We start from the raw sequence: 56,562 nt of genomic DNA on the forward strand, positions 1-56,562 counted from the left end.
CGCGGGCACGGCATCGGCGTCAGCGCGATCTGCCCGGGCATCGTGCACACCAACATCACCACCACGTTCACGTTCGCCGGCAAGAGCCCGGCCGAGCAGGAGGAACGACGCCGAGCCGCCACCAGGGCCTACCGGCTCAGGGGCTTCAGCCCGGAGAAGGTCGCCGCCGAAATCCTCGAAGCGGTGAAGGAGGACCGGCTCGTGGTGCCCGTCACGGCGGAGGTGAAAGCGGCGCACCTGGGCAACCGGGTCGCGCCGGCGCTGGTCCGCGCGGTCGGGCGGCTGTGGCGCCTCTGACGTACCGGTTGCACTCATGCGCATACGACTATATGTTCGCGGCATGGGTCACGGACACGGCCACGGCGGGTCGTCGAGTGGGAGCGCGCTGAACGGGGGCGCGCTGAGCGGAAGCGCCAAGCACCTCGGCCGACTGTGGATCGCCTTCGGCATCGGGGCGGCCTTCATGGCCGTCGAGTTCGTCGTCGGCATCGCCACCGGCTCGCTGGCCCTGATCTCCGACGCCGCCCACATGCTCACCGACGTCCTGGGCGTCGGCATGGCCCTCGCCGCCATCGTGCTCGCCCGCCGCGCGCACCAGAACCGGGGCGGCAGCCGCACGTTCGGCCTCTACCGCGCCGAAGTGCTGGCCGCCCTGGCCAACGCCGTGCTGCTGTTCGGCGTCGCCGCTTACGTCGTCTACGAGGCCGTCGGCCGCTTCGGCAACCCACCCGAAGTCCCCGGCCTGCCCGTCGTCCTGGCCGCCACCGCGGGCCTCGTCGCGAACGTCGTCGCGTTCTTCCTGCTCAAGGAAGGCGCGAAGGACAGCATCAACGTCCGGGGCGCGTACCTGGAAGTCCTGGCCGACCTCATCGGCTCCGTCGGCGTGCTCATCAGCGGCGTCGTGACGTTGGTCTTCGGCTGGCGCTACGCCGACCCCGTCATGGGTGTCGCGATCGGCCTCTGGGTCCTACCCCGCACCTACAAGCTCGCCGCGAGCGCGCTGCGCATCCTCTTCCAGCACGCACCGGCACGCCTCGACGTCGCCGAGGTGCAGGCCGAACTGAGCCGCCTCCCCGGCGTGGCCGAAGCGCACGACCTGCACGTCTGGACGCTCACCTCCGGCATGGAGGTCGCCTCCGCGCACCTCACCACCCGCGACCACGTCGACCCGGCCGAGGTGCTGCACGCCGCCCAGGCCCTGCTGGCCGAGCGCTACCACATCGAGCACGCGACGCTCCAGGTCGAACCAGGAGATTCCGCGCAGAGGTGCCGCGAAATCTCCTGGTGACCACAGCCCGGACCACAGCCCGGACCGCTGCCTGGACCAGTTCCTACAGCGACGTGCACTGACCCGTCTTGGGACCGCTCGCCTCGTTCGCCCACCCGCTGTTCACCGGAGCGGGGTCGTTGCCCGTGCACGACATCGGCCCGCCCACGGTGTTGCCGGCGAGCAGCGTGCCGCCCTTGTTGTCGGTCATCCGCACCGGCCCGGTGACGTTCACCCGTTCCAACGACACCTCACCGGACGCCCGGCTGACCTCGACGGGCCCACCGACCGACGTCTCCACCAGCACGACCGCCGCCGCGCCGTCCGCCGTGACGCGACCGCTCAGCGTCCCGCCGAACACGTACAGCGAAGCACCGGCCGCCACGGTCACCGGTCCGGTCACGGCAGCGCCGTCCACGCACGTCACGCCCGACTCGACGCGCAGCGGCCCGTCGTGCTGACCGGTGACGACCTTCCCGCACGTCACGAACGGCTTCGCCAGCAGCTCGAACTCGGCCAGCGTCGCCTCTCCGGGGAACTCCAGCCGGTAGTGCTGGTAGTGCCCCGGCTTGGCGATCTTGAACGCCCTGGTCTGCTGCCGCCACGGGAACGCCTCGCCGGTCCGCTCGTCGACCGTGGACCACGACTTGCCGTCGTACGAGCCCTTCAGCACCCACGACGCCGGGTCACCGCCGCCCTTGCCAGACGTGAGCGTGTAGAACGACGCGTTCTCCTTCTTCGACGGCAGGTCCACCTGCAACCACGACAACGCACCCGACGTCTGCGAGGTGTTGTCCACCAACGCGGCCGGCGCACCGGTCACCGTGCCCGCCGACGTCACGTCGCGCAGCGGCGCCGGGGCTTCCGAACCCTTGGTCAACGACGGCGGCGTGGCGTCCGGACCCGTGGCCCACGACGAGGGCTCGGACCCCATCTCGAAGTCCAGCACCCCACCCGACGCGATCTCGGCGTGCGGCAGGTACGACCTGTCCCAGGTCTTCCCGTTCACCTTCATCGACTGCACGTAGATGTTCCGCGCGGAGTTGGCGGGCGCGTTGATCACGAGCGACCGGCCGTTCTCCAGGTGCACGGTCATCTTCTTGAACAGCGGCGACCCGATCGCGTACGACGCGTTGCCCATCTGCAACGGGTAGAAGCCCATCGCGCTGAACAGCCACCACGCCGACTGCTCGCCGTTGTCCTCGTCACCGGGGTAGCCCTGCCCGATCTCGCTGCCCAGGTACAGCCGGGACATGATCTCCCGGACCTTCTCCTGGGTCTTCCACGGCTGACCGGCGTAGTCGTACATGTACGTGATGTGGTGCGACACCTGGTTGGAGTGCCCCAGCTGCCCCATCCGCACGTCCCGCGCCTCGGTCATCTCGTGGATCACGCCGCCGTACGAGCCGGTGAACTTCGCCGTCTCCGGGGTGGCGAAGAACTCGTCCAGCTTCGACCCCAGCCCGTCCCGCCCGCCGTACAGGTTGGCCAGGCCCTGACCGTCGTGCGGCACCGAGAACGCCATGTTCCAGCCGTCGGTCTCGGTGTAGTCGTGACCCCACTCGCGCGGGTCGTACTCGTCGGGCGCCGCGCGCCGCGTGCCGTCCGGCTTCCGGCCCTGGAAGAACCCGGTGGCCGGGTCGAACATGTGCACGTAGTTCTGGGCGCGGTTGGAGAAGTACTCGTACGACGCCAGGTACTGCGCGTCACCGGTCTCCTCGTGCAGTTGACGCGCCATGTTGGCGATGCCGTAGTCGTTGACGTAGCCCTCGATCGCCCACGACATGCCCTCACCGGTGGCGGTGGAGGTGTAGCCGGTGAAGATCGACGTGTCGAGGCCCTTCCGACCGACGCCCGCGTTCGGCGGCGCGACCGTGGCGTTCTTCACCGCCGCGTCGTAGGCCGCCTTGACGTCGAACGACCGCACGCCCTTCACGTACGCGTCGGCGAACGCCACGTCGGAGCTGGTGCCGGTCATCAGGTTCGCGTAGCCGGGCGACGACCAGCGCGAGACCCACCCGCCGTCCCGGTACTGCTGGACGAACCCGTCCGCCAGCTCACCGGCCTTCGTCGGCGTCAACAGGCTGTAGGCGGGCCACGTGGTCCGGTAGGTGTCCCAGAACCCGTTGTTGACGTAGATCTTGCCGTCCACGACCTTGGCACCGGTCCGCGTCGGCGTGGACGGCCCGGCGGCCTGCACCGGTGACGCGTACTGGTGCTTGGGCGCGTCGGCCGTGCCGGTGTTCTCGAAGCCCGAGTTCGGGTACAGGTAGAGCCGGTAGAGGTTGGAGTACAGCGTGGTGAGCTGGTCCTCGGACGCGCCCTCGACCTCCACCATGCGCAGCACGCGGTCCCACGCGTCCTGCGCCCGGTCCCGCACCGAGTCGAACGTGTCCGAAGTGGACACCTCCAGCTCGAGGTTGCGCCGCGCCTGGTCAACGCCCAGCAGCGAGGTGGCGATCTTCATCGTGACGGTCTTGTCGGCCGACGTGTCGAACTGGAAGAAGCCCGCCACGTTGTCCCGGCCCGCGCCGGTCAGCCGCCCGCTCGACTTCACCGGCTTGTCCACCACGCCGTAGACGAACATCCTGGTCGCGCCGGTCGACAACCCGCTCTTGACGTCGGAGAAGCCCGTCACCACGCCCGACGCCGGGTCCAGCGTCAAGCCGCCGCTGTTGTTCACGTTGTCGAACACCAGGTTCGACGAGTCGCCGGTGAACGTGAAGCGGAACAGCGCGGCGTGGTCGGTCGGCGCGATCTCGGTGCGCATCCCGTTCTCGAACGTCACGCCGTAGTAGTGCGCCCTCGCGACCTCGTTCTCGTGCCGGAACGGCAGCGCGCGCACCGCGCGGTCCGCGGTCGGCGTGCCGATGGTCGGCATCACCTGGAACGTCTGCCGGTCGCCCATCCACGGGCTCGGCTCGTGGCTCGCGGTGAACGCCTGGAGCGTCGGCAGGTTGTCCCGGTTGTTGTTCTTCGCGTACTCGTACAGCCAGCTGATCGAGCCCGCGTTCGTCATGGGCGACCAGAAGTTGAAGCCGTGCGGCACGGCGGTGGCCGGGAAGTTGTTGCCCCGGGAGAACGAGCCGCTGGAGTTCGTGCCGCGGTTGGTCAGCACCCAGTCCGACGGGCGTGGCCGCTCCACCACCACGGGAGCGGACTTCACCGCGATGTCGTCGATCCACCCGTTGAACCCGGCCGGGCCCTTGGGGTTGTCGTAGGCGACCAGGACGCGCTTGATCGTCTTGCCGGCCGCCACCGCGCCGACGACCGACGCGACCCGGTTCCACTGGTTGGTGTACAACGACTTCGCGGCGCCCTGGCCGCGCGGCGACAGCTCGAAGCCGTGCTGGTCGCGCGCGCCGAGGTCGCTGAGGTAGGTGCCGTCCGAGAACGCCAGGTCGAGCGACACGAACGTCGCCGGGTAGTTCAGGTCGTCGGTCGTGAACGACGGGAAGATCAGGTACGACAGCTCGGTGGTCGCGGTGACGGGGATGTCCACCTCGAAGGCCTTGTTGTACGAGTAGCCGCGCCCTTCGGCGACGTGCGTCCCCTGGTACCGCAACGCCTTCAGCCCGGTGAACCCCGCGCCCGACTTCGCGTTGTAGCCGCCGTTCGCGCCCTTGCCGACGGTCGTGCGCATGTTCTGCGCCGGAGGGGTGGTGGAGCCGTCGGAGAACTGGACCTCGGCGAGCTGGACGATGTTCACGCCGCCCGCGTTCGCGGAGATGTCCAGCTGGTAGAACTTGAACGCCTCGGTGTTCGCGGTGTCGTAGGCCTTGGTCTGGAACCGGTCGGCGAACACCTCGCCGGCCCGGGTGTCGATCGTGGTCCACGCGGTGCCGTCGTTGGAGGCGCGCAGGGTCCAGTTCTTCGGGTCGCGCTCGGGCGCGTCGTTGGCCGACGACAGCGCGTACCGCCGCACCGCGACCGGCTCGGCGAACGTGAACCGGACCCAGCCGGTCGAGGTGAAGGTCAACCACTTCGACGACACGTTGCCGTCGACCAGGTTCTCCTTGACCTCACCCGATTCCGCGTACTCGGAGTTCGCCGCCACGTCGACCACGCGGTCGGTGACGTTGCCGGGGATGCCGGTGGAGTCCGAGCCGTTGACGCCCGACGTGCGGGGCGTGCCGTCCGGCCCGGTCTCCACCGTGCTCGACCACTTCGGCTGCGGCTGCCCGTCCTCGAACGACGTGGCGAAGAGCGTCTCGCTCACGGTTGGCTCCCCCGGTGCGGCGGTCGCGGACGACCAGCCTCCCACGCTTCCCAACGCCAGTGCAGCAGTCGTTATGACCGCAAGCGATCTTCTACTCCGCATGAGCCCCATCGCGCACGCCTTCCGCCATTCGACAGCTGATCTTTAGCGAAGCAAAGGGCCTGGTGACATCGTTGTCAAGATCCGTCGGTGAACTTGTCCACCAGCCTGTCTTACCGCGCCTGGCGATCACGGGCCGTGCACGCGCGCGCCGGCCGCCGAGGGGAGTCACTCTCTGAGAGTAGTCAAGGGGCCTCTACCTGGTGATTCACTCAAACGTCGTAGGTGTGAACTCGCCGGTAAGGACGTAGCGTGACCGTACCTCCTCCTGGAGGGTGTGTGTCCTTCCGTTGTTGCAAGGGGAGTCGAAAGGGGAGTACGGGGGACGTGGTCCCCTTTCGACCGTCGCACACGGGGCAGGTGCCGCGCCCGCAAACACCTGCCCCGTGTGGACAACGGAAATCCCCGACTAAGGCGTCTTTCGGTGCACGTTGTGCATTGTTGAAGCCCGGTGGGTCGAGTCCGCGATCCACGGACCGGGGCTGGACGGGTCCAGCACCCCTTCTTCGAGCCAGCGGAACCGCCCCTTCACGACGTGCCGCGCCAACGCCGCGTCCGAGTCGTCCGAGTTGCGCCACAACCGGTCGAACAGCTCGTCCACCCGCACCCTGGCCTGCACGGCGAACGCGTCCGCCAGGGCCACCGCCCGGTCGCCGTCCGCCGCGGCCCGCACGCACGCCGCGCTGATCGCGAACAGCTCCGCGCCGATGTCCACGATCCGGGCGAGGAACCGCTGCTTGCCCTCCAGCCGACCCTGCCAGCGTGACATCCCGTAGAACGTCTGCCTGGCCAACCTGCGACTGGCCCGCTCGACGAACCTCAGGTGCCCGGCCAGGGGACCGAACTCCCCGTACGCGCGCGGCACCTGGCCCTTGCCGACCACGAGCGTCGGCAGCCACTTGGCGTAGAACCCGCCCGCCCTGGCGAACGCCCGCGCCTTGCGCTTGGTGTCCGCCTCCGGGTCGACGAGGTCCCCCGCGACGGACAGGTGCGCGTCCACCGCCTCCCGCGCGATCAGCAGGTGCATGATCTCGGTCGAGCCCTCGAAGATCCGGTTGATCCGCAGGTCGCGCAGCACCTGCTCGGCCGGCACGCCGCGCTCGCCGCGGGCCGCCAGGGACGCCGCCGTCTCGTACCCGCGCCCGCCGCGCACCTGCACCAGCTCGTCGGCTACCAGCCAGGCCATCTCGGAGCCGTACAGCTTCGCCAGCGCGGCCTCGATGCGGATGTCGTGCCCGCCCGCGTCGGCCAGCTCGCCCGCCAGGTCGAGCACGGCCTCCAGCGCGTAAGCGGTGGCCGCGATGAACGCGACCTTGCCCGCGATGGCCTCGTGCCGACCGATCGGCCGACCCCACTGGACGCGTTCGGCGGACCACTCGCGGGCGATCTTCAGGCACCACTTCGCCGCGCCCGCGCACAACGCGGGCAGCGACAGCCGGCCGGTGTTGAGCGTGGTGAGCGCGATCTTGAGGCCTGCGCCCTCCTTGCCGATCAGGTTGGCACTCGGCACGCGGACCCGGTGGAACCGGGTGACGCCGTTCTCCAACCCGCGCAGGCCCATGAACTCGTTCCGGTTCTCCACCGTGATGCCGGGCGAGTCGGCCTCCACCACGAACGCGCTGATGCCCTTGCCCGGCACCTGGGCCATCACCACGAGCAGTTCGGCCACCACGCCGTTCGTCGTCCACAGCTTGACGCCGTCGAGCACGTACCCGTCGTCGGTGGGGGTGGCGGTGGTGCCGAGGCGGGCCGGGTCGCTGCCCACGTCCGGCTCGGTGAGCAGGAACGCGCTGACCGCGCCGTTCGCGCAGCGGGGCAGGTACGCGCGCTTCTGCTCGTCCGTGCCGAACAGGGCGAGCGGCTGGGGGACGCCGATGGACTGGTGCGCGGAGAGCAGCGCGCCGAGGGCTGGGCTGACCGAGCCGATCAGCATCAGCGCCTTGTTGTAGTAGACCTGGGACAGGCCGAGGCCGCCGTACTCGGGTTTGATCTTCATGCCGAACGCGCCGAGCTGCTTCAGGCTGATCAGCACGTGGTCGGGGATGCAGGCCTCGCGCTCGATGAGCGCGCCGTCCACCGTCTTCTCGCAGAACTCGCGGAGGGCGGTCAGGAACGTCTCGCCCCGTTCCCGGCTCTCGGCCGAGCCGGTGGGGTGCGGGTGGATCAGGTCGAGCCGGAAGTGGCCGAGGAAGAGCTCCCGGCCGAAGCTCGGATGCCGCCACCGCGTCTCGCGCGCCTGCTCGGCGACCTTGCGGGCGGTGCGCTCGTCGACCTCGGGGGCGGGATCCACAGCGGTCTCCCTGTCGGATGCCGCTGCTCCGCAGACGGCGGGCTCGGTCGCCTGGAAGTCGAACGACCGACGCGACCTCGCGGGCGGGGGTGGCGTCCCCACGCTACTACCGGCGGGTAGCCCCGTCCGGGTGACGTTCAGCCCCCGAAAGGGTTGACGTGGGCGCGAGCTAGGCGGGCAGGGGAGCGGCGCCCCGGTCGGCCAGCAGCTTCTCCATGTACTCGCTCTCGCTGGTCTGCGACTTCAGCATGCTCTCCGCGAGGGTCCGCACCGCGTGCTGACCGGCGTGCTGCGCCCCGTACTCAGCCATCGGCGCGCCACCCCGGTGGTGCCGGAGCATGAGCTGGAGGAAGTACACGTCGAACTCGGCGCCCGACAGCGAGCGGAGCTTCGCCAACTCGTCCGAGGTGGCCATGCCGGGCATCGGGGCGCCGGCCGGGGTGTCCTCGCCGGCGGCGTGCCCGTGACCGGAACCCGTGCTCATCCACGCCATGTGCCGGCCCGCCTGCGGCTGCTCCGGTCGGCTCCAGAGCATCAGCCAGCCCTTCATCCGGCCGACCTGCTCCAGCTGCGTGCCGGAGATGTCGAACGCGAACAGGCGGATGTCCGCGTCGGTCGACCGCTCGCGGGCGATGTTCGCCATCTGCACGGCCTGGATGTGGTGCATGGCCATGTCCTGGCAGAAGCCGACGTCCACGGAGTCCGCCCCCGGTGCGGCGGCGTCGTCCGAGTGCGGCAGCTGGATCAGCAGGCCGACCGCGGCGCCGAGCAGCAGGGTGGCGACCACGGCCGCGCCGAGGACCACCGCCCGGACGAGGTTGCCCCGTCCGGGGGTGGCCACGGAAGAACCATCGGTCACTTCGTTCAGCTGCCGGAAGGCGCGGCGGCGCTGCTGGGCGCGGTGCTCGCGGCGCCGCGGGCGCTCTCCGCCTCGTCACCCATCGGCTCGGCGTCAGCGCCGGCCGGCTCGGGCGCGAACGGCGCCGGTGCGGACGCGAACGACGGGTTGTCGCACGTCGCGCCGACCTCGGGGTACGTGTACTGGTTGCGCCGGAGCGACTGGACGAACTGGTCGACGCGCTCGTCGTCGGCGTTCTCCAGCTTCAGCTGGTGGCCCCACGCCTGGAGGGAGATCGGCTTGTCCAGGCCGGGGTACGGCGACATGATCGTGAACGGCTGGCCGTCGACCTTGGCCTTCAGCTTGTCCAGGGCCTCACCGGTCACCTGGTCGGGGTTGTAGGCAACCCAGACCGAACCGTGCTCGAGCGCGTGGATGACGTTCTCGGTGCGGACGGCGGTCGGGTACACGACGCCGTTGCAGTCGGCCCACGCGTTGTCGTGCGGCCCACCGAACGGCGGCGAGAAGTCGTACGCCACCCGCTTCGGCGCGTCGATGTGCTTGCCCGGCTTGTACTCGCGCTTGACGACCCCGGGGATCTGGTCGGAGGGGTCCTTGTTCTCCTCCGACGGCACCCACTTCGCGAGCGCCGCTTCCTTGGCGTTCTGCTCGGAGATCTGCCCGAACGCGTAACCGAACACGGTGCCGGCCAGGGCCAGCACGGCTACCACCGCCAGGATGGTGCCCCACGGCTTCGGCTTCTTCGCCACCACCGAGGAGCGCGCCGCCGCAACGCTGCCGCGCGCGGCCTTAGTCTTCTTGCCGCTGGTCATGTCCGCCTCAGTCTCGTCATACGCCCATGCCGCAGGTCAGTGTAGGGATAGGGTGTCTGATCACCGTCAACTGCCCGTCACGGCGGGTGGCCGGCGTCACTGCCGATTCCCACTTCGCGGGACGCGCATCCCGGTCGAGACCAGCGGGAACGCTTCCCTAGACTTGCCGGGTGACTCCCGCTGCGCTCGCTGAACTGGTCCGTGCGACGGCCGTGGACGTGTTGTCCGCCCGCGGCCTCGATCCCACTGCCCTGCCCACAGCGGTCACGATCGAGCGCCCCCGCAACCCCGAGCACGGCGACTACGCGACCAACGTGGCCCTCCAGACCGCCAAGAAGGTCGGCGTGACGTCCCGCGACCTGGCCGGCTGGCTGGCCGACGCGCTGACCGGCACCGATGCCATCTCCTCGGTCGAGGTGGCCGGTCCGGGCTTCCTGAACCTGCGGCTCGCCGCGGACGCGCAGGGCGAGATCGTGCGCGACGTGCTGAAGGCGGGCGCGGCGTACGGCCGCGGCGACGTGCTCACCGGCACCCGGGTCAACCTGGAGTTCGTCTCGGCGAACCCGACCGGCCCCATCCACCTGGGCGGCACCCGCTGGGCCGCGGTCGGCGACGCGCTGGGCCGGATCCTGGAGGCCAACGGCGCCGAGGTCACCCGCGAGTACTACTTCAACGACGCGGGCGCGCAGATCGACCGGTTCGTCCGGTCCCTGATCGCCGCCGCGAAGGGCGAGCCCGCACCGGAGGACGGCTACGCGGGCGGCTACATCGGGGACATCGCGGCCGAGGTGCTGCGGCAGGAGCCCGGCGCGCTGACCTCGGACGACTCGCACGAGGTGTTCCGCCGGATCGGCGTCGGCCTCATGTTCGAGGAGATCAAGAAGGCCCTGCACGACTTCGGCACCGACTTCGACGTCTTCTTCCACGAGGACTCGCTGCACAAGTCGGGCGCGGTCGCCAAGGCCGTCGAGCAGCTCAAGGGCTCCGACTCGCTGTACTTCGAGAACGGCGCCTGGTGGCTGCGGTCCACCGAGTTCGGCGACGACAAGGACCGCGTGGTCATCAAGAGCGACGGCGAGCCGGCGTACATCGCGGGCGACATCGCCTACCTCGTGGACAAGCGGTCGCGCGGCTTCGACCTGTGCATCTACATGCTCGGCGCGGACCACCACGGCTACATCGGCAGGCTCAAGGCCGCCGCCGCCGCGCTGGGCGACGACCCGGACTCGGTCGAGGTGCTGATCGGCCAGATGGTGAACCTGGTCAGCGACGGCAAGCCGGTGCGGATGAGCAAGCGCGCGGGCACCGTGATCACGATGGAGGACCTGGTGGACGCGGTCGGCGTGGACGCCGCCCGGTACGCGATGTCCCGCTCCTCGGTCGACTCGTCCCTCGACCTCGACCTGGACCTGCTGCGCAAGCACAGCAACGACAACCCCGTCTTCTACGTCCAGTACGCGCACTCGAGGCTGGCCTCGCTGCTGCGCAACGCCGCCGACCTGGGCGTCACGCCGGGCGACGCGCTCGACCTGCTCACGCACGACCGCGAGGGCGACCTGATCCGCACCGTCGGTGAGTTCCCCCGCGTCGTCGGCACGGCCGGTGAGCTGCGCGAACCGCACCGCGTCGCCCGGTACCTGGAAGAGCTGGCGGGCACCTACCACCGGTTCTACGAGGCCTGCCGCGTCCTGCCGCGCGGCGACGAGGAGACCACCGAGCTGCACCGCGCCCGGCTCCAGCTGTGCGCGGCGACCCGCCAGGTCTTCGCCAACGGCCTCGCGCTGCTGGGCGTCACCGCGCCGGAGCGCATGTGATGCGCGCCCACCCGGCCGGTCCCCGGCACGCCGACGTCATGGTCCCGTCGAACACGGCGGGCAACCGGCCCTCGTCGGCCGACGAACTGGGCTCCCTGCACCCGCAGGTGTGGCCGCGCAACGCCGAACGCGGCGCCGACGGCGCGGTGCGCTTCGGCGGCGTCGACGTGCGGCAGCTCGCCCAGGAGCACGGCACGCCGCTGTTCGTGATGGACGAGGCCGACTTCCGCGCCCGCTGCCGGGAGCACGCCGAGGCGTTCGGCGACCCGACCCGCGTCCACTACGCGTCCAAGGCGTTCCTGTCCGTCGCGGTGGCCCGCTGGGTCGCCGAGGAGGGCCTGAGCATCGACGTGGCCAGCGGCGGCGAGCTGGCCGTCGCACTGCGCGCGGAGTTCCCGCCCGAGCGGATCGCGCTGCACGGCAACAACAAGTCCGTCGCCGAGCTGACCAGGGCGGTCGAGGTCGGTGTCGGCGCGGTCGTGCTGGACTCGCACTACGAGATCGCCCGGCTGGACCAGATCGCCCGCGACCGGGGCCGCGTGCAGCCGGTGATGATCCGGGTGACGGTCGGCGTCGAGGCGCACACGCACGAGTTCATCGCCACCGCGCACGAGGACCAGAAGTTCGGCTTCTCGCTGTCCTCGGGCGACGCGGCCGAGGCGGCCCGCCGGGTGCTGAAGTCCGAGGGGCTGCGGCTGATCGGCCTGCACAGCCACATCGGCTCGCAGATCTTCGACGCCAGCGGCTTCGAGGTCGCCGCGCGCCGGGTCATCGGCCTGCTCGCGGAACTCCGCGACGAGCACGGCGCCGGCATCCTCGACCACGTCACGACCGTCGACCTCGGCGGCGGCCTCGGCATCGCGTACACCCCGGACGACGACCCGCCGCCGCCGGCCGAGCTGGCCAGGCAGTTGCGCAACATCGTGGCCAAGGAGTGCGAGCACGCCGAGCTGCCGGCGCCCAAGATCGCGGTCGAGCCCGGCCGGGCCATCGTCGGCCCCGGCACGGTGACGCTGTACGAGGTGGGCACCATCAAGGACGTCCAGCTCGACGCGGGCGTCGTGCGCCGGTACGTGAGCGTGGACGGCGGCATGAGCGACAACATCCGCACCGCGCTCTACGACGCCGTGTACGACTGCAAGCTGGTGTCGCGTGCCGCGTCGGAGGACGCGGTCCCCGTGCTGTGCCGCGTCGTCGGCAAGCACTGCGAGTCCGGTGACGTGGTCGTGCGCGACTGCTGGCTGCCCGACGACCTCGCCCCCGGCGACCTGATCGCGGTCGCCGCGACCGGCGCCTACTGCTACTCCATGGCCAGCGGCTACAACCGACTTCCCCGGCCCGCGCTCGCCGCGGTCGTGGACGGCCAGGCCCGGTTGCTCCTGCGCCGGGAGACCGAGGAAGACCTGTTCCGCCTGGAGGTATGAGTGTCTAGCCACAAACCGATCAAGGTCGCTTTGCTGGGCTGCGGCACGGTCGGCACCGAGGTGGTCCGGCTGCTCACCGACCAGGCGGCCGACCTCACCGCGCGCGTCGGCGCGCCGGTCGAGCTGGCCGGCATCGCCGTGCGCAAGCCGAACAAGCACCGCGACGTGCCCGCGGAGCTGCTGACGGCGGATGCCGAAGCCCTCATCGCGTCGGACGTCGACGTCGTCGTGGAGGTCATCGGCGGTATCGAGCCCGCCCGGTCCCTGCTGCTCGCCGCGCTGCGGTCGGGCAAGTCGGTGGTGACCGCGAACAAGGCGCTGCTCGCCGAGCACTCGGCGGACCTGTTCGAGGCGTCCGACGCGTCCGGCGCGGACCTGTACTTCGAGGCCGCGGTGGCGGGTGCGATCCCGCTGCTGCGCCCGCTGCGCGAATCGCTGGCCGGCGACCGCATCACGCGCGTGATGGGGATCGTCAACGGCACCACCAACTTCATCCTCTCGGGCATGGACTCCACCGGGGCGAGCTACGGCGAGACCCTGGAGGAGGCGACCCGGCTCGGGTACGCGGAGGCGGACCCGACCGCCGACGTGGACGGCTTCGACGCCGCGTCCAAGGCCGCGATCCTGGCGTCACTCGCCTTCCACAGCCGGGTGACGGCCGCCGACGTGCACCGCGAGGGCATCGCGTCGGTCAGCGCCGCCGACATCGCCGCCGCCAAGGCCCTCGGCCGCACGGTGAAGCTGCTGGCGATCTGCGAACGGGTGACCGAGGACGGTGGCGAGAGCATCTCGGTGCGCGTGCACCCGGCGATGATCCCCAAGTCCCACCCGCTCGCGGGCGTGAACGGCGCGTTCAACGCGGTGTTCGTCGAGGCCGACGCGGCGGGCGAGATGATGTTCTACGGCCAGGGCGCGGGCGGCGCCCCGACCGCCAGCGCGGTGCTCGGCGACCTCGTCGCGGTGGCCCGCAACCGGGTGCACCGCGGTCGCGGACCGCGTGAGTCGGCGTACGCGGCGCTGCCCGTGCGGCCGATGGGCCAGACGCCCACGCGTTATCACATCAGCCTCGACGTCGCCGACCGGGCGGGCGTGTTGTCGCAGGTCGCGGCGGTGTTCGCGGAGCACGACGTGAGCATCGCGGCGGTGCGGCAGGAGGGCCGGGTCGACGACGCCAGCCTGGTGATCGTCACCCACGCCGCGACCGATGCGGCATTGCGGTCGACCGTGGACAAAATCGGCGGGCTGCCCGTGGTTCGTGAAGTGGTCAGCGTGATGCGGGTGGAAGGCGAAGAGCTATGACGACGGCACAGGCGACGATGGGCGGTGCCGGCAGTCCGGCGGCAGCGCGGCCGGGGTGGCCGGGGATCATCCACGCCTACGCGGACCGGATCCCGCTGCCCGACGGCGCCAAGGTCATCACCCTGCACGAGGGCGGCACGCCGCTGGTGGCCGCCGAGCGCCTGTCGGAGCTGACCGGCTGCCAGGTCTACGTCAAGGTCGAGGGCGCCAACCCCACCGGCTCGTTCAAGGACCGCGGCATGACCGTCGCCATGACGCACGCGCTGGCCAGCGGCGTCCGCGGGGTGATCTGCGCGTCGACCGGCAACACGTCGGCGAGCGCGGCGGCGTACGCGGCGAAGGCCGGGATGGCCGCCGCGGTCCTCGTGCCGCGGGGCAAGATCGCGCTGGGCAAGCTGGCCCAGGCCGTCGCGCACGGCGCGAAGATCCTCCAGATCGACGGCAACTTCGACGACTGCCTCGAACTGGCCTCCAAGACGTCGATCGAGTACCCGATCACGCTGGTCAACTCGGTCAACCCGGTGCGGCTGATCGGCCAGAAGACCGCCGCGTGGGAGATCTGCGACGTGCTCGGCCGCGCGCCCGACGTGCACTGCCTGCCGGTGGGCAACGCGGGCAACATCACCGCGTACTGGCGCGGCTACTCGGACTACTACAAGGACGGCGTGATCGGCGCCGCGCCACGCATGTTCGGCTTCCAGGCCGCGGGTTCCGCGCCGCTGGTGCTGGGCGCGCCGGTGGCGGACCCGGAGACCATCGCGACCGCCATCCGGGTGGGCAGCCCCGCGTCGTGGACCGGCGCGGTGACCGCCAAGGAGGAGTCCGGCGGGCTGTTCGAGGCCGTCACGGACGAGAAGATCCTGGAGGCCTACCGGCTGCTGGCGTCGACCGAGGGCATCTTCGTCGAGCCCGCGTCCGCGACCAGCGTGGCGGGCATGCTGGCCACGGTCGCCGACGGACGGCTGCCGAAGGGGTCGACGGTCGTCTGCACGGTCACCGGCCACGGCCTGAAGGACCCGGACACCGCGCTGCTCGGCATGCCCGAGGTCGCGCCGGTGCCGGTCGACCCGGGTGCCGTCGCCACCGCGCTGGAGCTGGCGTGACGGGCGTCCGGGTGACCGTGCCGGCGTCCACGGCGAACCTCGGCTCGGGGTTCGACGCGCTCGGCATGGCGTTGGGCCTGCGCGACGAGCTGGAGTTCGAGGTCGTGCCCTCCGGGCTGGCCGTCGAGGTCTCGGGTGAGGGCGCCTCGGCCGTCCCGAAGGACGAGAGCCACCTGGTCGTCCGCGCGTTCCGTGCGGCGTGCGACCTGGTCGGCGCGGAGGTGCCCGGCCTGCGGCTGACGTGCCGCAACACCATCCCGCACGCCCGCGGCCTCGGGTCCTCGTCCGCGGCGGTCGTGGCGGGCGTGGCGGCCGGGTTCGCCCTGGCCGGTCGCGAGTTGGACACAACCGCGTTGCAACTCGCCGCCGAGTTCGAGGGCCACGCCGACAACGCCGCCGCCGCCATGTTCGGCGGCGTCGCCATCGCGTGGACGCAGGGTGACCGCTACCACGCGGTCCGTGTGGACCCCGATCCCCGGATTTCCCCGGTCGTGCTGGTGCCCGAGGTGGAATCGTCCACCAAGACGACCCGCGGCCTGCTCCCCTCGAAGGTGCCGCACGAGGACGCGGCGTTCGCCGTGGGCCGTGCGGCGCTCGCTGTGCACGCTCTCACGGCCGACCCGTCGCTGCTCCTCGACGCGTTGGACGACCGGCTGCACGAGCCGTACCGGGAACCGGCCTGGCCTGCGACGACCCGCCTGGTGCGGGCGCTGCGGGAGGCCGGTGTGCCGGCTGCGGTGTCGGGGGCGGGACCGACGGTCCTGGCCCTGCCCGTGGACGGCGACCTGCCGCCGGGGGTCGACCTGACCGGGTTCGCCGCCCACCGCGTGCCGGTCGACCTGGGAGGGGTCGGCGTTGCGCCACTCGACTGAGTGAAACGACGCGCCGCACCCCGGTTGTTGCACCGGACCGTACCTGCGTCTACCCTCGGGGCCATCAGTCACCGCGCGCACGGGCGCCGGTGTAGTGCCCGGACGTTCGTTCCGGGTCGCATTCCTCCAGTGATCTGGCTCTGTGCCGTATGGACGGGGCCGACGCTGGAAGGCACCCGCTCGCCGTGTGACCGAAGTCCCGTACCGGAGGACTCCGCTTTCGTGCGCGTTCCGCGCCGTCCGAGGTCCGCCTGAACCGGGACGAAACTGCCGCACCGCATTCCGTCGGACGGCAGGTCCGCTGGGTCGCGTAGGAGGCGCGATTCGGTCAGGAAGGACATGTGTGACCAACACCGATGTACTGAGCAGCCAAGCTCCTGCTGCTCCCAATTCCGCTGCCGGCAGTTCCGGAGCCGAGGAGAACGCTCTGACCACCCCTTCGAACGGCAGCGCCACGCCGCGCAAGCGCGCGGGCCTCTCTGGAATGGTGCTGGCCGAACTCCGTGAACTCGCAGGTCAGCTGGGCATCACCGGCACGGCCGGCCTGCGCAAGGGCGACCTGATCGCGGCCATCAAGGAGCGGCAGGGCGGCACCTCCGGTCGGGGCAGTGCCGCGACGCCGTCCAAGACCGAGAAGAAGGCTGCCGACGCGCCCAAGGCGGTCGCCGTCAAGGCGCCCGCGAAGGAGCAGGCCGTCGAGGCTCCGGCCCCGGTGGAGAAGCCGACCCAGCAGCAGCTGGACGTGACCGACCGGCCCGCCGAGGAAGAGGGTGGACGCCGGGGCAACCGCCGCCGTCGTTCCGCCAACCGCCCCGCGGGCAGCCCCGAGGCCCCGGCCGCGGACGGCCAGCAGGCCCAGCCGCAGGCCGACCGTCCCGCTCAGGCGGACCGCCAGGCCGAGCGGCCCCAGGCCGACCGGGCGCAGTCGGACCGGGCGCAGTCGGACCGCGCCCAGGGCGACCGCCAGCAGGGTGACCGCGCCGAGCGGTCCGACCGCGGCGACCGGCAGGACCGAGGCGACCGGCAGGACCGCTCCGAACAGCGCGAACAGCGCCAGGACCGGGGCGACCGCGGCAACCGCGGCGACCGGCAGGAGCGGGGCGACCGTGGGGACCGCGGTGGTCGTGACGACCGCGGTGGCCGTGACCGCGACCGCGATCGCGACCAGAACCGCAACCGCCAGCAGAGCGGCCCGAGCGACGACGGCGACGAGGACGGTGGCCGTCGTGGTCGTCGCTTCCGCGACCGCCGCCGCCGTGGTGGTCGTGGCGACGAAGGCGGTCCCGCCACCGACACCGAGGTGCGCGACGACGACGTCCTGCTGCCCGTGGCGGGCATCCTCGACGTGCTGGAGAACTACGCGTTCGTCCGCACGTCGGGCTACCTGGCCGGGCCGAACGACGTGTACGTGTCGCTCTCGCTCGTCCGCAAGTACGGCCTCCGCCGCGGTGACGCCCTCATCGGCGCCGTGCGGCAGCCGCGTGACGGCGAGCAGCAGCGCCAGAAGTTCAACCCCCTGGTGCGGGTGGACAAGATCAACGGCCTCGACCCGGAGGAGTCCCGCAACCGGCCGGACTTCACCAAGCTGACGCCGCTGTACCCGAACGAGCGACTGCGGCTCGAGACGGAACCGCACATCCTCACCACGCGCGTCATCGACCTGGTGATGCCGATCGGCAAGGGCCAGCGAGCCCTGGTCGTGTCGCCGCCGAAGGCGGGCAAGACCTCGGTGCTCCAGTCGATCGCGAACGCGATCACGAAGAACAACCCCGAGTGCCACCTGATGGTGGTGCTGGTGGACGAGCGGCCCGAAGAGGTCACCGACATGCAGCGGTCGGTGAAGGGCGAGGTCATCGCCTCCACCTTCGACCGCCCGCCGTCGGACCACACCACGATCTCGGAGCTGGCCATCGAGCGGGCGAAGCGCCTGGTCGAGATGGGTCACGACGTGGTCGTGCTGCTGGACTCGATCACCCGGCTGGGTCGTGCCTACAACCTCGCGGCCCCCGCGAGCGGCCGGATCCTGTCCGGTGGTGTCGACTCGACCGCGCTGTACCCGCCGAAGAGGTTCCTGGGCGCGGCCCGGAACATCGAGGGCGGCGGCTCGCTGACCGTCATCGCGACGGCCCTGGTCGAGACCGGTTCCGCGGGCGACAGCGTGATCTTCGAGGAGTTCAAGGGCACGGGTAACGCCGAGCTCAAGCTCGACCGGAAGATCGCGGACAAGCGGACCTTCCCGGCGGTGGACGTGGACGCGTCCGGCACCCGCAAGGAAGACCTGCTGCTGTCCCCGGACGAGCTGGCCGTCATGCACAAGCTGCGCAGGGTGCTGCACGCCCTGGACAGCCAGCAGGCCATCGACCTGCTGCTCGACCGGCTCCGCAAGAGCCGGACGAACATCGAGTTCTTGATGCAGGTGGCTAAGAACACCCCGAGCGGCGACAACGACTGACCCGCTCCGCACCACCCGAAGGCCCGTCCGGCCCCGCCGGACGGGCCTTCCCCATCCCGTGAGTCCTACGTTCAGAACCCGTGAGTCGTACCTACAGAACCCCCGTGTCCTACGTTCGGAACACCCGAATTCAACGCTCAGAACAGTCGATCTTGTACTGAGCGTTGAATTCACGCGTTCCGAACGTAGGACTCACGCGTTCTGAACGTAGGACTCACGGGTTCTGAACGTAGGACTCACGTGGGGGTCAGCAGTGGGGGGTGGGGGCGAGGCCGGCCTTGGAGAGGGCGGCGGTGCGGCGGCGCTCCAGGAAGTACGCGGCGATCAGCAGGGCGGTCACCGGCACGCCGAGGCACACGACGGCCACCACGGGCACGCGCACGCCGTCCAGCACGAGACCGGCCACGAAGAGCGACGCCAGGTACGGCCAGCGGAGCCACACGCGCTGCCACCGGGCGGTCCACACGACCGTGTTCGACAACGCGATGCCCACGGCGACGCCCGCGCCGAAGACGGGGCTCGACAGGGCGATGGACCCCGGCACCCCCAGCACCAGCCCGCCCAGCCCGGTCAGGCCGAGCACGGCGGTGCTGAACAGGAACGGCACGGCCAGCCACGAGGTCAACCGCAACGGGCGTCCGACAGCGCACAACACGCGCCAAGTGTGGCGTCCGGGCAACGCCGCCACTGCTCTGCGTAGCCCAGCGGTTACCTGGAGCGCCAAATGGTCGACCGCCATCGGTGAGCGGTTGTGACACCAGCCACGGGGAACAACCGTGCCTGACCTCGCGTTGCAGGGGGTGACGCCCGATCTGGCACACTGTCGGGTCGAGTCCGGCTCCGGTTCACCCCGAAGAACAGCAACGGGGACCCGGCGGCCAACCGAGGAAAGGGACGAGACGTTGAAGACCGGCATTCACCCCGAGTACGTGACGACCGAGGTCACCTGCGGTTGTGGCAACACCTTCGCCACCCGCAGCACCAAGACGTCCGGCGCCATCCACGTCGAGATCTGCTCCAACTGCCACCCGTTCTACACGGGCAAGCAGAAGATCATGGACACCGGTGGTCGGGTCGCGCGCTTCGAGGCCCGCTACGGCAAGCGCGCCGCCAAGTAGCTGCCAGAACGGCGTCCACCCCATCCGCGGGTGGACGCCGTTGTCGTCTCCGCACCCCTCGAAGACCGGAGCAAGACCGTGACGCTGGACGCCCTGCTGGCCGAGCACGCCGAGCTGGAAGCCAAGCTCGCCGACCCCTCGGTGCACGCCGACCAGGCGGGCGCGCGGAAGCTCGGCAAGCGTTACGCCGAGCTGACCCCGATCGTGAAGACGGCGCGCGAGCTGGAGCAGGCGAAGTCCGACCTGGAGACGGCCCGTGAGCTGGCCGCCGAGGACGAGGTGTTCGCCGAGGAGGCCGAGCAGCTGGCCAGGACGGTCCCGGCGCTGGAGTCCAAGCTCACCGAGCTCCTCCTCCCGCGAGACCCCCACGACCACGCGGACGTCGTGCTGGAGATCAAGTCCGGTGAGGGCGGCGAGGAATCGGCCCTGTTCGCGGGCGACCTGCTGCGCATGTACCTGCGGTACGCCGAACGCCACGGCTGGAAGGCCGAAGTGCTCGACGGCACGGATTCCGACCTGGGTGGCTACAAGGACGTCACGGTGGCCATCAAGAGCCGCGTCGACACCCCGGACGGCGTGTGGTCCCGGCTGAAGTACGAGGGCGGCGTGCACCGCGTGCAGCGCGTGCCGGTGACGGAGTCGCAGGGCCGCATCCACACGTCCGCCGCCGGCGTCCTGGTGTTCCCGGAGACCGAGGACGTCGAGGTCGAGATCGACGAGAACGACCTGCGCGTGGACGTGTTCCGCTCGTCCGGCAAGGGTGGCCAGAGCGTCAACACGACGGACTCGGCGGTCCGCATCACGCACCTGCCCACCGGCATCGTGGTGTCCTGCCAGAACGAGCGCAGCCAGCTCCAGAACAAGGCCCGCGCCATGCAGGTGCTCCAGTCCCGGCTGACCGCGTTGGCCGAGGAGAAGCAGCAGCAGGAGGCGTCGGACGCCCGGCGCGTCCAGATCCGCACGGTCGACCGCTCCGAGCGGGTGCGCACGTACAACTTCCCCGAGTCACGCATCTCCGATCACCGTGTCGGGTACAAAGCGCATAACCTGGATCAAGTTCTCGACGGTGACATGGACGCGGTGCTCGACGCGTTGGCGGCGGCGGACCGCGCGGAGCGACTAGCCGAGAGGTAGGTCGACGAGAGGGGCGCGCGAATGGCGGAAATCCTGGTCAACCCGCGCAGCGCCCCGCTCGACGGAGTCTTGGAAGTCCGGGTGGTCGACCTGCCGCCGGGGCAGCGGGTGGGGTTGCGCGCGTCGACCGGCGACCACGGTTCGTGGGTCGTGTTCCTGGCGGACGAGCGCGGCGTCGTGGATCTGACCCGACACGCCCCGATCGAGGGCTCCTACACGGGCGTTGACCCGATGGGGTTGTTCTGGTCGATGCGCCGGACGCCGGGCAAACCACACCCGCACACGGTCGTCGAGGCGGTCGGCGTCGGTCGGGTCGAAGTGGACCGGCAGGCCGTGCCCGAGGGCGTGCGGCGGACCGAGGTGGGGGAGAACGGCCTGGTCGGCGTGCTGTTCGAGCCGGACGACGACGAGACACACCCCGGCGTGCTGGTGCTGAGCGGCTCCGAGGGCGGCATGCACGAGCTGGACGCCGCGCTCCTGGCCGGGCGCGGGTTCGCGGCGTTGACCCTGGCGCACTTCGGCGCTCCGGGGGTGCCGGACGACCTGGTCGAGATCCCGCTGGAGTACTTCGGGACGGCGCTGGAGTGGCTGGGCGAGCGGGCGGGGCGGCTCGGCGTCATCGGCGGTTCGCGCGGCGGTGAGCTGGCGCTCCTGGTCGGTGCGACGTTCCCGCAGGTCAAGGCCGTGGTGAGCGTGGTCGGCAGTGGTGTGGTCACGCAGTGCATCGGTCCCGGTGACCGGTTGTTGCAGAAGCTTGACCACGAGGCCGCGTCGTGGACCTGGCAGGGCAGGCCGCTGCCGTACCTGCCGTACTCGATCCCGCACGAGCTGCGCCGCCGGGTCGTGGACGGCGACCCGGTGCCGTTGCGGCTGGCGTTCGACCTCACCGACGGCATCCCGGAGGACGCCGAGATCCCGGTCGAGCGGATCGACGGGGGTGTGTTGCTGCTCTCATCCGGTCAGGACGAGTCGTGGCCGTGCGAGGAGCTGAGCGAGGTCGCCTTCCGCCGGCTGGCGGAACACGGGCACCCGCACCGGCACGAGCACGTCGTGTACCCCGAGGCAGGACACCTGATCGCGGGCCCGCCGCACCGGCCGACCACGGACGTGGTCATTTCGGGCCCCGGCGTGCGGTTCTCCACGGGCGGCACGCCTGCCGCCACGGCCGCCGCGAGGGCCGACGCGTGGCGTCGCACCGTTGAGTTCTTGTCGGACCAACTCGGCACCTAATGTGTCGCTCATGAGCGCACACTTTGACGTCGTGGTCCTCGGTGCGGGGCCAGGCGGGTACGTCGCCGCGATCCGCTCGGCCCAGCTGGGCCTGAAGACGGCGATCATCGAGGAGCGTTACTGGGGCGGGGTCTGCCTGAACGTAGGCTGCATCCCGTCGAAGGCGCTCCTGCGCAACGCGGAGCTGGCGCACCTCTTCACGCACGAGCAGAAGACCTACGGCATCCAGGTCGACGGCACGGTGAAGTTCGACTACGGCGTCGCGTACGAGCGCAGCCGGAAGGTCGCGGACGGGCGCGTCAAGGGCGTGCACTTCCTGATGAAGAAGAACGGGATCACCGAGTACAACGGCCGGGGGACGTTCGTCGACGCCAACACCATCCAGGTGGGTGACGAGACCGTCACGTTCGGGTCCGCGATCATCGCGGCCGGTGCGACCACCCGGCTCCTCCCGGGGACGAAGCTGTCCGACCGGGTGGTGACGTACGAAGAGCAGATCATGTCGCAGGACCTGCCGGAGAGCATCGTCATCGCGGGTGCGGGCGCCATCGGCGTCGAGTTCGCGTACGTGCTGCACAACTACGGCGTCAAGGTCACGATGGTCGAGTTCCTGGACCGGGTGGTGCCGCTGGAGGACGCCGACGTGTCGGCGGAGCTGGCCAAGCGGTACAAGCGGCTCGGGATCGACGTGCGGACGTCCACGCGGGTCGAGTCCATCGACGACTCCGGTCCCCGCGTGCGCGTCACGGTGTCCAAGGACGGCGCGCAGGAGGTGCTGGAGGCGGACAAGGTCATGCAGGCCATCGGCTTCCAGCCGAGGGTCGAGGGCTACGGGCTGGAGAACACCGGCGTCCAGCTCACGGAACGCGGCGCGATCGCCGTCGACGCCCGCTGCCGCACGACCGTGCCGAACATCTTCGCCATCGGGGACGTGACCGCGAAGCTGATGCTCGCGCACGCAGCCGAGTCCATGGGCATCATCGCCGCCGAGACCATCGCGGGCGCGGAGACGATGGAGCTGGACTACGTGATGATCCCGCGGGCGACGTACTGCCAGCCGCAGATCGCGTCGTTCGGGTGGACCGAGGCGCAGGCGCGCGAGCGCGGGTACGACGTGAAGGTCGCGAAGTTCCCGTTCACCGCGAACGGCAAGGCGCACGGCATCGGCGACTCGGCCGGCTTCGTGAAGCTGATCAGCGACGCGAAGTACGGCGAGCTGCTCGGTGGTCACCTGATCGGGCCGGACGTGACGGAGTTGCTGCCGGAGCTGACGTTGGCGCAGCAGTGGGACCTGACCGTGCACGAGGTGGCGCGCAACGTCCACGCCCACCCGACGCTCGGCGAGGCCGTGAAGGAAGCGGTGCACGGCCTGGCCGGGCACATGATCAACTTCTGACCTGCGGCTATCCTCTGCGCATGACCCGACACCCGCTGCGGCCGGCCATCATCGAAGCGGAACGCATGCTGGCCGCGGCGGGTGTCGACAGCCCCCGGGTGGACGCCGAGCACCTCGCCGCGCACGTGCTCGGCGTCGAACGCTCGCGCCTGCCGCTGATCCCGCTGGTCGACCCGCCGGTGGTGGACGCGCTGCACAAGGCCGTGCTCCGGCGCACGGCCCGCATCCCGTTGCAGCACATCACCGGCTGGTCGCACCTGGGCGGCGTCGAGCTCGAAGTCGGTCCGGGCGTGTTCATCCCGCGCCCGGAAACCGAGCTGCTGCTCGAATGGGCCTTGTCCACAGTGGACAAGGCGGCCGACGTGACCGTCGTGGACCTCTGCACCGGCTCCGGCGCGCTGGCCCTCGCGGCGGCACACCGGTTGCCCCGCGCCACCGTGCACGCGGTCGAACGCGATCCGACGGCGCTGGCGTGGGCGCGGCGCAACGCCGAAGCCCGCAGCGCCGCCGGCGACACCCCGATCACGCTCCACTCCGGTGACGTCACCGCGCCGGACGTCCTGTCCGATCTGGACGGTCAGGTCGACCTGGTCCTGTGCAACCCGCCGTACGTGCCCGACGAGACCGAGGTGCCGCCCGAGGTGGCCGACCACGACCCCCGTCAGGCGGTCTTCGGCGGCGCGGACGGCCTGGACGTGATCCGGCACGTGGTGGGCCTGTCCGCGCGCCTGCTCAAGCCGGGCGGCCACGTGGCGATCGAGCACGACGACACCCAGGGCGACTCGGTACCCGCCCTGCTGGCCTCCCGCCGTGTCCTGACCGACGTGGCCGACCACCGGGACCTCGCCGGTCGCCCCCGCTTCGCCACCGCCCGCCGGGCCTGAGACCGGCTCAGGGTCGGGCGTTGTCGATGAGGACCTCCAGGTCCGATCGGGTTTTCGACCACTCCTCGGACGGTCCGGAGGCGTAGACCACGTACTCGATTCCGCCCGTTTCCCAGTAAGCGACGGCCATCCGTTCGGCGACCCCGTCGACGACCTCCTCGAAATCCCAGCGCACCGCGGGGAATTCGCGGATCGTGGTCTGCGCCAGCGCCAGCCTGGTGTGGCCGGGCTCCCGTTCCCGTTCGACGGCCGCCGTCGTGATGCGGGCGAGCAGGGTCGTCGACGGGTCGGTGACCGGGGCGCCGCCCAGCCGGATCTCGCGCCGGGGGTTCGCCGGGTCGGTCGCCACGAGGGTCGTCGCCACCGTGCCGGTGCTGATCGTCCACCCCTCCGGCACCGCGGTCGTCAGCCCGCCTGGGGCTTCCACCAGCCGAAACCCGGCCGGGAGCGCGGGGGCGGTGGTGGTCGTGGGCACGGCGGACGGGGACGGCGGCGGTGTGGTCGTGGTCCGGGAGAGCGAGGGCGGAGGCTGGGGGAGCGAGGGCGAGAGCAGGGCCGGCACGGGCACGGGTGCGGTGGTCGCGGACTTCGCGTGCAGCGCCAGCGCGCCCGCCGCGCCGCCCACCACCAGGTAGACCGCGGTGATCGACAACGCCAGTGGAACGGTCGCGACCTGCCTTCGGCCGTATTTCTGCGGATTCGCCATCTCGTCCTTTCCCCGGGTTACGGGATAACCTGGAGGCGATTTCCAGCCCGATGAGTAAATCGGAGAGTCGGCAATGCCTGTCAATGGACCGAACGAGTGGACCGACCAGCGCGCGTGGCTCGTCACCCGCATCGCGCCGGTCGAGCTCGCCGGTTTCACCGAACCCGACCGCGCCCGCCTCACCCGCTCCCTCGCCGCCCTCACCTCCGCGCTCGCCGACGGCCGCACCGACGGACGTACCGACGGCCGCACCGACGGAGCGCACGTCGCCGCCACCGTGGTGCGCGGCGAACTCGACCGCGGCGGCAGCCCGCGCGCCGACGACGTCCTGCGCACCCACCTCGCCATCGCCCTCGCCGCGCGCACCACCGAGGTCCGCGGCATCACCCCGGACGGCGCGCTCGTCGTGACCGACCGCGGTCGGCTGGCCGAGTGCCGCGCCCTCGCCACCGAGATCCTGGCACTGAGCCCGGACCCTGACCTGATCGCCTTCGCCACCGACCTGCGGCACCGCCTCGACCGCGCGGAACGGTGGCGCTGGGTCGAGCCGGACGTGTGGACGGCCGCGACGGTCGGCCTCGCGGTCCTCGTCCTGCCGTTCGTCGGCAGCGCGGTGGGCAACGCGGCCGTCACGGCAGGTGGTGTGCTGCTGGGCGGCGCCCTGGTGTTCGGTTTCGTGGTGGCGCACCGCAAGCAGCAGTGGGCCGTGGACGAGCGGTCGGCCGTCGACGCGATCGACGTCGGCGCCGCGGGAACCGCCTCCCGCCACCCCGGTCCGTGACCTCCGCCGCTGCGCCGCACCGCGCTGTGCTTGGATCAGCAGGGTGAGCACGGTCTACGATTGCAGCGTCCAGGCCGACCGGGCGGCAGGCCTCTCCGCCGCAGCGAGCGCGGTGCGCTCCGGGCGCCTCGTGGTCCTCCCCACCGACACCGTCTACGGCATCGGTTGCGACGCGTTCGACGCGTCCGCCGTCCGCGGCCTGCTGGAGGCCAAGGGCCGCGGTCCGGACATGCCGGTGCCGGTGCTGGTCGGCTCGTGGACCACCATCGACGGTCTGGTCCTCAGCGTCCCCCGGCAGGCCCGCGCGCTGATCGAGGCGTTCTGGCCCGGCGGCCTGTCCCTCGTCCTGCCGCACGCGCCGTCGTTGGCGTGGGACCTCGGTCACACCCGTGGCACGGTGATGCTCCGCATGCCGCTGCACCCGGTCGCCCTCGAACTGCTCCGCGACGTCGGCCCGATGGCCGTGTCCAGCGCCAACAAGTCCGGCTTCCCGCCCGCGGGCACGGCGCAGGAGGCGTGGGACCAGCTGGGCGAGGAGGTCGGCGTCTACCTGGACGGCGGCCAGGCGGCGGAGAACATCGCCTCCACCATCGTCGACCTGACCGGCCCGGACCCGGTGGTGCTGCGCGAGGGCGCGGTGCCGCTCGCCGAGGTGTCCAAGGCGCTGGGCGTCGAAGTCGAGGTCGCGCGCTAGTGGATCTTGCCGATCGGAGTAGCGTGGTGGTCTTATCGCTCGAACGCCTTGCGCGAGAACCACAGCAAGACCCACCCGACACCCCATCCCCGAGGGGCTAGCCTGCCGTGGGCCAGTTGCCTGCCGTGTCCAACGTCCTCCCCGTCCGGGAGTACCTGCTCGTCGCGCTGACCGCCGCGGTCGTGACGTTCCTGCTCGTCGGCCTGGTGCGCAAGCTGGCGTTCCGGATCGGCGCGGTCGCCTACCCGCGCCAACGCGACGTGCACGTCAAGCCGATGCCCCGGATGGGCGGGCTCGCCATGTACGGCGGTGTGCTCGGCGGGATGCTCCTCGCGCACCAGCTGCCGGTGCTGCGGTCGGCGTTCGACTTCTCCTACGACCCGTACGCGGTGATCGTGGGCGGTGGCGTGATCGTCCTGGTGGGCGTGCTGGACGACCGGTTCGAGCTGGACTCCCTGACGAAACTCGCCGGCCAGGTCACCTCGGCGGGCATCCTCGTGCTGTTCGGCCTCCAGTGGCTGCTGTTCTGGGTGCCGTGGGGCGACGACGGCGAGGGCACCGGGTCGCTGCTGTCGCTGGACCAGAACCAGGGCGCGATCCTGAGCGTGCTGCTGGCCGTGACCATGGTCAACGCGATGAACTTCGTGGACGGCCTCGACGGCCTCGCGGCGGGCATCGGCCTCATCGCCGCCACCGCCACCTGCGTGTTCTCCATCGGCCTGCTGGCCAACAACGGCGGTGACGTCGGCGCGTACCCGCCCGCGCTGATCGCCGCCACGCTGGCCGGCGCGTGCCTCGGGTTCCTGCCGCACAACTTCAACCCGGCCCGGATCTTCATGGGCGACTCCGGCTCGATGCTGATCGGCCTGATGCTCGCCGCCGCCACCATCTCGGCCTCGGGGAAGATCAACTACGAGTCGGTCCGCGCGACCGACGTCCTCGGCCTGCTGTCGCCGCTGGTCGTGGTGGCCGCGGTGCTGTTCGTGCCGATGCTCGACCTGCTGATGGCCGTGGTCCGGCGCACGAGGCGCGGCGAGAGCCCGTTCTCCGCGGACAAGATGCACCTGCACCACCGGTTGCTGGAGATCGGCCACTCCCAGCGGCGCGCGGTCCTGTTGATCTACTTGTGGGCCGGTGTGCTGGCGTTCGGCGCGGTGGCGCTGACCTTGTTCGACGTCGTGGTCGTGGTGTGGTGCCTCGGCGGCGGACTTCTTCTCGCACTGTTGGTCTCCGCGATACCCAGACTTCGTGAAGTGCGCCGCACCTGACCCCCGATGGTGGGGCGTGTACCAAGGCTTCTTTACACTCGGTCACGACCACCAGTAGGGGGTGACATGAGCCAGGACAGTCCCAAGGCCACGGAGTGGACGCACGAGGCCGTCGTGCAGCGGCTCGCCGGCGAGATGTTCCGCAGTGCGCTGTGGGTGGCGCTGGCGACGGTCGCCGTCGGAGTGGTCGTCTGGACCGTCGTGGCCGGCATCCCCGGACTGGTCAGCGCACTCATCGGCGGTGTGGTGGCCTGCTTGTCGTCGGTCCTCACCCTCGTGGTGATGCGGAAGACCGCCGCGCTGCCGTTGCAGATCATCATGGTTGCCGCGTTCTCCGGGTTCCTCGGCAAGCTCGTGCTGCTGGTCGTGGTGATGTTGTTGGTGCGCCGGTTCCCCGAGCTGCACGACAACGCGCTCGCGATCACCATGGCCTCGACCATCCTGGTCGCCACCTTCATGGAGGTGCGCGCCTCGAAGCGCAGTCGCAGTCAGATGGTGGTCCCCACCCCCGGAAACGCCTGATCTACCGGCTGGTACGGTGCGCGCAAGACGGGACACCCAGGCAGGTGGGGTGCCTCTCACAGGCGCTTGCGGTCCGTAAGGTACGTTAAGTCCCGATCGTGACGATTCCCCCGGCGGAGTGAACGCCGGCCGGGAGAACCGGAAGGAACACAGTGACCACGATGGTGCTGGCTGCGGGTGATGAGTTCGTCGCGCCCGGAGTGAAGGACTTCTTCCTCCCACCGATCTTCGGCGAAGTCACCAAGCCCATGGTGCTGTTGGTGCTGTCGATCCTCATCATCGGCGCCTTCTTCATCGCCGCGACCCGCAACCTCAAGCTGGTCCCCGGCAAGTTCCAGTTCGCCGCGGAGTCGCTCTACGACATCGGGCGCAACTCGATCGCCCGAGAGCAGATCGGCGCCAAGGACTTCAAGCCGTACGTGCCGCTGGTCTTGACGATTTTCACGTTCATCCTGGTGAACAACCTCTTCGGGCTCATCCCGCTGGTGCAGTTCCCGACGATGTCGCACATCGGCTTCCCGTTGGCCGTCTCGCTGCTCGTCGTCTACCCGGTGTACCACTTCGCCGGCATCCGGCGGCACGGCCTGGTCGGCTACCTGAAGAACCAGACCATGCCGCCCGGCGCCCCGTGGTTCGTGCTGCCGCTGCTCATCCCGATCGAGTTCTTCCAGAAGTTCGTGCTGAACCCGCTCACGCTCGCGATCCGAGTTTTCGCGGCCATGTTCGCGGGTCACCTGCTGCTGCTTGTGTTCACCTTGTCCGGTGAGTACCTGCTGTTCGCGGGCGGTGTCACGGTTGTCGTGGCGCCGGTCGCCTTCTTCTTCGCCATCGCGCTGACCTTCCTCGAAGCGCTCATCATGGTGTTGCAGGCCTACATTTTCGCTCTGCTGTCAGCCAGCTACATCGGCGCGGCGCTGGCTGAAGAGCACTGAGAAATATCAAGCCTCCGATCTGCGGGAGTTCCGCGGACCGAAGTGAAAGGGAACAGCACAAGTGAGCGCTCTCAACGTTGCGCAGAACGCCTTCGACCTCAACCCGGGTCTGGCTGCCATCGGTTACGGCCTCGCGGCCATCGGCCCCGGCATCGGCGTGGGTCTGATCTTCTCCTCGGTCATCAGCGGCACCGCCCGCCAGCCGGAGGCCCGCGGCGTGCTGCTGGGTCTCGCCTGGACCACCTTCGCCATCGTCGAGGTGCTGGCACTGCTCGGCTTCGTCGTCTACTTCCTCGCCACCGGCTGATCCCTGTTCATCGCACATAAGAGAGGTTTGTGATGAATACCCTCGTTCTGGCGGCGGAAGAAGGGGCGATCAACCCGGTCCTTCCGCACACGTCGGAGATCATCCTCGGTCTGATCGCGTTCTTGCTGCTGTTCTTCGTCATCAAGAAGTTCGTGACGCCGCGCTTCGAGACGTTGTACGCGGAACGTGCCGCCAAGATCGAGGGCGGGATCGAGAAGGCGGAGCAGGCGCAGGTCCAGGCGCAGGCGACGCTCGAGGAGTACAAGGCGCAGCTCGCCGAGGCGCGGGCCGAAGCGGCCCGCATCCGCGATGACGCCCGCATCGAAGGCGAGCAGATCATCAGCGAGCTGCGCGCCAAGGCGCAGGAGGAGTCCTCGCGGATCGTCGCGGCGGGACAGACCCAGCTGGAGACGCAGCGCGCGCAGATCGTCGCCGAGCTGCGTGGCGAGCTGGGCCGGCTGGCCATCGACCTGGCGGACCGGGTCGTCGGCGAGTCGCTGGAGGACGAGGTGCGCCGTCGGGGCACCGTCGACCGGTTCCTCTCCGAGCTCGACGGCACGTCGGCTCCGGCCGCCAAGTGAGGGAACGCCGATGACGCTGCACGCCGCTAGCCGTGACGCCCTCGCCGCCGCCGAGCTCCGGCTGCTGGAGGTCGTGGACGGCACGACGGGCCCGACCGCCGGCGAGTCGCTGGCGAAGCTGGGCGAGGAGCTGTTCGCCGTGGTGAGCCTGCTGTCGGCGCAGCCTTCGCTGCGTCGGGCGCTGGCCGACAACTCCTCCGAGGCCGCGTCGCGCGAGCAGCTGCTGCACGGGCTGCTCGACGGCAAGGTCTCGGACGCGGCCTTGCAGGTGCTGGCCCCGGTCGTCACCTCCCGCTGGTCCAGTCCGCGTGAGCTGGTCGACGGCGTCGAGTCGCTGGCCCGCACCACGCTGCTGGTGCGCGCGGAGCGGGACGGCAAGCTCGACTCGGTCGAGGACGAGCTGTTCCGGCTCGGCCGCATCATCGCCGGCAACCACGCGCTGGAGCTGGCGCTGTCCGACCCGGCGGCCGAGCCCGCCGGCAAGGTCGCGCTGGTCGACAGCCTCGTCGCGGGCAAGGTCGACGGGACCACCAAGACCCTGGTGGACCAGCTCGTCCGCGAGCCGCGCGGCCAGGGGGTCGTCAACGGCCTCGGCGATCTCGCGTCGCTCGCGGCCAAGCGCCGGGAACGTTCCGTCGCGTACGTCCGTTCCGCCGTCGAGCTGGACGCGGCGCAGCAGGACCGCCTGGAAGCCACGCTCACGCGGGTCTACTCCAGGCCGATCGCGCTGCACGTCGAGGTCGACCCCACGCTGCGCGGCGGTCTGCTGATCAAGATCGGCGACGAGGTCATCGACGGAAGCGTGGCCGGTCGGCTGGCGTCACTGCGCCGCGACCTCGCCGGCTGACCGACCGGAACCGCGGCCCACAAGCCCCTTTCCCAGAACGAAGTGAGAGCAGGAACGACATGGCGGAGCTGACGATCTCGTCGGACGAGATCCGCAGTGCGATCGAGAAGTACGTCTCGGCCTACTCCCCGGAAGTGAGCCGGGAAGAGGTCGGCGTCGTCGCGGAGACCTACGACGGCATCGCCATCGTCGAGGGTCTGCCCGGCACCATGACCAACGAGCTGCTGGAGTTCCCCGGCGGCGTGCTCGGCGTGGCCCTGAGCCTGGAAGTCCGCACCATCGGCGCGGTCATCCTGGGTGACTTCGACAAGATCGAAGAGGGCCAGGAGGTCAAGCGGACCGGCCAGGTGCTCTCCGTGCCGGTCGGCGACGGCTTCCTGGGCCGCGTGGTGAACCCGCTCGGCCAGCCGATCGACGGCCTCGGCGACATCGTGGCCGACGACAACCGCGCCCTCGAGCTCCAGGCCGCCTCGGTGCTGCAGCGGCAGCCCGTGAGCGAGCCGATGCAGACCGGCATCAAGGCCATCGACTCGATGACCCCGATCGGCCGCGGCCAGCGCCAGCTGATCATCGGCGACCGCAAGACCGGCAAGACCGCGGTCTGCATCGACACGATCATCAACCAGAAGAAGGCCTGGGACTCGGGCGACCCGCAGCAGCAGGTGCGCTGCGTGTACGTCGCCATCGGTCAGAAGGGCTCCACCATCGCGGGCGTCAAGTCCGCGCTGGAGGAGGCGGGCGCGCTGGAGTACACCACCATCGTCGCCGCCCCCGCGTCCGACTCGGCCGGCTTCAAGTGGCTCGCGCCCTACACCGGTTCGGCCATCGGCCAGCACTGGATGTACCAGGGCAAGCACGTCCTGATCATCTTCGACGACCTGACCAAGCAGGCCGAGGCGTACCGCGCCATCTCGCTGCTGCTGCGCCGCCCGCCGGGCCGTGAGGCCTACCCGGGCGACGTCTTCTACTTGCACTCGCGCCTGCTGGAGCGCTGCGCGAAGCTGTCGGACGAGATGGGCGGCGGCTCGATGACCGGCCTGCCGATCATCGAGACCAAGGCGAACGACGTGTCGGCCTACATCCCGACCAACGTCATCTCGATCACCGACGGCCAGTGCTTCCTGGAGTCGGACCTGTTCAACGCCGGTGTGCGACCGGCCGTCAACGTGGGTATCTCGGTGTCCCGCGTCGGTGGCGCCGCGCAGATCAAGGCGATGAAGACGGTCGCCGGCTCGCTGCGCCTCGACCTGTCGCAGTTCCGCGAGCTGGAGGCGTTCTCCGCCTTCGCCTCGGACCTCGACGCGGCGTCCCGCGCCCAGCTGGAGCGCGGCGCCCGCCTGGTCGAGCTGCTGAAGCAGGGTCAGTACTCGCCGGTGCCGGTCGAGGAGCAGGTCGTCTCGATCTACCTCGGCACGAACGGCCACTACGACGACATCCCGGTGGGCGACGTCCGCCGCTTCGAGTCGGAGTTCCTGGACCACGTGCGCCGCAGCCACGAGGTCATCCTGTCCGACATCCGTGAGTCCAAGAAGTTGTCGGACGACACGGAGAGGGGCATCGTGGACGCCGTCAACGCGTTCAAGCAGCAGTTCACCGCCTCGAACGGCGCCGCAGTGGTCAACGAGGCGCCGGCCGACGCGATGGACGCCGACAAGGTCGGACAGGAGTCGGTGAAGGTCAACCGGCCCGCTCCGACCGAGAAGTGACGTAGGCATGGCGGCCCAGATTCGCGAGCTGCGCCAACGGATCCGCACGGTCAACTCGACCAAGAAGATCACCAAGGCGTACGAGCTCATCGCCACGTCCCGTCTCGCCAAGGCGCAGACGAGGGTCGCGGCGTCCCGTCCCTACGCGGAGGAGATCACCTCGGTGCTCTCCGCGCTGGCGACGGCGTCGGCGAACCTCGACCACCCGCTGCTGACCGAGCGCAAGAACCCGCGTCGTGCCGGTGTCCTGGTCGTGACCAGCGACAAGGGCATGTGCGGTGGTTACAACGCCAACGTGCTGCGTGCCGCCGAGGAGCTGCTGTCGCTGCTGCGGTCCGAGGGCAAGGAGCCCGTGCTCTACGTCATCGGCCGCAAGGGCGCGGGCTACTACCGGTTCCGCCGGCGCGCGATCGCGGGCGAGTGGAGCGGGTTCTCCCAGCTACCGCACTACGTCAACGCCGCCGAGGCCGGTGACGCGCTGGTCAAGGCGTTCGTCGCGGGCAGCGACGACGAGGGCGACCAGCCCGGCCCGGACGGCGTGCTCGGCGTGGACGAGCTGCACGTGGTCTACACGGAGTTCAAGTCCATGCTCAGCCAGACGCCGGTCGCCAAGCGGATCGCGCCGATGGTGGTCGACTTCGACCCGGAGCCGCAGAAGGTCCGGTCGGTGTACTCGTTCGAACCGAGCGCGGAGACGCTGCTGGGCGCTCTGCTGCCCAAGTACGTCAAGACCAGGCTCTTCTCGGCACTGCTGGACGCGGCGGCCTCGGAGTCGGCGGCGCGACGGACCGCGATGAAGGCGGCGACGGACAACGCCACCGAGCTGGTCCGGAACCTCAGCCGCCAGGCGAACCAGGCCCGCCAGGCCCAGATCACCCAGGAGATCAGCGAGATCGTCGGTGGCGCCTCCGCGCTTACCGGGGGCGCAGGAAGTGATGAGTGACATGAGTGCTACTGCCACCACCACCCGCACCGGCCGTGTGGTCCGGGTGATCGGTGCCGTCGTCGACGTGGAGTTCCCGCGTGGCGCGGTGCCGGAGCTGTTCAACGCTTTGCACGTGGAGATCACGGTCGAAGCGGTGGCCAAGACGCTGACCCTGGAGGTCGCCCAGCACCTGGGTGACAACCTGGTCCGCACCATTTCGATGCAGCCGACGGACGGCCTGGTCCGCGGCGCGACGGTGTCCGACACCGGCAAGGCGATCAGCGTGCCCGTCGGCGACGTCGTCAAGGGCCACGTGTTCAACGCGCTGGGCGACTGCCTGGACGAGCCCGGTCTCGGCCGTGACGGCGAGCAGTGGGGCATCCACCGCAAGGCTCCGGCGTTCGACCAGCTCGAGGGCAAGACCGAGATCCTGGAAACGGGCATCAAGGTCATCGACCTGCTGACCCCGTACGTCAAGGGCGGCAAGATCGGCCTGTTCGGCGGCGCGGGCGTGGGCAAGACGGTGCTCATCCAGGAGATGATCACCCGTATCGCCCGCGAGTTCTCCGGCACGTCGGTGTTCGCCGGCGTCGGCGAGCGCACCCGTGAGGGCACCGACCTCCTCCTCGAGATGGAGGAGATGGGCGTTCTCAACGACACCGCCCTGGTGTTCGGTCAGATGGACGAGCCGCCCGGCACGCGTATGCGGGTCGCGCTGTCCGCGCTGACGATGGCGGAGTACTTCCGCGACGTGCAGGGCCAGGACGTGCTGCTGTTCATCGACAACATCTTCCGGTTCACCCAGGCGGGTTCCGAGGTGTCGACCCTGCTGGGCCGCATGCCGTCCGCCGTGGGTTACCAGCCGACGCTGGCGGACGAGATGGGTGAGCTCCAGGAGCGCATCACCTCGACGCGCGGTAAGTCGATCACCTCGCTGCAGGCCATCTACGTGCCCGCGGACGACTACACCGACCCCGCGCCGGCCACCACGTTCGCCCACCTGGACGCGACGACGGAGCTTTCCCGTCCGATCTCCCAGAAGGGCATCTACCCCGCGGTGGACCCGCTGTCCTCGTCCTCCCGGATCCTCGAGCCGTCGATCGTCGGCGAGGAGCACTACCGGGTGGCGCAGGAGGTCAAGCGGATCCTCCAGAAGTACAAGGAACTGCAGGACATCATCGCGATCCTCGGCATGGACGAGCTGTCCGAGGAGGACAAGGTCCTCGTCGGTCGCGCCCGTCGCCTGGAGCGCTTCCTCGGCCAGAACTTCATCGTGGCCGAGAAGTTCACCGGCCAGCCGGGTTCGTTCGTGTCGATCAAGGACACGATCGAGGCGTTCGACCGCGTCTGCAAGGGCGAGTTCGACCACTACCCGGAGCAGGCGTTCTTCTCCTGCGGCGGGTTGGACGACGTCGAGGCCAACGCTCAGAAGCTCGCGGGCAAGTAAGCCCCACCGGGCACACCAGGGCCGTCCCCGCCACGCGGGGGCGGCCCTGCCGCGTCCCCCCAATCTCGTGAGTCCTACGTTCAGAACCCGTGAGTCCTACGTTCAAGGCCCGTGAGTCCTACGTTCGGAACACCTGAATTCAACGTTCAGGTGCCACGAGTCGTGCGTCAGGACGAGGCCCAGCCCAGGGCGCGGGAGATCGCCAAACCGCACGTGCGCACGGCGGGCACGACGGCCTCCGTGCTCGTCCCGGTGGGCACCACGACCGACACGGCGGCCACCACGTCCCCGTCCTGGCCGCGAACCGGTGCGGCGACCGAGTACGTGATCATCTCGATCTGGCGGTCGCTGATGGCGTAGTCGTCCCGCCGCACCCGCGCCAGCACCTCGCGCAGTTCACCGGGCGACACGATCGTCTTCGCCGTGTACCGCTTCAACGCCCCCGCGAGCACGGACTCCTGCACGGCCACCGGCGCGGCGGCCAGGAGCACCAGCCCGACCCCCGTGCAGTGCAACGGCATCCGGCTGCCGACCCGCGTGACCACGTTCACCGCGTCCCGCGCCGAGATCCGCTCGACGTACACGACCTCCGCGCCGTCACGCACGGCCAGCTGCACGTTGTGCCGCGTCACCTCGTACAGGTCCTCCAGGAACGGCAGCGCGCGCTCCCGCAGGTCCAGGCTCCCCGGCGCCAGCACGCCCAGCTCCAGCAGCCTGAGCCCCACGGAGTACCGGCCGTCCGCGGCGCGGTCCAGCGCGCGCAGCTCGACCAGGGACGCCACCAGCCGGTGCGTGGTGCTCAACGGCAGGCCGGAGTGGCGGCTCAGCTCGGAGAGCGTCACCGCCGGCCGGTCCGCGCTGAACACCGACAGCAGCGAGAACACCCGCTCCAGCAGCGACTTCGGCGTGGGCACGGGCCCAGTCTCGCACTCGCGGAACGCCCGCCCGCCGTGCGGCTGGACGCCGTGGGAGCGCCAGGGGGTGGCTGGTGCGGCGGGCTGTTCCGGTCACCGTTTAGACTGCACCTGACTCCATGTCGACGAGGGAGATGCGCGTGGCCGAGATGACCGTCCAGTTGGTCGCCGTGGAACGCCGCCTGTGGTCCGGCACGGCCACCTCGGTGGTCGCGCAGACGCTCGAGGGCGAGATCGGCATCCTGCCCGGCCACGAGCCCGTGCTCGGGCAGTTGGTCGAGGGTGGCGTGGTCCGGATCCGCACCACGGACAACGAGCTCGTGACGGCGGCCGTGCACGGGGGCTTCCTCTCCGTTACCGGCGGTGGCGTGAGCATCCTCGCCGAGGACGCGGAACTCTCCCACGAGATCGACGTCGACCAAGCCCGCGCGGACGTCCAGAACATGGACGACGTGCAGCGGGCCAGGGCCATCGCGCGGCTCCGCGCCGCGGGTCACACGGCCTGACGCGGACGAGCGGACAAACGCCGTGGGGATCGCCGAACTGGTCGGGGTGGTCCTGTTCGTCGCGGTGGTGGTCCTCGCGTACTTCGCGTGGCGCCGCGTACGGCTGTTGCGCGCGGGCGGTGTGCACGTGGCGCTGAGATCGAGGCTCGAAGGTTCCGGCCGCGGCTGGCACCTGGGCGTCGGGCACTACCGGGGTGACGAGTTCACCTGGTTCCGCGTGCTGAGCCTGAGCTCCGGCCCGGACATGGTCATCTCCCGCGAGGGGTTCGAGATCGACGACCGGCGCGAGCCGACCCCGCCGGAGGCGTACGCGATGCCCACGGGCGCGGTAGTGCTCCGCTGTCGTGGAAACAGGGGCGAAGTCGAGATCGCGATGGGCCCGGACGCGCTGACAGGATTCCTGTCCTGGTTGGAATCAGCGCCTCCGGGCCGCTCCATTCCCTGGGCCTCCTGACCGAGGGCCGAAGCCCCGCCGCGGGAGCCCCTGACCGGGCTCAGCCGGGGTGCTTGATGCTCTCGATGATCCGGGCGAAGCCCTCCTTGCCGTGACCGGCGTCGACCTGTCGCCGGATGAGGTTCTGCACCACGCCGATCACCTCGGTGCTGATCCCCTGCGCGGCGCTCGCCTCGACCATGTCGCCGAGGTCGGAGAACTCCAGGCTCTGCTGCCCGGCGACGGTGTAGTCGCCGCCGTCCACGACCGCCGCGAACCCGGCGAACCCGCCGGTCATCGCGGACAGCCACGGCGCGGCCCGGCCGGCGAACTCCGTCGCGGACACGCCCGCGCCCGCGACCATCGCCGCACCGTGCAGGAAGCCGGCGAACATGACGTACATGCCGGAGAGCAGCGCGAAGTCGTACAGCGACGCCAGGCCGGGGTCCTCACCGAAGTACGTGCTGTCGCCCCACAGGTCCAGCAGCGGGCGGCACTGCTCGAACGCGGCGGCCGAACCGCTGTAGAGGACGGACGAGCCGGGCTGCCCGATCATCGACGGCACCGCCATGATGCCGCCGTCGAGGTACGTGATGCCGTGCTCGACCGCCCAGCCCGCGATCTCCCTGGCCTGGTCCGGGGTGGTCGAGGTGACGTTGACCAGCGTCCGGCCGGTGAGCAGGCCGGCGATCGGGTCGAGGACTTCGTGGACCGACGCGGCGTCGAAGAGGCAGGCGACCACGACGTCGCCGGCGGTCACCGCGTCCCGCGCCGTCGTGGCGGCGGTGGCGCCCAGGTCGACGAGGGCGTCGGCCTTGCCGGGCGACCGGTTCCAGACCGTGGTCGGGTGACCCGCCCGGACCAGCGCAGCCGCGAGGACCGAGCCCATCTCGCCCAGTCCGAGAACGCTCACAGAGGTGTTTGTCATGGCTAGATCGTCGCCGGTACCGGTAGTCTCCACCAGTACGGACTAATTAGTGCAGTACCCACCTTTTGGTAAGCATGGCTTGAGGAGCGCAGATGCCGACGAAGGCCCGACGTGGTCCCTACATCTGCGGTATCGACGCCGCGATGGACGTGGTGTCCGGGAAGTGGAAGTCGCTGATCCTCTGGGAGCTGCACCTGCACGGCGTCCGGCGGTTCGCCCAGCTCCGGCGCGGCCTGCCGGGGGTGAGCGAGAAGATGCTCGTCCAGCAGCTGCGCGAGATGGAAGAGGACGACCTCGTGCACCGCGAGGTGTTCCCCGAGGTGCCGCCCAGGGCCGAGTACACGCTGACCCGGCACGGCACCTCCCTCAACGAAGCGCTGTCCGCCCTGGGGGAGTGGGGCGCCGAGCGGATCGAGCGCATCGGCGCCGAGAAGGTGGTCTACGCGGCGGGCTGAGGGCGGTGAGGTGTCGGCGGCAGTCAGGCGAGCTGAGGGCAGTCAGGCGTTGGCACCGGGCTGCCAGAGCACGTCGCCGTCCGGGTTCGCCACCCTGGCCAGGATGAAGAGCAGGTCGGACAGCCGGTTCAGGTACTTCGCGGTCAGCACGTTCGTCTGCTCGGCCTCGACCTCGATCAACGCCCACGTGCCGCGCTCGGCACGCCGTGCGATGGTCCGCGCCTGGTGCAGCAGGGCCGCGCCGGGCGTGCCGCCGTTCAGGATGAACGACTCCAGCTTGCCCAACCGCGCGTTGAACGAGTCGCACCACGCCTCCAGCCGGTCCACGTAGGCCTGGGTGACCCGCAGCGGCGGGTACTTCGGGTCCGGGACGATCGGCGTGCACAGGTCGGCCCCGACGTCGAACAGGTCGTTCTGGACCTGCCGCACCACCTCGGCGACGTCCTGCTCCAACGCCCCGAGCGCCAGGGCGACGCCGAGCGCGGCGTTGGTCTCGTCCACGTCGGCGTACGCCGTGATCCGCGGCGAGGTCTTGGGCACGCGGGAGAAGTCGCCGAGTCCGGTGCTCCCGTCGTCGCCGACGCGGGTGTAGATCTTCGTCAGGTGCACGGCCATGCCAAGCACTGTAGACACCGCAGTGGGCCACCACGGACGGGCACGATTCAGACCGTCCGTAGGATTGCCCTACATCGAGCAAGGAGTCCCTTACGTGAGTGAGCACTTCCGGGTTCAGGGCGGTGGGCGCCTCGTCGGCGATGTCGACGTCGTAGGCGCGAAGAACAGCGTGCTCAAGCTGATGGCGGCGGCACTGCTGGCCGAGGGCACCACCACCATCACCAACTGCCCGGAGATCCTGGACGTGCCGCTGATGGCGGACGTGCTGCGCAGCCTGGGCTGCGAGGTGACCCTCGACGGCAGCGTCGTCACCATCACCACCCCGAAGGAGCTCAACCACCGGGCCGACTCGGAGGCGATGGGCAAGCTCCGCGCGTCCGTGTGCGTCCTGGGGCCCCTGGTGGGTCGCTGCAAGCGCGCCGTGGTCGCGCTGCCGGGCGGTGACGCGATCGGCAACCGGCCGCTGGACATGCACCAGAACGGCCTGCGCAAGCTCGGCGCGCACAGCGAGATCGAGCACGGCTGCGTGGTCGCCGAGGCCGAGGGCCTGCACGGCGCGCAGATCTGGCTCGACTTCCCCAGCGTGGGCGCGACCGAGAACATCCTGATGGCGGCGGTGCTGGCGAACGGCACCACGGTCATCGACAACGCCGCCCGCGAGCCGGAGATCGTGGACATCTGCGTGATGCTCCAGGAGATGGGCGCGAAGATCGAGGGCGCGGGCACGTCCACGCTGACGGTGCACGGCGTCGAGTCGCTGCGGCCGACCGAGCACCGGGTCATCGGTGACCGGATCGTGGGCGCCACGTGGGCGTTCGCGGCGGTCATGACGCGCGGTGACATCACCGTGCACGGCGTGAACCCGCACCACCTCGACCTGGTGCTGGAGAAGCTGCGGATGGCGGGCGCGGAGGTGACCGTCCTCGGCGACGACGGCTTCCGCGTGGTGCAGCGGGCACGGCCGCGGTCGGTGGACTTCGTGACGCTGCCGTACCCCGGTTTCGCCACCGACCTCCAGCCGTTCGCGATCGCGCTGTCCAGCGTGTCCGAGGGCACGTCGATGATCACCGAGAACCTGTTCGAGGCGAGGTTCCGGTTCATCGAGGAGATGGTCCGGCTGAGCGCCGACGCCCGCACCGACGGCCACCACGCGGTCGTGCGCGGTGTGGAGCGGCTGTCCAGCGCGCCGGTGTGGGCCTCGGACATCCGTGCGGGCGCGGGGCTGGTGCTCGCCGGGCTGTGCGCGGACGGCGTGACCGAGGTGTACGAGATCTTCCACATCGAGCGCGGCTACCCGGGCTTCGTGGAGAACCTGCGCAAGCTCGGCGCGACCGTGGAGCGCGTCGGCGCCTGACCGCGGCTCTTCCCTCCCCACCGGGTGTCGGGTGTTCACCGGACACCGTCTGAGCAGCGGTTTCCCTAGAGTCGGTACGCGTTGGCCGACTTCAGGGGGAAGAATATGAGGGAGTTGTTCGGCAGGCGGGGCCGGCGCGGGAGGGCGCTCGGCCTGGTCGCGCTGGCGGTGGGAGCGGCGACGATCGCGTTGTCCACGCCGGCGTCGGCCGCGGAGCCGTCTCCGTGCGCCTCGATGACGGAGATGGTGCGATCGGGTCACACGATCGTCGTGCCGACGTTCAAGGGCAGCACCTTGTGCCAGATCGGCCGCGACTACGCGGCGAACGCGACGGTCGTGTCCCGGTTCCAGTTCACGATGCGCCGGTGCTACCCGTCGCTGAACCTGGCGTCGCCCTACTCGAACGAGAAGGTGGGCGACCTCTCCGCCGACGGCAGCTTCGGGCCGCGCACCGAGGCCGCGTTGAAGGCCGTGCAGCGCTACATCGGCACGGACCCGGACGGCATCTACGGCCCGAAGACCCGCGACCGGATGAAGTTCACGGCGCCGGATCGCGTCTACTGCTACGGCTACTGAGTTCGAGGGGGAGATCGGTGTGAAGGAGGGTTCAGGGTTGCGCCGGTTCGGCGTGGGTGTGGCGGCCGTGCTCATGGCCGTCACCGGGGTGGTCGTGTCGGGGGGATCGGCGTCCGCGGCGACCCCCCTGTGCGACAGGATGGCGTCTCACCACGTGGGCGGCAACATCGACATCTTGGTTCCGGCCATCGGTGCGAACCGCCACACCTGCCTGATCGGCAGCGGCTTGGTGGCGAACTACAAGATCGTGGTGCAGTTCCAGGCCACGATGGTCAAGTGCTACGGGGGTCTCCGGCTGGCGTCGCCGTACGGGGACGAGTTCATCCGCGACCTCGACATGGACGGCAGCTTCGGCCCGCGTACCCAGGCCGCGTTGAAGGCGGTGCAGAAGTCCGTCGGTGCCACGGTCGACGGGTCCTACGGCCCCAACACCCGTGACCGGATGAAGTTCGTCGACAACCGCGATCGTTACTGCTACGCCTACTGAGCTGGGCGACGGCACCTGAGAGCCCTCCTGACCTGCCGGGTCAGGAGGGCTCTTCGCGCAGCGGGAACCGGGCACCGGGCACGATCGACCGGCCTTCCGACTCGGCACGGCGGGCTTCCCGAGTCGGTGAGCACGCGGTCGGCTGTCCGGTTACTACCCGTGTTCGCGCAGGAGGAGTTTGGCGTCGGGCACGTCGGCGGGGAACACCATCAGCCGGTGCAGGCCGCCGCGGTGCACGACGGTCACCTTGATGCCTGCCGTGCGCAAGCGCTTGGCCAGCACCGCCGCGGCTTCGGGAGTGGGCACGGCGGTGACTTCGGTCAGCAGGCCGAAGTCGTCGCCGGTGTAGTCGGGCACGGCCCGGCGGTCGATGCCGAACGCCCAGAACAGCACGAGGGCGAGCAACCCGAACACGATCACCAGCAGCAGGAAGGTGGTGAGCGCGGTCACGCCGCACATCCTGCCGCAGCTTCGATTCAGTGAGCAACGGCACGCGCGCACTGGGTTACCCGTCAGTACGCTACGGGCAACAACGCGAGGTCGCGAGCGGCCGACTTCCAGGCGACGGAGCCGCCGTCTGCGGAGCAGCGGCCATCCAACACCGTAGGAGGTTGCCGTGCCGTACCCGGCCGACCGAGAGCGCGACCGCCCGTGGGTGATGCGGACGTACGCGGGTCACTCCAGCGCCACCGCCTCCAACGCGCTGTACCGCCGCAACCTCGCCAAGGGCCAGACGGGCTTGTCCGTCGCGTTCGACCTGCCCACCCAGACGGGCTACGACCCGGACGACGAGCTGGCCAAGGGCGAAGTGGGCAAGGTCGGCGTGCCGGTCAGCCACATCGGCGACATGAGGCAGCTGTTCGACCAGATCCCCATGGGCGAGGCGAACACCTCGATGACCATCAACGCGACGGCCATGTGGCTGCTCGCGCTGTACGTGAGCGTGGCCGAGGAGCACGGCGCGGACCGGGCCACCCTCGCGGGCACCACGCAGAACGACATCATCAAGGAGTACCTGTCCCGCGGCACGTACGTGTTCCCGCCCGGACCGAGCCTGCGGCTGATCACCGACGTGGTCGCGTGGACCGTGTCGAACGTGCCGAAGTGGAACCCGATCAACATCTGCTCGTACCACCTCCAGGAGGCGGGCGCGACGCCGGTGCAGGAGATCGCGTACTCGTTGTCCACCGCGATCGCGGTGCTGGACTCGGTGTTCGACTCCGGTCAGGTGCCCGAGGAGCGGCGCGGCGAGGTCGTCGCCCGCATGTCCTTCTTCGTGAACGCCGGGGTGCGGTTCGTCGAGGAGATGTGCAAGATGCGGGCGTTCGTCCAGCTGTGGGACGAGATCACCCGTGACCGGTACGGCATCGTCGACCCGAAGCACCGCCGGTTCCGGTACGGCGTGCAGGTGAACTCGCTCGGGCTGACCGAGGCGCAGCCGGAGAACAACGTGCAGCGGATCGTGCTGGAGATGCTGGCGGTGACGCTGTCCCGCGACGCGCGCGCCCGAGCGATCCAGCTGCCCGCGTGGAACGAGGCGCTGGGCCTGCCCCGGCCGTGGGACCAGCAGTGGGCGTTGCGCATGCAGCAGGTGCTGGCCTACGAGACGGACCTGCTGGAGTACCAGGACATCTTCGACGGCTCGCACGTCGTCAAGGCCAAGGTGGACGAGCTCGTCGAGGGCGCGCGGACCGAGATCGACCGCGTGCAGGCGATGGGCGGCGCGGTCGTGGCGGTGGAGTCCGGGTACATGAAGTCGGCGCTGGTGTCGTCGTTGGCGGAGCGGCGTCGGCGGGTCGAGTCCGGTGACGACGTCGTGGTGGGCGTGAACAAGTTCGCCACCACCGAGCCTTCGCCGTTGCAGGCCGAGGGCGCGAACGCGATCCTGCAGATCGACCCGGTGGTGGAGCAGCACGCGATCGAGGCCCTTCAGGAGTGGAAGGCCTCGCGCGACGACGCCCTGGTGAAGTCCACTTTGGACGACCTGCGGGCGGTGGCGAAGACGGACCGGAACCTGGTCGAGGCGACCATCGCGTGCGCCCGCGCGGGGGTGACGACCGGTGAGTGGTCGTCGGCGCTGCGCGAGACGTTCGGCGAGTACCGCGCTCCTACCGGTGTTTCCGCCGCCTCGGCGTCGGGTGAGGCCGGTGCCGAGATCGGCCGGGTGCGCGAGCGCGTGCGGGCGACCGGCGAGGAGTTGGGCGAGCGGCTGCGCATCCTGGTCGGCAAGCCGGGGCTGGACGGGCACTCCAACGGGGCCGAGCAGGTCGCCGTGCGGGCGCGGGACGTCGGCTTCGAGGTCGTGTACCAGGGGATTCGCCTCACGCCCGCGCAGATCGTCGCCGCGGCCGTGCAGGAGGACGTGCACGTGGTGGGCCTGTCGATCCTGTCCGGCTCGCACCTGGAGGTCGTGCCCGCGGTGGTCGACGGCCTGCGTGCGGCCGGTGCCGGTGACGTGCCGGTCATCGTCGGGGGGATCGTGCCGCCCGACGACGCCGACAAGCTGCGCGAGCGCGGTGTGGCCCGGGTGTTCACGCCCAAGGACTACGAGCTGACCCAGATCATGGACGAGATCGTGACCGTGGTGCGGTCGGCGCACGGCATCTAGGGTCACGCATCCAGGCGCACGCGGCTAGGTTCGCGGCACGCGGGTTCGCGGCGTCCGGACGACGTCGTCGGTGGACACGATCCCGGCGAAGCCACCGCCGCGCAGGTTGGCGGCGGTGGCCCGGGTGAGCTGGTCGGCGGTCAGGTCCTCCAGGTCGAACGTGAACGTGGCGTCGAGGACGACCCGCACCCGGTAGCCGAGGTTGCCGCCGACCCGGGCGGTCGTCTCCACGCACATGTTCGTCTGGACGCCGGCGAGCACGACGTCGGTGATCTGCCGGGCTCCCAGCCACGCGTGCAGGTCGACCTCGCCGTGGAACGCGGAGTTGACGCTCTTCGCGAACACCAGGTCGGGTTCGGCCCGGTCGAGCTCCGGCTTGAACCGGTTGCCGTCCTGGCCGGGGCGCAGCGGTGAGTCCGGGGTGGTCGAGTCGTGCCGGACGAACACCAGCGGGCCGGTCCAGGAGTCGAGGAGGCGGGCGATGTTGGCCTCCGCGTCGGGGTTGTTGCGCTTGCCCCAGTACGGGTCGTCGAAGCCGCGCTGCACGTCGATCAGGATCAAAGCGGTCATGCGGGTAACCCTGCGCCGGTCGCGGCCCGGGGTGTGAGTGGCAGATCCGGCACGTCGGGGTACTTTCCTGCCATGCGCACGGTCGGTGTCCTGGTGCTGCCGGGAAGTCGGATGTTCGACGTCTCGGTGGTGAGCGAGGTGTGGGGCGTCGACCGGACCGACAGCGGGATCGGCCCGTTCTCGTTGCGGGTGTGCGCTCCGGGGCGGGTGGCGACGCCGTTGGCCCCTGTGGGCGTCCTCCCGGCGACGCACGGGTTGGCCGGTCTGCGGGACTGCGACCTGGTGGTGGTGCCCGGTCGGGTCGATCCGTCGGCGCCGGTGCCGCCTTCGGTCGTGCGCGCGCTGCGGTCGTTCTCCGGGACGGTGGCGGCGCTGTGCTCGGGGGCGTTCACGCTGGCGGCGGCGGGTCTGCTCGACGGTCGGGAGGCGACGACGCACTGGCGGCTGCTCGACGCGCTGGAGGACGCCGCACCTCGGACGCGCGTGGTCCGGGATGTGCTGTTCACCGACGGTGCCGAAGTCTTGACCTCGGCAGGTGTGGTCGGCGGCGTGGACCTGTGCCTGCACCTGGTCCGGCGGGCGCACGGAGCCGACGTGGCCGCCGCCTTGGCCCGTCGCCTGGTGATGCCGCCGACCCGTGAGGGAGGCCAACGCCAGTACGTCGACCCACCCCTGCCGGCGAGACCGGACCGCGTCGGCATCGCGTCCACAGTGGACTGGGCGGTGGGGCGGTTGGGAACGCCCATCGGCGTTGCCGACCTGGCCGCGCACGCGGGCATGAGCGACCGCACCTTCCACCGCGCTTTCCTGGCCGCGACCGGCAGCACACCGGGCCGGTGGCTCCAGGTCCAGCGAGTGCGCCTGGCGCAGCGGTTCTTGGAGACGACGGACCTCCCGGTGCACCGCGTGGCGGAGCGCTCGGGCCTGGGCACCCCCACCAACCTCCGCCGCCGGCTGCGCGCCGAACTGGGCGTGACCCCGGACGCCTACCGCCGCACCTTCCGAGTCCCCACCGCCCCCTGACCGAGGCCTTGACTGCCGTGCCTTGACTGCCGCCGCCTGACTGCCGCCGCCTGACCGCCGCGTTGACGGCCATCCCCACCCGCCGCCCTGCCCGCCGTCCCTGCCCGCCGTCCCTGACTACCGCGCCCTGACTGCCGTCTGTTGACCGCCGTGCCCTGACTGCCGTCTGTTGACCGCCGTGCCTTGACTGCCGTTCCCCGACCGCCGCGCCTTGACCGCCCCCGCCTGACCTCCGCGACCGACCGGGCTACTGCACCGCCACCGGGATGACGCCGTTGTGCTCGTCCACCAGCAGCCGTGCGCCCAACGGCTCCTTCAGCTTCACCGTGTAGGGCTTGCTCCGGTAACTCGCGTCACGGGCGCAGTTGCCGGCCCCGCCACCCGTCGTCCGCAGGCCGACCGTCACGAACGCCGCACCCTCGGTCACCACGGGCTCGCTGACGGCCGGCTCCTCACCAGGGCACGGCGGCCCCGGGTCGGGCAGCTGCACCACCAGTTCCACCCCGTCGAACGTGGCCGCGTGGTGCGTGGAGAAGCCGACCTGGCCCAGCTTCCAGAACGCCTCCGGGGTCAGCGCCGGCCACGCCCACACGCTCCCGAACGAGCTCCGGAACCGCCACGCGGGCAACACCAGCCCGCCACGGTCGGTCCGGAACTCCGCCGTGCCCAGCTCGGCGCTCACCAGCTCCAACGGCGGCCCCTGCGGCCCGTCCTCGGACAGCGCGTTCACCGCGTCCACCGCCTCACGCACACCGATCAGCGGCACCGTGGCCGGGCCGTCGGGCAGCTCCACCGGCACCAGCCCCGGAACCGCGGGCTCCCCACCGGTGAACGTGAACCGGCCGTTGCCCGCCGCCACCTTCTCCTCCTCGCTGCCGACCCCCTCCAGCTGCACCCACGGCGGCCCGATCAGCACGATCGGACGCGGAACGGCGGTCACCGGGAAGTCGACGGGCGCGGTCGCCGTGCCGGGGGCGAGGGGCAGCACGGCCGACGGCGTCCCGGCGCAGCCCGCCAGCAGCAGCCCGAGCGCCAACAGGCGAAGTCTCATACCGCTTGGACGGCACTCCACGGGCAGGTGGTTGCACGGCCGGTTACGGTCGCAACATGGCCGAACACCAGCACATCCGCGTCGATCGCACGGGTGACGTCGTGCGCATCACCATGGACCGCGCCGCCCGGCGCAACTCGCTGTCCGCCGAGCACCTGGCGGAGCTGCTGACCGCGTTCCGCGAGGTCGCCGCCACGGACGCGGTGGGCGTGGTGCTCGCGGCCGAAGGGCCGGTGTTCTCCGCCGGTCACGACTTCGCCGACGTGGCGGCGCGCGACCTGGAAGGCGTGCGCGAGCTGCTCACCCTGTGCACGGACCTCATGCGGACCATCGAGTCCGTGCCGCAGGTCGTGATCGCCAGGGTGCACGGCCTGGCCACGGCGGCCGGCTGCCAGCTGGTGGCGTCCTGCGACCTGGCGGTGGCGGCGGAGGAAGCCGGGTTCGCCCTGCCCGGCGGCAAGGGCGGCTGGTTCTGCCACACCCCGGCGGTGCCGGTGGCGCGGGCCGTGGGGCGCAAGCGGTTGATGGAGCTGGCGTTGACCGGTGACGCCGTGGACGCGCGGACCGCCGAGCAGTGGGGCCTGGTGAACCGCGTCGTGCCCCTCGCCGACCTGGACGACGCCGTGGACGACCTGATGCGCCGGGCCACCAGGGGCAGCCGGGCCGCCAAGGCGTTGGGCAAGCAGACGATCTACGCCCAGCTGGACCGGCCCGAAGCCGACGCGTACGCCATCGCGGTGGAGGTCATGGCCGCCGCGTCGCAGACCCCGGCGGCCAAGGAGGGGATGGCGTCGTTCCTTGAGAAGCGCCCGCCGGTGTGGTCCGACTAGAGCACCAGGCACCCCACGGCCAGCGCGAGGTACGCGGCGGGGAACGTCATGGTGCGGAAGGCCTGTGCCCGCACGTGGGCGACGATCGCGCCGACGAAGAACGCCACCAGCCCGATCGCCGCCGCCACCCCGATGACCGGCACGCCGAGCAGGCCGAGGAGGAGCCCGGCGGCGCCGGCGGCCTTCAGCGCGCCCAACGCGGGCACCCACGACCGCGGCACGTCGACCGCGGCCGAGTTGGCCAGGACGAAGTCCGCTTTCCGGAAGTCGGCGACGGCGATACCGGCGTTGGCCACGATGGTGAGGACGGTGACGACGGTGTGAGCGGTGGACATGGACCCTCCCGGGCGACGCTGAGCAGACGGACGTCTACCCACTCGACGTGCGGCCCGCGCGGAAGGTGACCGGCCTGAAGGTGACCGGCTCGAAGGTGACAGGGGAGCTCGTCTTCCGGCGAGCTAGCCCACTCGCTTGTAGAACACGGTCGTCGGGCGCGGCACGCCGCTCGGGTCGGTGGCGTAGTCGGGGATCACGCCGACCTCCGTCCAGCCCGCCCGCCGGTAGAGCGGTTCGGCGCCCGAGCCGGTCTCGGTGTCGAGGACCAGCAGGGTCACACCGCGCTTCACCGCCTCGCCCTCGGCCGCGTCCAGCAGCGCGCGTCCCAGCCCCGCACGCCTGGCGTCACGGTGGACCAGCAGCTTGGCCACCTCGGCGCGGTGCGCGCCGTTGGGCATGGCGGCGAACCGCAGCTGGACGGTGCCGAGCACCCGTTCACCGTCCCGTGCCACCCACATCACGATCGCGCCGTTGGCGACGGGCGCGGCCTGCGCACGCCACCACTTGAGCGCTTCCTCGCGGGACAGCGGGCCGAGGAACCCGACCGACGCGCCGCCCTCGACGACGTCCGCCAGCAGGTCGGTCAACCCGTCCGCGCACGCCAGCACCCCGGCGGACGTCAACTCCACGATCTCGGCGGCCGGCGCCTGCTCGTTCGGCGCCTGCTCGTTCACGGCTGCGCGTTCTCGTGCAGCAGAAGCAGGGTGTAGGCGGCGATCGACTGGGCGTCGGTGATCTCACCCCGCGCGACCATCGCCTCGAACTCCCCCCGCGGGAACCACGCCGAGCGCATGTCCTGCTCCTCCGGCTCCCGCTCGTGGAAGCCCTCGGTCAGCTGGGTGGCCAGGAACACCCGGCCACGCTGGCTCGACATGCCGGGAGCGACGTCGAGCACCCCCAGCTGCACGAACCTGCCCGCCCGCAACCCGGTCTCCTCGCGCAGCTCGCGCTCGGCCAGCGCCGCCGGGTCCAGTTCCGCGCGTTCCGGCGCGGTGCCCTGCGGGAACTCCCAGCGCCGCAGGCCGAGCGGGTAGCGGAACTGCTCGACGAGCCGCAGGCGCTCGCCGTCCATGGGGATCACCAGTGCGAAGTCCGGCTTGTCCACCACGCCGTAGATGCCGGTGGTCCCGTCTGCGCGCCCGATGGCGTCCTCACGGACCACCATCCACTGGTTCGCGTACACCTCACGCGATCCGAGGGTTTCCACGATCACTCTCCCTGTGCCAACGACGACCGGGTGACACGTCGGCCGACGGTACCTGCCGGTGGATCGGGCCCCGCACCCCGTAGCCTGTCCGCCGTGCGCCTCGTCATCGCTCGCTGCAAGGTCGACTACGTCGGACGCCTCACCGCCCATCTGCCGATGGCGCAGCGGCTGCTGCTGATCAAGGCGGACGGCTCGGTGTCGATCCACTCGGACGACCGCGCGTACAAGCCGCTGAACTGGATGAGCCCGCCGTGCTGGCTGATCGAGGACCCGGACATGTGGGTGGTGCAGAACAAGGCGGGCGAGAAGCTGATCATCACGCTGGCCGAGGTCATGCACGACTCCAAGCACGAGCTCGGCCCCGAGCCCGGCCTGGTCAAGGACGGTGTGGAGTCCGACCTCCAGAAGTTGCTGGCCGAGCACGTCACCACGCTCGGCGAGGGCTGGACCCTGGTCCGCCGCGAGTTCCCGACCCCGATCGGCCCGGTCGACCTGATGTGCCGGGACGCGTCCGGCGGTTCGGTCGCGGTGGAGATCAAGCGGCGTGGCGAGATCGACGGCGTGGAACAGCTGACCAGGTACCTGGAACTGCTCAACCGGGACCCGCTGCTCGCGCCGGTGAAGGGCGTGTTCGCGGCGCAGCAGATCAAGCCGCAGGCGCGCACGCTGGCCGAGGACCGCGGCATCCGCTGCGTCGTGCTGGACTACGACGTGCTGCGCGGCATCGAGTCCGACGAGTTCCGGCTGTTCTGAGAACCCCGCTGCTCTGGAACCCGGTGCTCGGAAAACCCGGTTGATCCTGGACCGGCACGCACTAGGCTCGGCCACGCACTCCCGGTGCGATGTCCTGCGGATACTTCCTCACAAGAATTCCCCCGCGGGCCAGGTTTGATCTCGGGAGCCCACAACTTCACACGTGCCCGGTGCGCAGGCGAGGGCTACTTCCTCTCTCAAAGGGGTGACGCGGGTTCGAATCCCGTCACCGGCCCATGGCCGGTGTCGTCCAGCGGCCCAGGACACCATCGTTCCTTCGCCGACTTCGATCTCGGGCACGTGTGGGGCTGTCGTCGCTCCCTCAAGAAGTCGAGGCCGAGCGATGAGCAAGTTCAACTCCTCCCATGTCCGCCCGCTGGTGTCCAGCCCCGTCGTCTCCGAGTCCGTTCCGAGCGGGCTGACCCACGAGGGCGGCGCCGGATACGCGCGCGACCCGAAGTCGGAGCTCTTCCTGCTCGCGGTCACGAACATGGTCGGCGAGAACACCTTCTACGAGACCTCCGACAAGCGGGACGACCGCTACGCCGAGCTCGTGCGCGCCGTGACCATCGCCGATCCCGACTGGACGGCCAGGTTCCTGGCGTGGCTGCGCGGCACGGCGAACATGCGCTCGGCGTCCCTGGTCGGTGCGGCGCACTTCGTCAAGGCCCGCTTGGACGCCGGTGAGCAGGGCATGTCCCGGCAGGTCGTGGACTCGGTGCTCCAGCGTGCCGACGAGCCGGGGGAGTTCATCGCCTGCTGGACCTCGCACCACGGCCGGACGCTGCCGAAGCCGGTCAAGCGCGGCGTGGCGGACGCGGTGCGGCGGCTGTACGACGAGCGGGCGTCGGTGAAGTGGGATTCGGTGGCCCGCGGCTTCCGCTTCGGCGACGTGCTCAACCTCGTGCACCCGACGCCGGTCGACGACAAGCAGGGTGACCTGTTCACCCACGTCCTCGATCGCCGTTACGACAATTCTTCGTCCGTGCCCGCGTCGCTGGACGTGCTGCGCGCACGCGCGGACCTGATGGCGTGGCCGGTGGAGCAGCGGCGCGCGTTGTTCGGGCAGGACCGGGACACGGTCACGTCGACCCTGCGGAACGCGGGCATGACGTGGGAGTCGGCCGCCGGCTGGCTGCAAGGCCCGCTGACCGCCGAGGTGTGGGAGGCACTGGTCCCGTCCATGGGGTACATGGCCCAGTTGCGCAACCTGCGCAACCTCGACGAGGCGGGTGTCTCCGACGAGGTGGCCGCCGAGGTCGCGGCGCGGCTGGCGGACCCGGCGCAGGTGGCGCGGTCCCGCCAGTTGCCGATGCGGTTCCTGTCGGCGTACCGGGCGGCGCCGTCGCTGCGGTGGGCTTGGGCGCTGGAGCAGGCCATCACCCGGTCGCTCGCCAACGTGCCCGCACTGGACGGCCGGACGCTGATCCTGGTGGACACGTCCAGCTCCATGCAGGCGTCGTTCAGCAGGGACGGTTCGCTGATGCGCTGGGACGCGGCGGCGGTGTTCGGCATCGCCCTCGGTTCCCGGTGCGCGGAGGCCGACGTGGTGTCGTTCAGCTCCGCGCAGTACTACTCCAGCGACCCGCCCGGTCCGCGGACGATGGTGTTCCCCGTCAAGGGCGGGGAGTCGTTGCTGCGGTCGGTCGACCGCTGGAAGACCGACGGCTACTTCCTCGGCGGCGGGACCGACACGGCCGGTGCGCTGCGCCGGCACTTCGCCGGTCACGACCGCGTGGTGATCCTGACCGACGAGCAGTCCTCCGAGGGTGACGTGCACCGGGCGTTGCCCGAGCACGTGCCGATGTACACGTGGAACCTGGCCGGCTACCGGCACGGCCACGCGCCGAGCGGCGGACGTGACCGGCACGCGTTCGGCGGGCTGACCGACGAGGCGTTCCGGATGATCCCGCTGCTCGAGAGCGGCCGGAACGCGGTCTGGCCGTTCTGAGCGCGGCTCCCACCGGTCCGCGGAAGTGCGGACCGGTGGGGCCCGTTCGGCCGCGTGGCAGGGCGGATTCGGCGATATACGCTGACTTCCCCGTCGACCGGCCCTGGAGGCGCGGTGCGAAGACCCGGTGCACTGGTCCTGCTCGTCGCCCTGGCCCTGGCGGGCTGCTCCCCGGCGTTGACCGGCGGCGCCGGGGGCGATCCCGTTCCGCTGCCCGCCGTCGCGGTGTACAGCTCCACTTCCGCCGCTCCTCCGGCCGCACGTCTCGCGGCCCAGCCGCTCGCCGGTCACGCCGGCGGGGACGTCCGGATCAGCGGCGCGGGTTATCCGGCGCACGGGCGGGTCCTGTTCACCTTCCACGGCCGCCTGGTCGGCGAGACCACGGCGGACGCCGCCGGCGGCTTCGCCGGGATCACGGTCCGCGTGCCCGACTCGTTCGGCGATTCCGCCCCGGGCACCCAGTTCACCATCGGCGCGACCTCCGGGCCGGTCTACGCCGAGACGCCGTTCGTCCTCACCCGTTAGCGCCGCCCACCCGCCGCCTCCGCGCGAGGTTTAGCGGTGGGTAGTTCAATCCGGCGGGTCGTGGCGAGGTGCATTACCGTCGGCATGATCGGCTGTGCGGTAGTGATCGATGGTGTTCGACGGTGTCGGAGACGGCGGTTGATCGGGGAGGTGGGCGAAGGTGCCCGTGCTGGCCCAGGCGGATCTCAGGCTCGACGCCGGTCCGTTGGACTACACCCTGTTGGCGATCTACTTCGTGTTCGTGCTCGGCATCGGCTTCCTGGCCCGCAGATCGGTCTCGTCGAGCCTGGACTTCCTGCTCTCCGGCCGTTCGCTGCCCGCGTGGGTGACGGGCCTGGCGTTCATCTCCGCCAACCTCGGCGCGATCGAACTGCTCGGCATGGCGGCCAACGGCGCGCAGTACGGCATGGCGACCGTGCACTACTACTGGATCGGCGCGATCCCGGCCATGGTCTTCCTCGGCCTGGTGATGATGCCGTTCTACTACGGCTCCAAGGTCCGCAGCGTCCCCGAGTTCCTGCGCCGCCGCTTCGGCAAGGGCGCGCACCTGGTCAACGCGATCAGCTTCGCCGCCGCCCAGGTGCTGATCGCGGGCGTCAACCTGTACGCGCTGGCGTTCCTGCTGAACCTCATGCTCGGCTGGCCGATCCCGCTGTCCGTGGTCATCGCGGCGGCGATCGTGCTCACCTACACGGCCCTCGGCGGCCTGTCGGCGGCGATCTACAACGAGGTGCTCCAGTTCTTCGTGATCGTCGCCGCGCTGCTGCCGCTGACCATCGTCGGCCTGCACAAGGTCGGCGGCTGGGACGGCCTGGTGGCACGGGTGACCGGCGGTCCGGGCGGTGCCGAGCAGCTGTCCGCGTGGCCGGCGACGGAGCTGACCGGCATCCAGAACCCGGTGCTGAGCGTCATCGGCATCGTCTTCGGCCTGGGGTTCGTGCTGTCGTTCGGCTATTGGACGACGAACTTCGCGGAGGTGCAGCGCGCGCTGTCGGCCAAGAGCATGTCGGCTGCCCGGCGCACGCCGATCATCGGCGCCTACCCCAAGATGCTGATCCCGTTCGTGATCATCATCCCGGGCATCATCGCGGCACTGGTCGTGCCGGAGATGGTGGCGCTCAAGGCGGGCGACGACTCGGGCGGGGTCACCTACAACAACGCGCTGCCCGCGCTGATCGGCGACCTGCTGCCGAACGGCATGCTGGGCGTCGCGATCACGGGTCTGATGGCGTCGTTCATGGCGGGTGTCGCGGCGAACGTGTCCAGCTTCAACACCGTGTTCACGTACGACCTGTGGCAGGACTACGTCCGCAAGGACCGCCCGGACGAGTACTACCTCCGGGTCGGCCGGCTGGCCACGATCGGCGGCACGGTGGTCGCCATCGGCACCGCCTTCCTGGCGGCCGGCTACGGCAACATCATGGACTACATCCAGGCGCTGTTCTCGTTCTTCAACGCGCCGCTGTTCGCCACGTTCATCCTGGCCATGTTCTGGAAGCGGATGTCGGCGGCGGCAGGTTGGTCCGGTCTGGTCGCGGGCACGATCGCGGCGGTCGGGGTGTTCGTGCTGGCGGAGACGGGCGTGCTCGACCTGCCGGGCCAGGGTGCCAGCTTCCTCGGCGCGGGGGTGGCGTTCGTGGTCGACATCGTGGTCAGCGTGGTCGTGACGTCGTTCACCCGGCCGGTGCCGGAGGAACGGCTGGTCGGGCTGGTCTACAGCCTGACGCCCAAGTCGGACCGGGTGCACTCCACCACCGGCGATGACGCCGGGTGGTACCGGTCGCCGCTGCTGCTGGGCATCGGCGTGCTGGTGCTGACCTTCGTGCTCAACATCATCTTCGGCTGAGGGAGGTAGGTCGTCATGGCGCAGAAGGCCGGTCTGTTCGACCTGCGGCTGGTGATCGCGATGCTCTTCGCCATCTTCGGGGTGGTGCTGCTGGTGGTCGGTCTCGGGTTCACCGAGGAGGCCGACCTGGCGAAGGCGGACGGGCTCAACATCAACCTGTGGTCCGGGGTGGGGATGGTCGTGCTGTCGGCGCTGTTCGCCGGGTGGGCCGCGTTGCGGCCGGTGATCGTGCCCGACCCCGGTGGGCCGGGCACGGTGGGTCCTGGCCCTGGCGGACCGGGCACCGTGGGTCCGGCCACCGGTGGGCCGGGCACTGCCGGTCCGGGGACCGGGTGAACGAGTCGGGGGCTCAGCGCCCGGGGTAGACCGGGTTGAACGCCTCGACGGTCCAGGTGTCGAGCCACTGGACGGCGCGTCGGATGCGGGTGCGCATGCGTTGCTCCTCTCGTCGGTTCCACCGACGTCGGTTCCATCGGGTTCACCAGGTTCAGCGCGTCGATGTTCTGAATCGTTCCCGAACGCCGCCGTGAGGGCGAACACAGGGTTCCCGCCCCGAATGGCGCAGTCGGTCGCTACCGTGCACGTCGTGCACCGTCTCGTCGCCGTCCTCAGCGCGATCCTCCTCCTGGCCGGCTGCGCCGGGACGGATCTGGCCAAGCAGAGGTTCCCGCGCACCACCATCCCGGCGAACGCGGAGAACGTGTCCGACCCGACCGGGACGACCCGCAGCACGCCGGCGCCCGACGGGGAAGCGGTCGAACCGGCGTTCGCGCCGGACAAGATGCGCCTGATCGACCCCTGCGAACTGCTGGACGAGGAGGTGCTGAAGCAGTTCGGCACGCCCGGCGAGCGGTCCGGCAGCGGGTTCAGCAGGTGCTCGAACTTCATGAAGGACAAGGCGGACAAGGACCTCGCGGTCACCGTCGAACTCGGGCAGACCATGACGTCCGAGCTGAAGAACGCCGACAAGCAGCTCGCCGGCCTGCGCAGCTACGAGCAGACGCTGGAGAACAGCGCCTGCTTCGTCTCGGTGATCACCCAGGAGAAGCCGGGCCTGGGCATCACCGTGCAGATCGGCTACGAGGACGGCGACGCCTGCGCGCCCGGACGGGTGGTCGCGGAGTCGGTGGTCAAGCGGATCAGGCAAGACGCGCCGACCCGGACGCCGGTCAAGGGCTCGCTGATCACGCTGGAGCCGTGCACCCTGCCCGACCCGGCGGCGATCGAGGCGGCGGCGGGCGCCGACCGCCGCGTGTACCCGTACGGCCTGCACAACTGCTCGTGGGTGGGTGACGACCGCGAGCTGACGGTGGACTTCCGCGCCACGTTCGTCCCGCGCGACCGCGACTTCGACGACAAGCAGGTGGAGGTCGACCTGGGTGGCGGGGTGACCGGCTACCAGGTGGACAGCGTCACGGCGTTCCCGTCGTGCGAGGTCAAGTGGGTGCAGCTCGTCGGTGAGGAGAACGAGGGCGAGGTGGTCGAGGTGAAGTCCGCCGGGCCGAAGGAGTCGCAGTTCGACCGGTGCGCCACCGCGGTCGCGTTCGCCAAGACCTTGGTGGCGAAGATCCCGAAGGCCTGATTGGGGCGTTGACGGGTCGGTGGCGGGTGGTGTGGGCTCGACGATGGGGGCTGACACCGCCCGGAGTTGCCCGTTACTGTCGAGTAACACCCGCGTTCGTGCACGTGCTTGGAGGGCCCGATGACGCAGACCGCTCCTACCACTCCGGCGCGGGCCGAGGACGAGGGGCGGGAGTTCGCGTCGCTCGACCCCCGCACCGGTGAAGTCGTCGGCCGGCACCCCGTGGCGTCGGAGGACGACGTCCGCGAGGCCGTGCGGCTGGCGCGCGAGGCGTCCGAGTTCTGGTCGGAGCTGGGCTTCGACGGGCGGCGGACCAGGCTGGACGCCTGGCGGAAGCTGCTGGTCAAACGGCTGGACGAGTTCCAGGTGTTGATCAGCGCGGAGACCGGCAAGTCCGCGGACGACGCGCGGACCGAGTTGGCGCTGCTCATCGACCACCTGCACTGGGCGGCCAGGCGCGCGGGCAAGGTGCTGGGCAAGCGCAAGGTCTCGCCCGGCATGCTCATGTACAACCACGCGGCGTCCCTGGAGTACCGGCCGCTGGGTGTGGTCGGGGTGATCGGGCCGTGGAACTACCCGGCGTTCACGCCCATGGGCTCGATCGCCTACGCGTTGGCCGCCGGTAACGCGGTGGTGTTCAAGCCGTCCGAGTTCACGCCGGGGGTCGGCGTCTTCCTGGCGTCCACGTTCGGGGAAGTCGTGCCCGAGTTCCCGGTGTTCCAGGCCGTGACCGGGTTCGGCGCCACGGGTGCGGCGTTGTGCGCTTCCGGCGTCGACAAGCTGGCGTTCACCGGGTCCACGCCGACCGGCAAGAAGGTCATGGCGGCTTGCGCCGCGTCGTTGACGCCGGTCTTGCTGGAGTGCGGCGGCAAGGACCCGATGATCGTGGCCGAGGACGCCGACGTGACGGCGGCGGCCGACGGCGCGGTGTGGGGTGGCATCTTCAACGCCGGGCAGACCTGCGCCGGGGTCGAGCGGGTGTACGTGGCCGACGCGGTGTACGACGAGTTCGTTCGGTTGGTGA

General features: G+C 70.5%; 55 protein-coding genes and 1 tRNA gene (2 of these 56 running past the window's edge). 41 read left to right on the forward strand and 15 right to left on the reverse strand.

The genetic code is table 11. The annotated features are described in order from the left end of the window. On the forward strand, window positions 1-297 hold the final stretch of the coding sequence (locus OQ02_RS16870) for an SDR family oxidoreductase (protein ID WP_051772425.1). The gene continues 1,293 nt to the left of window position 1, outside the view; the window shows 297 of its 1,590 coding nt (coding positions 1,294-1,590); the start codon falls outside the window, past its left edge; its stop codon occupies window positions 295-297. A gap of 43 nt (window positions 298-340) precedes the next feature. After that, window positions 341-1,288: a cation diffusion facilitator family transporter gene (locus OQ02_RS16875; protein ID WP_033439392.1), complete on the forward strand. Its 948-nt coding sequence runs from the start codon at window positions 341-343 to the stop codon at window positions 1,286-1,288. 43 nt (window positions 1,289-1,331) lie between these two features. On the opposite strand, the gene OQ02_RS16880 is transcribed toward OQ02_RS16875, so the two are convergent. The 4 genes from OQ02_RS16880 to OQ02_RS16895 form a co-directional block, all read right to left on the reverse strand. Continuing rightward, the gene (locus OQ02_RS16880) at window positions 1,332-5,597 is read right to left on the reverse strand and encodes a GH92 family glycosyl hydrolase (RefSeq protein ID WP_033439393.1); all 4,266 of its coding nucleotides are present in this window, start codon (window positions 5,595-5,597) and stop codon (window positions 1,332-1,334) included. Window positions 5,598-5,994: 397 nt separating this feature from the next. Beyond that, a complete protein-coding gene (locus tag OQ02_RS16885) occupies window positions 5,995-7,875 on the reverse strand; it encodes an acyl-CoA dehydrogenase family protein (protein ID WP_033439394.1) in 1,881 nt (626 codons plus the stop codon). Between the two features lie 169 nt (window positions 7,876-8,044). Beyond that, the gene (locus OQ02_RS16890; RefSeq protein WP_033439395.1) at window positions 8,045-8,716 is read right to left on the reverse strand and encodes a DUF305 domain-containing protein; all 672 of its coding nucleotides are present in this window, start codon (window positions 8,714-8,716) and stop codon (window positions 8,045-8,047) included. A gap of 23 nt (window positions 8,717-8,739) precedes the next feature. Continuing rightward, window positions 8,740-9,546 carry a DUF3105 domain-containing protein gene (locus tag OQ02_RS16895; RefSeq protein WP_033439396.1) on the reverse strand — a complete coding sequence of 269 codons (807 nt, stop codon included), beginning with the start codon at window positions 9,544-9,546 and terminating at the stop codon, window positions 8,740-8,742. 170 nt (window positions 9,547-9,716) lie between these two features. Here OQ02_RS16895 and argS point away from each other — a divergent pair, with 170 nt between their 5' ends. The 6 genes from argS to rho all read left to right on the forward strand — a co-directional run bounded on the left by argS (window position 9,717) and on the right by rho (window position 18,510). Next, window positions 9,717-11,360: an arginine--tRNA ligase gene (gene argS, locus OQ02_RS16900; RefSeq protein ID WP_033439397.1), complete on the forward strand. Its 1,644-nt coding sequence runs from the start codon at window positions 9,717-9,719 to the stop codon at window positions 11,358-11,360. After that, window positions 11,360-12,784: a diaminopimelate decarboxylase gene (gene lysA / locus OQ02_RS16905; protein ID WP_033439467.1), complete on the forward strand. Its 1,425-nt coding sequence runs from the start codon at window positions 11,360-11,362 to the stop codon at window positions 12,782-12,784. Before argS ends, lysA begins: the two co-directional genes overlap by 1 nt. Next, complete coding sequence (locus tag OQ02_RS16910) at window positions 12,785-14,083, forward strand: homoserine dehydrogenase (protein WP_033439398.1); 1,299 nt, start codon at window positions 12,785-12,787, stop codon at window positions 14,081-14,083. 17 nt (window positions 14,084-14,100) lie between these two features. Continuing rightward, a complete protein-coding gene (thrC, locus tag OQ02_RS16915; RefSeq protein ID WP_033439468.1) occupies window positions 14,101-15,186 on the forward strand; it encodes a threonine synthase in 1,086 nt (361 codons plus the stop codon). Next, window positions 15,183-16,058 (forward strand): homoserine kinase, encoded by an 876-nt coding sequence (gene thrB, locus OQ02_RS16920; RefSeq protein WP_033439399.1) that lies wholly within the window; start codon window positions 15,183-15,185, stop codon window positions 16,056-16,058. Before thrC ends, thrB begins: the two co-directional genes overlap by 4 nt. A gap of 343 nt (window positions 16,059-16,401) precedes the next feature. Further along, a complete protein-coding gene (gene rho / locus OQ02_RS16925; RefSeq protein ID WP_033439400.1) occupies window positions 16,402-18,510 on the forward strand; it encodes a transcription termination factor Rho in 2,109 nt (702 codons plus the stop codon). Between the two features lie 247 nt (window positions 18,511-18,757). On the opposite strand, the gene OQ02_RS16930 is transcribed toward rho, so the two are convergent. Then, window positions 18,758-19,165 carry a hypothetical protein gene (locus tag OQ02_RS16930; RefSeq protein WP_051772427.1) on the reverse strand — a complete coding sequence of 136 codons (408 nt, stop codon included), beginning with the start codon at window positions 19,163-19,165 and terminating at the stop codon, window positions 18,758-18,760. Window positions 19,166-19,412: 247 nt separating this feature from the next. On the opposite strand from OQ02_RS16930, the gene rpmE reads away from it, so the two are divergent. Genes rpmE through prmC form a run of 5 tightly spaced genes read left to right on the forward strand, consistent with a single transcriptional unit; the run spans window position 19,413 to window position 24,272 of the window. Further along, window positions 19,413-19,628 (forward strand): 50S ribosomal protein L31, encoded by a 216-nt coding sequence (gene rpmE / locus OQ02_RS16935; protein ID WP_033439401.1) that lies wholly within the window; start codon window positions 19,413-19,415, stop codon window positions 19,626-19,628. 30 nt (window positions 19,629-19,658) lie between these two features. Beyond that, complete coding sequence (gene prfA, locus OQ02_RS16940) at window positions 19,659-20,762, forward strand: peptide chain release factor 1 (RefSeq protein WP_051772428.1); 1,104 nt, start codon at window positions 19,659-19,661, stop codon at window positions 20,760-20,762. A gap of 21 nt (window positions 20,763-20,783) precedes the next feature. Then, window positions 20,784-21,992 carry an acyl-CoA thioesterase/bile acid-CoA:amino acid N-acyltransferase family protein gene (locus tag OQ02_RS16945; RefSeq protein WP_051772429.1) on the forward strand — a complete coding sequence of 403 codons (1,209 nt, stop codon included), beginning with the start codon at window positions 20,784-20,786 and terminating at the stop codon, window positions 21,990-21,992. Between the two features lie 10 nt (window positions 21,993-22,002). Continuing rightward, window positions 22,003-23,388, forward strand: coding sequence for a dihydrolipoyl dehydrogenase (gene lpdA / locus OQ02_RS16950; RefSeq protein WP_033439472.1), 1,386 nt, complete (start codon window positions 22,003-22,005; stop codon window positions 23,386-23,388). Between the two features lie 20 nt (window positions 23,389-23,408). After that, on the forward strand, window positions 23,409-24,272 hold the full coding sequence (prmC, locus tag OQ02_RS16955) for a peptide chain release factor N(5)-glutamine methyltransferase (RefSeq protein WP_033439402.1): 864 nt from the start codon (window positions 23,409-23,411) through the stop codon (window positions 24,270-24,272). Window positions 24,273-24,279: 7 nt separating this feature from the next. Here prmC and OQ02_RS16960 read toward each other — a convergent pair whose 3' ends face one another. After that, complete coding sequence (locus OQ02_RS16960) at window positions 24,280-24,978, reverse strand: hypothetical protein (RefSeq protein ID WP_156077097.1); 699 nt, start codon at window positions 24,976-24,978, stop codon at window positions 24,280-24,282. Between the two features lie 73 nt (window positions 24,979-25,051). Here OQ02_RS16960 and OQ02_RS16965 point away from each other — a divergent pair, with 73 nt between their 5' ends. The 11 genes from OQ02_RS16965 to atpD all read left to right on the forward strand — a co-directional run bounded on the left by OQ02_RS16965 (window position 25,052) and on the right by atpD (window position 34,988). Continuing rightward, window positions 25,052-25,759: a hypothetical protein gene (locus OQ02_RS16965; protein WP_033439404.1), complete on the forward strand. Its 708-nt coding sequence runs from the start codon at window positions 25,052-25,054 to the stop codon at window positions 25,757-25,759. 43 nt (window positions 25,760-25,802) lie between these two features. Further along, window positions 25,803-26,453 carry an L-threonylcarbamoyladenylate synthase gene (locus OQ02_RS16970; protein WP_033439405.1) on the forward strand — a complete coding sequence of 217 codons (651 nt, stop codon included), beginning with the start codon at window positions 25,803-25,805 and terminating at the stop codon, window positions 26,451-26,453. Between the two features lie 107 nt (window positions 26,454-26,560). Continuing rightward, window positions 26,561-27,721 (forward strand): glycosyltransferase family 4 protein, encoded by a 1,161-nt coding sequence (locus tag OQ02_RS16975; RefSeq protein WP_081915713.1) that lies wholly within the window; start codon window positions 26,561-26,563, stop codon window positions 27,719-27,721. A gap of 66 nt (window positions 27,722-27,787) precedes the next feature. Beyond that, window positions 27,788-28,243: an ATP synthase subunit I gene (locus tag OQ02_RS16980; RefSeq protein WP_033439406.1), complete on the forward strand. Its 456-nt coding sequence runs from the start codon at window positions 27,788-27,790 to the stop codon at window positions 28,241-28,243. A gap of 152 nt (window positions 28,244-28,395) precedes the next feature. Beyond that, the gene (gene atpB / locus OQ02_RS16985) at window positions 28,396-29,175 is read left to right on the forward strand and encodes a F0F1 ATP synthase subunit A (protein ID WP_156077099.1); all 780 of its coding nucleotides are present in this window, start codon (window positions 28,396-28,398) and stop codon (window positions 29,173-29,175) included. 61 nt (window positions 29,176-29,236) lie between these two features. Beyond that, complete coding sequence (locus OQ02_RS16990; RefSeq protein ID WP_033439407.1) at window positions 29,237-29,482, forward strand: ATP synthase F0 subunit C; 246 nt, start codon at window positions 29,237-29,239, stop codon at window positions 29,480-29,482. Window positions 29,483-29,514: 32 nt separating this feature from the next. Next, entirely contained in the window at window positions 29,515-30,063 is a 549-nt protein-coding gene (locus OQ02_RS16995; RefSeq protein ID WP_033439408.1) for a F0F1 ATP synthase subunit B, read from the forward strand. A 10-nt stretch (window positions 30,064-30,073) separates the two neighbouring features. Then, window positions 30,074-30,910: a F0F1 ATP synthase subunit delta gene (locus OQ02_RS17000; protein ID WP_033439409.1), complete on the forward strand. Its 837-nt coding sequence runs from the start codon at window positions 30,074-30,076 to the stop codon at window positions 30,908-30,910. 59 nt (window positions 30,911-30,969) lie between these two features. Then, window positions 30,970-32,616 carry a F0F1 ATP synthase subunit alpha gene (gene atpA / locus OQ02_RS17005; RefSeq protein ID WP_033439410.1) on the forward strand — a complete coding sequence of 549 codons (1,647 nt, stop codon included), beginning with the start codon at window positions 30,970-30,972 and terminating at the stop codon, window positions 32,614-32,616. A gap of 7 nt (window positions 32,617-32,623) precedes the next feature. Beyond that, window positions 32,624-33,559 carry a F0F1 ATP synthase subunit gamma gene (locus OQ02_RS17010; protein ID WP_033439411.1) on the forward strand — a complete coding sequence of 312 codons (936 nt, stop codon included), beginning with the start codon at window positions 32,624-32,626 and terminating at the stop codon, window positions 33,557-33,559. Continuing rightward, the gene (atpD, locus tag OQ02_RS17015) at window positions 33,552-34,988 is read left to right on the forward strand and encodes a F0F1 ATP synthase subunit beta (protein WP_231500075.1); all 1,437 of its coding nucleotides are present in this window, start codon (window positions 33,552-33,554) and stop codon (window positions 34,986-34,988) included. The genes OQ02_RS17010 and atpD overlap by 8 nt, the downstream gene beginning before the upstream one ends. 167 nt (window positions 34,989-35,155) lie before the next feature. Here the strand turns inward: atpD and OQ02_RS17020 are convergent, their stop codons facing one another. Continuing rightward, window positions 35,156-35,902 carry an IclR family transcriptional regulator gene (locus OQ02_RS17020; protein ID WP_033439413.1) on the reverse strand — a complete coding sequence of 249 codons (747 nt, stop codon included), beginning with the start codon at window positions 35,900-35,902 and terminating at the stop codon, window positions 35,156-35,158. A gap of 140 nt (window positions 35,903-36,042) precedes the next feature. Between OQ02_RS17020 and OQ02_RS17025 the strand changes: the two genes are divergently transcribed. Continuing rightward, window positions 36,043-36,408 (forward strand): F0F1 ATP synthase subunit epsilon, encoded by a 366-nt coding sequence (locus tag OQ02_RS17025; protein WP_033439475.1) that lies wholly within the window; start codon window positions 36,043-36,045, stop codon window positions 36,406-36,408. Window positions 36,409-36,430: 22 nt separating this feature from the next. Continuing rightward, window positions 36,431-36,862 (forward strand): DUF2550 domain-containing protein, encoded by a 432-nt coding sequence (locus tag OQ02_RS17030; RefSeq protein WP_033439414.1) that lies wholly within the window; start codon window positions 36,431-36,433, stop codon window positions 36,860-36,862. 40 nt (window positions 36,863-36,902) lie between these two features. Here the strand turns inward: OQ02_RS17030 and OQ02_RS17035 are convergent, their stop codons facing one another. Continuing rightward, window positions 36,903-37,769, reverse strand: a complete 867-nt coding sequence (locus OQ02_RS17035) for an NAD(P)-dependent oxidoreductase (RefSeq protein WP_033439415.1) — start codon at window positions 37,767-37,769, stop codon at window positions 36,903-36,905. Window positions 37,770-37,861: 92 nt separating this feature from the next. On the opposite strand from OQ02_RS17035, the gene OQ02_RS17040 reads away from it, so the two are divergent. Then, window positions 37,862-38,224, forward strand: a complete 363-nt coding sequence (locus OQ02_RS17040) for a winged helix-turn-helix transcriptional regulator (protein WP_033439416.1) — start codon at window positions 37,862-37,864, stop codon at window positions 38,222-38,224. Window positions 38,225-38,266: 42 nt separating this feature from the next. Here the strand turns inward: OQ02_RS17040 and OQ02_RS17045 are convergent, their stop codons facing one another. Then, on the reverse strand, window positions 38,267-38,839 hold the full coding sequence (locus tag OQ02_RS17045; protein WP_033439417.1) for a cob(I)yrinic acid a,c-diamide adenosyltransferase: 573 nt from the start codon (window positions 38,837-38,839) through the stop codon (window positions 38,267-38,269). Window positions 38,840-38,933: 94 nt separating this feature from the next. Between OQ02_RS17045 and murA the strand changes: the two genes are divergently transcribed. The 3 genes from murA to OQ02_RS17060 all read left to right on the forward strand — a co-directional run bounded on the left by murA (window position 38,934) and on the right by OQ02_RS17060 (window position 41,256). Continuing rightward, window positions 38,934-40,193: a UDP-N-acetylglucosamine 1-carboxyvinyltransferase gene (gene murA, locus OQ02_RS17050; protein WP_033439418.1), complete on the forward strand. Its 1,260-nt coding sequence runs from the start codon at window positions 38,934-38,936 to the stop codon at window positions 40,191-40,193. Window positions 40,194-40,298: 105 nt separating this feature from the next. Beyond that, window positions 40,299-40,769, forward strand: coding sequence for a peptidoglycan-binding domain-containing protein (locus tag OQ02_RS17055; RefSeq protein ID WP_051772430.1), 471 nt, complete (start codon window positions 40,299-40,301; stop codon window positions 40,767-40,769). 19 nt (window positions 40,770-40,788) lie between these two features. Continuing rightward, entirely contained in the window at window positions 40,789-41,256 is a 468-nt protein-coding gene (locus OQ02_RS17060) for a peptidoglycan-binding domain-containing protein (protein WP_231500076.1), read from the forward strand. A gap of 153 nt (window positions 41,257-41,409) precedes the next feature. Here OQ02_RS17060 and OQ02_RS17065 read toward each other — a convergent pair whose 3' ends face one another. Beyond that, on the reverse strand, window positions 41,410-41,706 hold the full coding sequence (locus OQ02_RS17065; protein ID WP_442973635.1) for a hypothetical protein: 297 nt from the start codon (window positions 41,704-41,706) through the stop codon (window positions 41,410-41,412). A gap of 166 nt (window positions 41,707-41,872) precedes the next feature. On the opposite strand from OQ02_RS17065, the gene OQ02_RS17070 reads away from it, so the two are divergent. Then, a complete protein-coding gene (locus OQ02_RS17070; RefSeq protein ID WP_033439420.1) occupies window positions 41,873-43,864 on the forward strand; it encodes a protein meaA in 1,992 nt (663 codons plus the stop codon). Window positions 43,865-43,888: 24 nt separating this feature from the next. Here the strand turns inward: OQ02_RS17070 and OQ02_RS17075 are convergent, their stop codons facing one another. Further along, window positions 43,889-44,434, reverse strand: coding sequence for a cysteine hydrolase family protein (locus OQ02_RS17075; protein ID WP_033439421.1), 546 nt, complete (start codon window positions 44,432-44,434; stop codon window positions 43,889-43,891). 72 nt (window positions 44,435-44,506) lie between these two features. On the opposite strand from OQ02_RS17075, the gene OQ02_RS17080 reads away from it, so the two are divergent. Further along, entirely contained in the window at window positions 44,507-45,457 is a 951-nt protein-coding gene (locus tag OQ02_RS17080) for a GlxA family transcriptional regulator (protein WP_033439422.1), read from the forward strand. 247 nt (window positions 45,458-45,704) lie between these two features. Here OQ02_RS17080 and OQ02_RS17085 read toward each other — a convergent pair whose 3' ends face one another. Next, complete coding sequence (locus OQ02_RS17085) at window positions 45,705-46,508, reverse strand: hypothetical protein (protein WP_081915714.1); 804 nt, start codon at window positions 46,506-46,508, stop codon at window positions 45,705-45,707. Between the two features lie 56 nt (window positions 46,509-46,564). Between OQ02_RS17085 and OQ02_RS17090 the strand changes: the two genes are divergently transcribed. Then, window positions 46,565-47,338 (forward strand): enoyl-CoA hydratase-related protein, encoded by a 774-nt coding sequence (locus OQ02_RS17090; protein ID WP_033439424.1) that lies wholly within the window; start codon window positions 46,565-46,567, stop codon window positions 47,336-47,338. Here OQ02_RS17090 and OQ02_RS17095 read toward each other — a convergent pair. The 3 genes from OQ02_RS17095 to OQ02_RS17105 all read right to left on the reverse strand — a co-directional run bounded on the left by OQ02_RS17095 (window position 47,335) and on the right by OQ02_RS17105 (window position 48,881). Continuing rightward, entirely contained in the window at window positions 47,335-47,673 is a 339-nt protein-coding gene (locus OQ02_RS17095; RefSeq protein ID WP_033439425.1) for a DoxX family protein, read from the reverse strand. The two genes, OQ02_RS17090 and OQ02_RS17095, sit on opposite strands and share 4 nt — an antisense overlap. Before the next feature lie 123 nt (window positions 47,674-47,796). Further along, window positions 47,797-48,348, reverse strand: coding sequence for a GNAT family N-acetyltransferase (locus tag OQ02_RS17100; RefSeq protein WP_231500077.1), 552 nt, complete (start codon window positions 48,346-48,348; stop codon window positions 47,797-47,799). Further along, window positions 48,345-48,881: an NUDIX domain-containing protein gene (locus OQ02_RS17105; RefSeq protein ID WP_033439479.1), complete on the reverse strand. Its 537-nt coding sequence runs from the start codon at window positions 48,879-48,881 to the stop codon at window positions 48,345-48,347. The genes OQ02_RS17100 and OQ02_RS17105 overlap by 4 nt, the downstream gene beginning before the upstream one ends. 93 nt (window positions 48,882-48,974) lie before the next feature. On the opposite strand from OQ02_RS17105, the gene nucS reads away from it, so the two are divergent. The 8 genes from nucS to OQ02_RS17140 all read left to right on the forward strand — a co-directional run. Beyond that, window positions 48,975-49,634 carry an endonuclease NucS gene (nucS, locus tag OQ02_RS17110; protein ID WP_033439426.1) on the forward strand — a complete coding sequence of 220 codons (660 nt, stop codon included), beginning with the start codon at window positions 48,975-48,977 and terminating at the stop codon, window positions 49,632-49,634. A gap of 167 nt (window positions 49,635-49,801) precedes the next feature. Beyond that, window positions 49,802-49,871: transfer RNA gene (locus OQ02_RS43825), tRNA-OTHER, on the forward strand. A gap of 106 nt (window positions 49,872-49,977) precedes the next feature. Then, window positions 49,978-51,585, forward strand: a complete 1,608-nt coding sequence (locus tag OQ02_RS17115; RefSeq protein WP_033439427.1) for a TROVE domain-containing protein — start codon at window positions 49,978-49,980, stop codon at window positions 51,583-51,585. A 114-nt stretch (window positions 51,586-51,699) separates the two neighbouring features. Next, a complete protein-coding gene (locus OQ02_RS17120) occupies window positions 51,700-52,110 on the forward strand; it encodes a hypothetical protein (protein WP_033439428.1) in 411 nt (136 codons plus the stop codon). A gap of 160 nt (window positions 52,111-52,270) precedes the next feature. Continuing rightward, on the forward strand, window positions 52,271-53,956 hold the full coding sequence (locus tag OQ02_RS17125) for a sodium:solute symporter family protein (protein WP_033439429.1): 1,686 nt from the start codon (window positions 52,271-52,273) through the stop codon (window positions 53,954-53,956). 15 nt (window positions 53,957-53,971) lie between these two features. Next, the gene (locus OQ02_RS17130) at window positions 53,972-54,292 is read left to right on the forward strand and encodes a hypothetical protein (RefSeq protein WP_156077100.1); all 321 of its coding nucleotides are present in this window, start codon (window positions 53,972-53,974) and stop codon (window positions 54,290-54,292) included. Window positions 54,293-54,542: 250 nt separating this feature from the next. Continuing rightward, a complete protein-coding gene (locus OQ02_RS17135) occupies window positions 54,543-55,538 on the forward strand; it encodes a hypothetical protein (RefSeq protein WP_156077101.1) in 996 nt (331 codons plus the stop codon). A 120-nt stretch (window positions 55,539-55,658) separates the two neighbouring features. Then, window positions 55,659-56,562, forward strand: the 5' portion of a protein-coding gene (locus OQ02_RS17140) for an aldehyde dehydrogenase family protein (RefSeq protein WP_033439431.1). It continues 602 nt past the right edge of the window; only the first 904 of its 1,506 coding nucleotides appear in the window; the start codon lies at window positions 55,659-55,661; its stop codon lies beyond the right edge, outside the window.

The organism is Saccharothrix sp. NRRL B-16314 (assembly GCF_000716595.1).
Lineage (GTDB): Bacteria > Actinomycetota > Actinomycetes > Mycobacteriales > Pseudonocardiaceae > Actinosynnema.

Excerpts from the sequence above, each read along its gene's own strand:
- OQ02_RS16875 (WP_033439392.1), top strand. The coding sequence starts at position 341 with ATGGGTCACGGACACGGCCACGGCGGGTCGTCGAGTGGGAGCGCGCTG.
- OQ02_RS16880 (WP_033439393.1), bottom strand. The coding sequence starts at position 5,597 with ATGGGGCTCATGCGGAGTAGAAGATCGCTTGCGGTCATAACGACTGCT.
- OQ02_RS16895 (WP_033439396.1), bottom strand. The coding sequence starts at position 9,546 with ATGACCAGCGGCAAGAAGACTAAGGCCGCGCGCGGCAGCGTTGCGGCG.
- lysA (WP_033439467.1), top strand. The coding sequence starts at position 11,360 with ATGCGCGCCCACCCGGCCGGTCCCCGGCACGCCGACGTCATGGTCCCG.
- thrC (WP_033439468.1), top strand. The coding sequence starts at position 14,101 with ATGGGCGGTGCCGGCAGTCCGGCGGCAGCGCGGCCGGGGTGGCCGGGG.
- OQ02_RS16945 (WP_051772429.1), top strand. The coding sequence starts at position 20,784 with ATGGCGGAAATCCTGGTCAACCCGCGCAGCGCCCCGCTCGACGGAGTC.
- lpdA (WP_033439472.1), top strand. The coding sequence starts at position 22,003 with ATGAGCGCACACTTTGACGTCGTGGTCCTCGGTGCGGGGCCAGGCGGG.
- prmC (WP_033439402.1), top strand. The coding sequence starts at position 23,409 with ATGACCCGACACCCGCTGCGGCCGGCCATCATCGAAGCGGAACGCATG.
- OQ02_RS16960 (WP_156077097.1), bottom strand. The coding sequence starts at position 24,978 with ATGGCGAATCCGCAGAAATACGGCCGAAGGCAGGTCGCGACCGTTCCA.
- OQ02_RS16965 (WP_033439404.1), top strand. The coding sequence starts at position 25,052 with ATGCCTGTCAATGGACCGAACGAGTGGACCGACCAGCGCGCGTGGCTC.
- OQ02_RS16980 (WP_033439406.1), top strand. The coding sequence starts at position 27,788 with ATGAGCCAGGACAGTCCCAAGGCCACGGAGTGGACGCACGAGGCCGTC.
- OQ02_RS16995 (WP_033439408.1), top strand. The coding sequence starts at position 29,515 with ATGAATACCCTCGTTCTGGCGGCGGAAGAAGGGGCGATCAACCCGGTC.
- OQ02_RS17000 (WP_033439409.1), top strand. The coding sequence starts at position 30,074 with ATGACGCTGCACGCCGCTAGCCGTGACGCCCTCGCCGCCGCCGAGCTC.
- atpA (WP_033439410.1), top strand. The coding sequence starts at position 30,970 with ATGGCGGAGCTGACGATCTCGTCGGACGAGATCCGCAGTGCGATCGAG.
- OQ02_RS17010 (WP_033439411.1), top strand. The coding sequence starts at position 32,624 with ATGGCGGCCCAGATTCGCGAGCTGCGCCAACGGATCCGCACGGTCAAC.
- atpD (WP_231500075.1), top strand. The coding sequence starts at position 33,552 with ATGAGTGACATGAGTGCTACTGCCACCACCACCCGCACCGGCCGTGTG.
- OQ02_RS17035 (WP_033439415.1), bottom strand. The coding sequence starts at position 37,769 with ATGACAAACACCTCTGTGAGCGTTCTCGGACTGGGCGAGATGGGCTCG.
- OQ02_RS17040 (WP_033439416.1), top strand. The coding sequence starts at position 37,862 with ATGCCGACGAAGGCCCGACGTGGTCCCTACATCTGCGGTATCGACGCC.
- OQ02_RS17045 (WP_033439417.1), bottom strand. The coding sequence starts at position 38,839 with ATGGCCGTGCACCTGACGAAGATCTACACCCGCGTCGGCGACGACGGG.
- OQ02_RS17055 (WP_051772430.1), top strand. The coding sequence starts at position 40,299 with ATGAGGGAGTTGTTCGGCAGGCGGGGCCGGCGCGGGAGGGCGCTCGGC.
- OQ02_RS17075 (WP_033439421.1), bottom strand. The coding sequence starts at position 44,434 with ATGACCGCTTTGATCCTGATCGACGTGCAGCGCGGCTTCGACGACCCG.
- OQ02_RS17080 (WP_033439422.1), top strand. The coding sequence starts at position 44,507 with ATGCGCACGGTCGGTGTCCTGGTGCTGCCGGGAAGTCGGATGTTCGAC.
- OQ02_RS17085 (WP_081915714.1), bottom strand. The coding sequence starts at position 46,508 with ATGAGACTTCGCCTGTTGGCGCTCGGGCTGCTGCTGGCGGGCTGCGCC.
- OQ02_RS17090 (WP_033439424.1), top strand. The coding sequence starts at position 46,565 with ATGGCCGAACACCAGCACATCCGCGTCGATCGCACGGGTGACGTCGTG.
- OQ02_RS17095 (WP_033439425.1), bottom strand. The coding sequence starts at position 47,673 with ATGTCCACCGCTCACACCGTCGTCACCGTCCTCACCATCGTGGCCAAC.
- OQ02_RS17115 (WP_033439427.1), top strand. The coding sequence starts at position 49,978 with ATGAGCAAGTTCAACTCCTCCCATGTCCGCCCGCTGGTGTCCAGCCCC.
- OQ02_RS17130 (WP_156077100.1), top strand. The coding sequence starts at position 53,972 with ATGGCGCAGAAGGCCGGTCTGTTCGACCTGCGGCTGGTGATCGCGATG.